The sequence below is a fragment of the Vibrio sp. R10-SG-ISO4 genome (assembly GCF_059834135.1).
In genome coordinates, this window is sequence record NZ_JCBDHJ010000015.1 from 115,343 (window position 1) to 173,013 (window position 57,671).

A 57,671-nucleotide genomic window follows, 5' to 3' on the forward strand; every position below is an offset into this window, starting at 1 on the left:
ATTTAGTGTTGCCGAGCAGGAAGTTCGTGCCCTGTTTGAGGGGTATCAAGTGACTAAGCTCTATCGAGATGATGCCGACGAGCGCCATCCAAAAATTGCGAAGCGCGGTTTGTCACGCTTTGCCGAAGAGGTCTATTTGATTCAGGCGCCATCATGAGGCGACGATCGGAGCGCTTACAATAGGCGAAAATAAAAAACTCTGGCCATTACGGACCAGAGTTTTTTATTACTTAAATAGAGGCAGGCGTGAACCTATCAGTAAATCACCTTGATCTTACTGGCCGCTTCGACGGCGCTCTCGATGGCTTGCTCAATGGTGTCACGGCGTGTAATCGCAACGCCAAGACGGCGGCGACCGTTGATATCAGGTTTACCGAATAAACGCAGCTGGGTTTGAGGCGCGCTGAGTGCCTGTTGCATGCCTTCAAAACGGATGTCTTGTGAGGTGCCTTGACCTAACACGACGGCAGATGCGGCAGGGCCGTATTGAGTAATGCTGCTGATTGGCATGCCGGTAAACGCGCGGACATGCAGTGCGAATTCTGAACTGTCTTGTGACATCAAAGTGACCAGGCCGGTATCGTGTGGGCGCGGCGAAACTTCATTAAAAATCACCGTGTCGCCTTTGATAAAGAGTTCGACACCAAAAATGCCGTAGCCGCCTAATGCATCGACAACGCTTTGCGCCGCATGCTGCGCCGCTTTTAGCGCCTTATCCGACATGATTTGTGGCTGCCAAGACTCACGGTAATCGCCATCTTCTTGGCGATGGCCAATTGGGGCGCAGAAATGAACGCCGTCAACGGCGCGTACCGTCAGTAGGGTGATTTCGTAATCAAAATCAATATAGCCTTCAACAATCACGCGACCTGCGCCAGTGCGGCCGCCATCTTGAGCGTATGCCCAGGCTTTTTCGATGTCTGCATCTGTCTTAATGACGCTTTGTCCCTTACCCGATGAACTCATCACAGGCTTGCACACGCATGGCAGACCGACCGCTTCAATCGCTGCGGTGAATTCGTCATAGTTGTCGGCAAATCGGTATGGAGAGGTGGTCAGAGAGAGTGTTTCTGCGGCTAAGCGGCGAATGCCTTCGCGGTTCATGGTCAACTGTGTGGCTTTCGCACTCGGCACGACATTGAGACCACGCGTTTCAAGCTCCACCAGCTTGTCGGTTGCGATCGCTTCAATTTCTGGCACGACATAGTGAGGCTGCTCTTTGTCGATGATGGCTTGCAGTGCGTCGCCGTCAAGCATGTCTAGTGTGTAACTGCGATGCGCGACTTGCATAGCAGGGGCATCTTCATAGCGGTCACACGCGATGACTTCTAAGCCCAGTCTCTGACACTCAATGGCGACTTCCTTACCCAGTTCACCTGAGCCGAGGAGAAGAACACGCGTTGCATTTTGACGAGTCGCTGTACCAAACATAATCAACCTTTTAGAGATGTAGAATTTGGCGCTGATCATACGAGGATAGATCTCAAAAGGCAAACGTTTGCGTCCATCTCAATTTTGTGACTTATATTAGGACTCTTGCATGTATTTGTTGGGCATGTAGCATAAATCAGAGTTATAATCTTAAAGTGACTTGTTGTAGAGTAATCATCAAATAAGAATGCAATACGATCCTAATAATTCCATCAAAATTCCAATCGACACTCTAACCGTCGGTATGTTTGTCACCGCACTGGAAGACAACAAAAAGGTGAACCTAGCAAATGCTGGGCGCGTGCCGTCAGAGCAAGCCGTCAATCAACTGATCAAAAATGGTATCCAATTCGCTTGGGTTGACGAAAGTTTGTCTGCTAAAGGTTGCACTTTTAAACCCGTGCAACAGCCATTCGATGACTCGCACAACATTTCGCCACCTGCGGCGGTAGAATCGGTGAAGACCGAGGCAGTTAAGCGTAAAGCCAAAAGCCGTTTTTCCATGCAGAAGAAAGCGAGCAATATTATTCGTGAAGCCAAAGGGCTCGCTCATCGCGTATTGACCCAAACTTTTGATGGTAAAACGGTCCATGTCGATGAGTTTGATGATTGGGCGGAAGATTTGATTGAATCGGCGCTGGTGGACTCCGATGCGCTGCAATGTGTTTCAGCGCTGCGCAACAAGGACGAGTATCTATTGGAGCATTCGGTCAATGTGGCCACCTTATTGGTGACCTTTGGTAAACATCTGCAATTGCCAAGAGAGATGCTCAAAGAGATGGCGATCGGCGGCATTATTCATGATGTGGGCAAAGTGAAGGTGGATGATAAGGTGCTGCACAAACCGGCACGCTTAACACCGGAAGAATTTGAGCACATGAAGCTTCATCAAGTGTTTGCGAAAGATATGATCATGTCCGTGACTGGGCTCAGTGATGTGAGCCGTGATGTCTGTCTGATGCATCACGAAAAACTGGACGGCAACGGCTACCCGAATGGCCTTAAAGGGGATGAAATTCCACTGCACGGTCGCATGAGTTGCATTGTGGATATCTACGATGCCCTCACCGCGGATCGCGTCTACAAGCGTGGAATGAGCTCGGCAGAGGCGTTTAAAATTCTATTGAGCCTCACGCCCAATCACCTCGATCGTGACTTGGTGTATAAGTTCATCAACTGTATCGGTATGTACCCAGTGGGGGCGTTAGTCGAACTCAGTGATGGGCGAGTGGGCATCGTCTGGACATCCAATGAATCTGAGCCGCTGAAACCGGAAGTGAAGTGCTTTTACTCGCGCAAGAACAAGCGTTATGTTGATGTGGCTTTTGTCGATCTCAAGCGCAGCAGTGTCAAGATTGCCAAAGCGATTGCGCCAAGTCAGCTAGAAGTGGATGCGACGCCGTTCTTTGACGTTTGATGCATCGATAGTGAGCCGCTACTTTTCGTTGTAGGCAGAATAGGTCTTCGCAGACAACACTGCCACCGTAAACAGAAAAAGCGCCTTTTACTCACGTTATGTGGATAAAAGGCGCTTTATTATCGAGCACAATTTGTCGGCGCTAAAGCTTAGATCGCAAGATAGGTCAGCGGAATATCTGGTCCTAATACTTCAAGGGTCGCTTGCGTGTCGGCGAGGTGGCTGATTCCGCCTTCGGCCATCTCTGCCAAGGCACCAGATTCAATGTCGCTGAAGGATTTACCGGCCATCAACAGTTGAATTAACGCGACTTGCAGTGGTGGCAAGCTTGGGTTGAACGCAGCGTTTTCAGCGTACGCACCGAGATAGGTCGACCCATCGGTGGTTTTGAGTGCGACACCGCTCAGGTTGTGAGTGTAAGGTGAGTGGCTCATATTCAGCGCTTTCAGAGCCGCTTGTACCAACTCGTCACCGTCTTCACTGTGATAGCCGTGATTGACCTCAGACATCAAACCCGACTCAATGCCGAGATCGCTAGGGCCAAAGGCTTCTGGCAGATAATCGTGCAGAGTCTTGCCTTCACGTTCAGGCAATTGAACCGTGAGTTCTTTTGCCGTCGACAGTTCATTCATAAACTGACGACAGTGGCCACAAGGGCTGTAGTTGATGGTGATGTCAGAAATGCCTTGCTCGCCTTTCATCCACGCGTGGCTGATGGCACATTGCTCGGCGTGTACCGTTTGACCGAGTTGCACACCGGCAATCTCAACGTTGGCACCGAAATATAAGCGACCCGTTAAGCCGCGCACAATCGCGCCCACGTAGAATTTAGACAGGGGGGCGTAGGAGAACGCCGCCGCGACAGGCAAGAGCATCACTCGCGTATCAGCATCGTTTTTACCGCTGATGTTTTTAAACTGCTCAAATTGGTCGGCTGACAGGGTGGCATCAAATGACTCGCTCAGCACGATGGGTTTGAGGTAATCGGCAACGTCGCTAGGGAGCTGTGTCAGGGCTTGTTCTATGCGGCTGGTCATAGTGAATCCTTTGTTGTTATTTCAGAGTCAAGCTCGATGCTAGGGAAAACATAGCTAGGTTGTTGACATCTTGTGATACTGGACAATCATTCTATGCGACGCACCAAACAATACAGTGATAAAAATCACACTTACGTTTGTAACGAGTGCAAATTTGCTGATAGATGAGTGATGTCACACAATTCTGGCGCACTGTCTAGCCGCAGCTAGTGCGATAACCAGAGTGCCAGAGCAAAAAATGACGGTGCCAATATGGAGGTGATCACGCCACATACCACCAGAGCCAGAGAGCTAAACGCCGCATCTTGCGCGTTTTTCTCCGCACAGGTCGCGGTGCCAAGGGCATGTGAGACAGTGCCCATGGTCAGACCCTTTGCAATTGGGTGGGTGATGTTTAACAGCCCATAGATAGGGTAGGCAAAAATCGCCCCAAACAAGCCGACCAATAGCACCAAAATCGCTGCAATCGCGGGTTCGCCACCCAAATGGCTAGAGACTTCCATCGCAATCGGTGTGGTTACCGATTTGCCGAGTAAACTGGCGATCAAGGTTAAGTCGGTGTCTAGGCTAACGGCAATCAGACTGGCCGTCGCCATTGACAGGACGCTACCCACGCCGCATGCCAACATAATGATGCGCCAATTGGCCCGAATTTGAGGGAGCTGCTCATACAGTGGGTAGGCCAAGGCCACAACCGCAGGCTGCAGCAGGAGATTGATCCAGTGATTGCTTTCGTAATAGGTTTCAAAAGGAACGCTCAGCCAAGTCAGAAGCGGGATAAGAACCGCTAGGCTGACCAGCAGCGGGTTCATTAACGGTGAGTTGACTCTACTGCACACCCAACGCGCACTCAAAAACACCACCACAGTCACGAGTAGCCACATCATTGGTTGCCTCGCTTAAGCAGGCGATCGAGCATCCAGCCCAGAGAGATGAGGACAATCGCCGTGCCACCAATCGCACTTGCCAGAATTGGCCACGCATTGTGGTAGAGCAGATCGAAGTGTTCCATCAAGCCGACACTGATGGGCACAAACAGCAGTACCATATAGCGAATAAACAGCGTCGCACCGGGTTTGACCCACTTTGAGGGCACCAAGCCGCTTGCCATCAAGCAGAACAAAATAAGCATGCCGATGATGCTGCCGGGAATCGAGGTCTTCAGCCATTGCTGAATATTAAGACCGGCGATCAGGCAGAGAAAAATCAAGCCAAATGAGATGAAGTAGTGCAATAAAGTACGAGGCATAAGAGCGGTGTTGCCTTAAGAGACCAACTGTTGAACGTATTGATAGACCGATTTTAAGATAGCGACTTTCTTTTCGTCACTTTCATGTTCATGAACTAAGTTTTCCAGATTGATCATGTAATTTTCAATGCGACTTTCGAAGTACTCGCGGCAATGCGCCGCCCACTGCTGCTGCTCTTTTTCATCCAATGTCCATGGGTAGTGGCGTGCGCGGTAGCGAAATAGTAGCGGGGCGATGCGTGGATCACTGAATTCAATGTCTAGACCTGCGAGTTGCTGCGGTTCAGTTTGGCGAATGATCTCCATGGCTGCTTTGTCGGCAGGAGAAAAGAAACCGTCATACAACTGAGTATCCACGTCGGATGACGCGGCGTACTCTCTTTCAATACTGTACAAGCCAATCAACTTTTCGCGGATTTCTGGGTGTTGGCGAAGCGTGGCTAGGTTTTGTAAGCACTGCTCGCGGTCGATGCCAATATGAGCGGCATTGTCCGCCGTGAGGGTTTTCGCAGGGGCGAGAATTGGGCACTTATTGAGATGCACCAGTTTGACCGGCACGGGCAGTTCATCTGGCCCTAGGTCGTCTCGCTTGGTGTACAAACGCGTGTTGAGTGCGTCGACATCAAGATCCAACAGTGGCTGAGGATCTTTGGCTAAGTCCACCATGATAACCGCGTTTTGGTTGGTCGGGTGCCACGCCACTGGAACCATCCAACTGGTGTATTGGCACTCTCGGCCTAACATGCCGGAGACGTGCATCAAGGGGGTCATGTTGACAATATCGATCAGCTCATTGAGTTTGCGTTTGTGGCGCATCGACAAAAAGTAATCAAACAATTTGGGCTGTGCGGCTTTGATTTTTTTTGCCATCTCAATGGTGGCAATCACATCCGCCATCGCGTCGTGCGCGTTGGCGTGTTCAATGCCATTGGCGACCGACAAATGTTCCAACTTAAAGCTAATAAAGCCTTCTTCGTTTTCTGGCCACTCGATGCCTTCAGGTCGCAACGCATGACAAGCGCGTAGCACATCCAAAAGATCCCAGCGAGAGTTGCCGTTTTGCCAGCTCCACGCATAGGGATCAATAAAGTTGCGGTAACAGGTATAGCGCGTCACTTCATCATCAAAACGAATGCTGTTGTAGCCCAAGCTAATGGTATTGGGCGTCGCCAATTGCGCGTGAATCTGAGCGATAAATTCAGGTTCTGGCAGCCCTTTACTGACCGCCGTTTGCGGCGTGATACCCGTGATGAGCGCCGCTTCTGGCGCGGGTAAGTAATCGGCAGGTGGCTGACAGTAAATCACCAGCGGCTCACCGATGATGTTGAAATCCATATCGGTGCGTACGCCTGCAAACTGGCTCGGCCTGTCTTTGGCAGGGCTGGTTCCCCAAGTCTCATAATCAAAGAAGAAAAACGTCGGTTGATTATCAGATTGCATGGGTTCTCCAGAAATTGCGTGCGATTGACGTGAAGTATCCGTCAAGAAAGGGCGCGCAAGCAAGGGAAATGGCGAAAAACTTTCAAGCTAGGGCAATGGGTGACGATTTTCTGCGCGTCAGGACAAATCAAGGACAATAAGGACCCGACGGCCAACGTAGAGGCGCTACGAGTCATCGACTGCTAACGATAACGCTCAATCAGCGCCAACATATCTGGGCTTTCGAGGACGCGGATTCTGCTATGGCCTTTTTCTTTTGCAAACAGTGCGTAATGCATGGCTCGCGCGACGTCACTGGCATGAATGGGAATCAGCTTGCGCAATGGGCCTATCATAAGTGGGCGCGCCACTTTTAGCACCGCTTGCAAAACCAGTTCATCATTTCTTGGCTTATCTCTTAGCCCCACTAATGGACCAGGGCGAAAGAACACCACTTGCTCAAACCCCATACGCTCAATGGTCAGTTCCATTTTTCCTTTACAGCGTAGGTAATGAGACAGTGAGCGCGATGACGCGCCATAACTCGAGACAACCGCGAGACGCGTCACGCCAAGCAGTTTCATTTCGCTCGCGACCTCACACACCAGTTTGACGTCGACGTGTTCTAGCGCCTCTTTAGAGCCTGCCTGCTTGCGTGTGGTGCCTAAACAAATGAAGCCATAGGTGGGGGTCGGTTTGTCGTCTGTCCACGTCTGTACTTCCAGTTCAGGGTGAATCAGCGTCTTTAATTTGGGATGAAAATAGGGCAAGGCTTTACGAGATAACGCGTAAATAGCCTCGATCGGCTCGGCCTCGAGCATCTGCTTCATTAGCTCGTTGCCAATTAGGCCCGTGGCGCCTGCCGTGATGACGACAAGCGGTGCACGTTCGTTGGGGTTGTGTTCAGTCTGGTTCACCGTCAGCCTTGCATGAATTCGAGGAAGGTGAACGAAGAATCCTACAGGATCAGTGAAAAGTCTATGATCTCATCCTATCTTTCGCGATCTAATGTGTATTTGTGTCCTTGTGTGGAAGAACCGGGGTTAGGTGAGTGAGAAAGGTAAGCGACGAGTGCTTTTCTTGGGTGAGGACGAGCCGTTTTTGGGTTTACTTGAACGTCGATTTGCAATCATACAGACCTCCTTGCGCTCTACGTTACTGATCAAAAGCGTTCTACGTTATTGATGAAAATATAGTACAAATGGAGAAAAATACCAGTTGAGGTCAATAAAACCGATGAATTGACCAGCAAATGGTCAATCACAACAGGGGCGGCGGGTGTTCAAAACGGTATTTCGCGGTACACTGACAAAAATTCAATCTCACCATAGGGATACGTGATGAACATTGACTTGACGACCATGCCGCCTGCGGACATTTATCATTTGATGACGCAAACGGTGATTCCCAGACCCATCGCTTGGGCACTGACGCAATCAGGCACGCAAAACTATAATTTGGCGCCGTTTTCGTACTTTACGCCGATTTCTAGTAATCCACCGCTGTTGATGTTTTCGGTGGGCAAAAAGCCCAGTGGCGAGATCAAAGACACGACGCGCAATGTACTAGCAAACCGAAAAATGGTGGTGCATATCGCTCATCAGGCGCAAGCCGAGTCGGTGACGCAAACCGCCGCAACCCTAGAGCATGGTGAGTCAGAAGTGGCAGCCACCGGTCTTGAGTTGGTTGGCTTTGACGGTTTTGAACTGCCTCGGGTGCAAGGTTGCCCGGTGGCGTTTGGTTGTTCGCTGTTTGAAGTCAAAGAGATCGGTGATACCCCGCAAAGCCTTATTTTTGCCAAGATTGAGCAGATTTACCTTGATCCTAATATCGTGACAGAAGAGGGCAAACGCCTGACGATTGATGCTCTGTCGCTCAACCCACTTTCCCGTCTCGGGGGCAGCCAATACGCTTTGACCCGTGACGTTTTTTCTGTAGCTAGGCCCAAATAACATGTTAAACCACGCTTTTTCTGACGCCATTTGGCACCGTATCAACCAAAAAACCAAACCTCTTGGCTCGCTTGGCTTGCTTGAGTCAGCCGCCCATCAATTGGCGCTGATACAAAGCAGCAAAGCGGGAAAACTCGCGCAGCGCATCACGCTCAACCAACCTGCTGCTATCGTCTTTGCCGGCGATCACGGGATTGCCGATGAGGGCGTCAGCATTGCGCCTAGCGCTGTGACGCAGCAAATGGTGCTTAACTTTTTAGCGGGTGGCGCTGCGGTGAACTGTTTCTGCCGCGCCAACGATGTTGCGCTTACTGTCGTTGATTGCGGAATCTTACTGCCTGTGGAGTCTGACTCGGCGCAGTTTATCTCTCAGCGTCTTGGCGAGAGAACCCACAATTTTGCCGAGCAAGCTGCGATGAGTTCTGAGCAGGTCGAGAACGGCTTGCGTCTGGGGGCGCAGGTGGTCGATAAGGTGATCGCATCTGGTTCTGAGCTGGTGATGTTTGGTGAAATGGGCATTGGTAACACCAGTAGCGCGGCGGCCCTGCTGAGTGCCTTGACCAAGGAGCCGGTTGAGCGCTGCGTCGGCCGCGGAACGGGCATCACCGATGAGCAGTACGAGCGTAAAGTGGCGCTGGTTGCTCAAGGTGTTGCGCGCTGTGACGGTCTAGACGTGAAAGAGATATTGGCCGAGGTCGGCGGGTTTGAGATTGTGCAGATGGTTGGCGCTTTCTTGGCGGCGGCTAAAGCGAAAGTGCCGGTGCTAGTTGATGGTTTCATTGTCAGTGTGGCAGCGTTGGTGGCAAGCGAACTTGAACCTTCAAGCCGAGAGATGATGATTTTTGCCCACCGCTCGCATGAGTCGGGTCATCAATTGTTGCTGCAAAGACTGGAAGCTTTGCCGCTGCTTGACTTGCAGCTGCGCCTAGGTGAGGGCACTGGCGCGGTATTGGCCGTGCCTTTGCTGCGCAGCGCCGCCGAGTTCTACAACACGATGGCGAGCTTTGAAGAAGCCGGAGTAACGGTCTAATGTGGCGCGCGAGCAAATATCAATGGCAACTGTTTTGTTTGGCGTTGGGATTTTTCTCGCGTCTCCCTATCCCGTCTTCGACGCCTTATAGTGAGGCGCGCATGAACCAAGCCGGGCGTTATTTTGCGTTGGTCGGCGCGATTTTGGGCGCGTTGTGCGCCTTGGTGTATGGCGCAGCGCAGTGGTGGCTGCCCAGCAGTGCGGCGCTGTTTGTCATGATGGTGTTTAGCTTGATGCTCACAGGCGCCTTTCATGAAGATGGCCTAACGGACATGGCGGATGGTATTGGCGGCGGCATGACCACCGAGCGCCGCCTTGAGATCATGAAAGACAGCCGCATCGGTACTTATGGCGCCAGTGCACTTATCATGGCGCTGTTGGGTAAGTTTGTTTTGCTGAGTGAACTCATCGAGCAAGTGAGTCAAAGTATCACTGCCATCGGTGTGATCCTTATTGTCGGCTATACCTTGAGTCGTGCGGTAGCCGCCTCATTAATTTTCGATATGCCTTATGTCAGCGATCTCAGTGGCAGTAAAAGTAAGCCCTTGGCACAGCGTCAAACTCGGCTTGAATTAGGCATTCTCCTTATGACGGCGGCAGTGCCTTGTCTGTTTTTATCCGCAGGCGCGGTACTAGCGCTAGTGATTGTCGCTGTGGTGTTTCGCTTTGGTTTTAAACGCTGGTTGCAGGCGCGCCTCGGCGGCTTTACTGGTGACTGCTTGGGCGCGGCGCAGCAGATCATGGAGTTGCTCTGTTATCTCACGTTGCTTGCGCTCGGTGGCCCCATTCTCACTGGAGGTGCAGGGTGACGATTCATTTGGTGCTTGGCGGCGCTCGCTCAGGCAAATCGCGCTTTGCCGAAGCGCAAATTCGCTCGCTGTGTGAAGCGGGTAACGCCGCGCTGGGGAGTGAGGTAGTCAAAAAACACTACATCGCCACGGCAACTCATCTCGACCAAGAAATGGCCAGTCGGATTGCGCACCATCAAGCTCAGCGCGTCGGTGAAGGGTGGCACCTGCATGAGTGTCCCACTGAGTTGAGTGAGCAACTGGTCCACTTTGGTCAGTACGATGTGGTGCTGATCGATTGTTTGACGCTGTGGCTGAACAATGTCATTTACAACGGCGGCGAGACGTTCAGCGATGAAAACACCCAACAACGCGTGGCGCAGTTAGTAACGAGCATTCAGCGCTGCCGCGCGGATATTATCTTAGTCAGCAACGAAGTAGGGTTGGGCGTGGTGCCATTGGGCGAAATCTCGCGCCGCTTTGTCGATCATGCCGGTTGGATGAATCAAGCCATTGCCCAAGTGGCAGACAAGGTGACGCTGGTGGCCGCTGGTTTGCCTGTTTCATTGAAATCGTAGGAGTGCGGATGTCTTCAATCCGAGTCTCGCTTGTTCGTCACGCCAAAGTGGATGGCAAGCCTGCTTTGTGTGGTCATACGGATGTGGCGGTGGCGGCGGAGCGCCAACAGGCGTTCGCGCGTGCGTTGGCGGACAATGGATACGCTTTGCTGCCGATCGTCACCTCACCCCTGCGTCGCTGCGCTGATCTTGCTAAAGCCCTGCAGGCGTTGGGTGAAGAGCAACAAAGCGCCGCCAGTCCACTCACCCATTCGGTCTCAACCCCAGTTACGGTCCCTGTGACGATAGAGCCTCAATGGCGCGAGATTTCGTTTGGTCAACTCGATAGCATTCCTTTTGATGAGGTGGGTGAGCAGTGGTCTGCACTGGAGGCGTTTTGGCAGCATCCGGCTCAGCACCCGTTACCCGGCGCAGAAACGTTAGAGCGTTTTTATCATCGCGTCGTGAACGCTTGGCAAGCGTTTGTTGCTGAGCTTTCACGCGATACCTTGGTGGTGATGCATGGCGGCACGATTCGGATGATTTTGGCTTATGTGCTTGGACTCGATTGGCAAAATCCGGCGCTGTTTTCAACCTTGCATATTGAGAACCAATCGATCACGCAGCTTGAGTTTTACACCGATGAGAGCGGTCAGGTCCAAGCTCAGCACGCACGGGTACGAATGATTGGCGCGCCGCTAGGGACTGGGTAAGGGTTATCTCTTAATCGCTTAAGGCTGTCTTGTCACCGATAGCGACTTAACAATGGCGAGCTGGTATCAAGTCACATCAATCGATACGCAATGGGCTGCATTTAAGCACACAAAAGCGCATCGAAAGACGCAAAAGAGGATGCGTTTTATTGTGATTCGATTACACTGCCTAAAGCTTGGCGCGTTTTCAGAATGGGACGACGGCGCGTCATGAACAACCTCTTTAAATGATTGAAGTTTTTACGTAGCTGAACGGGGCGCCGTTCGGTTGCCTGCACAGTGAGTCTTGTGGGTAGGGTGATGCCCAGTTGATGGATAATTTTCGATGAAGCACACAATTGGTGTCGATAAGTTTGATCGCTTCTACATAAATTGTCGGTTCAATTCATTAACATACACCGCTGTGCAATAAAGGAGTAGCGCATGACGAAATCCCTCTTTCGCCAATCTTTTCTTTTTGACAGCCTCAATGTCGATCAAGAGATGCCTGTGGGTGAAATGACGGTCGCCAATGGCGTCGTTTTCCGGCTTCATCAACGTGGCGTTTTGGAAGTGATTCCTGCCGACTTTGATGAGACCACCAAGCATATTGTATTGTCTACCGGCATTCATGGTGATGAGACTGCACCGATGGAGCTCATTGACAAGATTGTCGATGACATTCAAACAGGTTTCCAGCCGGTCAGGGAGCGTTTGCTGCTGATCGTTGCCCATCCGCAAGCCACCAATGCTCATACTCGATTTATTGACGTGAATCTGAATCGTTTGTTTGACGATAAAGACTACGAACCGAGCATTGAGCTATCGATTGCTAATGAATTGAAAGATGTCGTAGGGCGCTTTTACCACGGCACTGACCCTGCCGCCCGTTGGCACTTAGATCTGCATTGTGCGATTCGTTTATCGAAGCACTATACCTTTGCCGTCAGCCCGAAAGTGCGACATCCGGTGCGCAGTAAAGCCCTCATGGATTTTGTCGCCAGTGGCCACTTAGAAGCCGTGATGTTTTCAAACGCTCCCTCTAGCACCTTTAGTTGGTTCAGCGCAGAGAATTTTGCGGCGCAAGCTCTGACGGTCGAACTGGGGCAAGTGGCCAAAATCGGTGAGAACGAACTGGGCAAGCTGGTTGCGTTTGATTTGGCGATGCGCGATTTGATTTCACGCAGTAAAGCAGAGCACTTACCGCGTAAGCCGACTATGTATCGCGTCAGTCGTACTATCGTTCGCCTGCATGACGATTTCGACTTTTTGTTTGCCGATGACGTTGAGAACTTTACTGCGTTCAAACATGGCGAAGTGTTTGGACATGATGGCGATAAACCGCTGCTGGCGAAAAACGAAGGAGAAGCGGTCGTCTTTCCAAATCGTCATGTCCCGGTTGGACAGCGCGCGGCACTGATGGTCTGTCCGGTAAAAGTCCGCTACGAAGAGGATCAGGTCGTTTACGATTAATCGTCTTCTAACACTTTTCATTTTAGTGGCTTAGCGTTATCGTTAGGCCACTGTTCTTTCTAGCCCGCCAAACTGACCTACCTTGCATGGAATTTAGCCAACTTCTACATCGTAAACAGCACCGTTGGACACGCGCCGCATGGTTGGGTGCCGGATTGTTTCTTCTAGTGAGTCTGTTTTACGTCATGGTCGGGGAAGTGTTCATTAATCCGCTTGGCGAGCTCAGCCACATTCAAACCCAGTTGCTTGTTCATCTGCGTCTGCCTAGATTGATCTCTGCCGTGGCGATCGGCGCGGCGCTCGCGTTGTCGGGGGCAGTGCTGCAAGTCTTGCTTGGCAATGTGCTCGCAGAGCCCGGTGTGCTCGGCATTTCCGGTGGCGCGAGCATTATGATGGTGCTGGTGCTGTTTTGTTTCCCTGCGTTTGCGACGCCGTTAGGTTATATGCTAGCAGCGATCGTCGGTGCGCTCTGCTTTACCTTACTGTTGGTCTCGATTGCCAAAATGATGAAGCTGACGACAACACGTCTTCTCTTGGTGGGGGTCGCGCTGGGCATTTTGTCGGGGGCAGTGGTCACTTGGGCTTTCTATTTCAGTGATGATTTAAGCCTCAGGCAGTTGATGTATTGGCTGATGGGCAGCATTGGTGGCGCAAGTTGGTCTCATCACTGGTTGACGTTAGCCCTCATCCCGGTTGTGGTTTGGCTATGTACTAAGGGAGCGCTGTTGGATCGCCTGATGCTCGGTGACGTTTATGCTAGGCAGCTGGGTATCGATACTGACGCCGTACGCTGGAAACTCATTTTGGCGGTATCGATTTTGGTCGGGGGCGCGGTCGCACTCGGTGGAGTGATTGGCTTTGTCGGCTTGGTTGTCCCGCATTTGCTGCGTTTATCGCTGGGGAGCGAAAACCGCTTTTTGTTGCCACTCTCTGCGCTTTGCGGGGCACTATTAGTGCTGGTGGCGGATCTTATTGCGCGAACCGCGCTGCATTCGGCGGAACTGCCGCTTGGCGTTGTGACCACCTCAATAGGTGCACCGGTGTTCATTTGGATGTTGCTGAAAAATCATGATTCATATTAATAATCTCTCTGTTGGCTCGCGTTTGCTTCCACTCTCTTTTGAGGTCAATCAGGGAGAAATCGTTCATGTCATTGGCCCAAATGGCAGTGGCAAAAGTACTTTGTTGACCGCTATCGCAGGGCTATTAACGGCGAAAGGGGAGGTGAGGATTGGTGAGCTTGATGTGGCCAAGGCGTCGATGCCTTCTTTAGCCTCCTGCCGGGCTTTTTTAAGCCAGAGCGATCGCCCAGCGTTTAACATTGAAGTCGTGCAGTACTTGGCGTTGTCGCTGCCAAGCCAAGCGAAAAGCGTACTTGATGAGGTGAATGTGGCGGTCCACACCCTCGCTCAGTGGTTGCAGTTAGAGGATAAGCTGCATCGTTCGATTCATCAGTTGTCTGGTGGGGAGTGGCAGCGAGTGCGCCTATGCGGGATCTGTCTGCAAGTCTGGCCAACACTGAATCCGTTGGCGAAGGTATTGATTCTTGATGAACCGGCGGCGCCGCTCGATATTGGTCAAGAAACGCTTCTTTACCGTTTGATCGATAAAATCGCCCAATTAGGCATTACAGTGGTGATGTCCAACCACGACCTGAACCGAACCTTGACTCATGCGCACAAGGTGGCGATGCTCGATCGCGGCGTGTTGCAACAGTTTGGTCTGCCTGAAGAGGTATTGAATGAGGCGCAGCTGTCGCGCGTGTTTAATACTGAGGTCCGCTGCGAATCGATTCGCGGCAAGCGGGTTCTGCTGTTCTAACGCTTATCGCGCTCTGTTGTACTTTAGCGCTCTTTGCCTATTTCATTATCATCCACACTATCCCTCACGAACTCGCCTTTAGAGCAAATAGTCGAACTGAACTAGTGCAGCGTTGCACTGAATCGGTTCGCGTGCCAAAGCAGTAGAGTCGGTAAATTATTAGTTCTCACACAAATTTAATTAAAAACAATAACTTAACTATTTTTAAAAAGTTGGCACGCTGTTGGCATTAGTGAAAGGGATACATTCTCGTTCTTGTTAGGCTGATTCAATTTTTCATTACCCCAGAAAAATTGAACGTCGTCAAATTATGACTATGGCAGCTTCCGCCACCTAAGGATTCCCGTCCGTAGGTGGCGGCTTTTTTTCTAGCGTAAGCTTTTCTTAATGAGCGCTTATTGTAGAGGAAGCTTTTTGTTCAAGAAAAACGAGCGCAATAAAGCGGGTTATTGAGTCAGCGGCGCTAAATCCGCAGGACGGTAATAGACCGATTTCAACACCTTTCCTTGACGGATGGTTTTTGCGTCTGACACAAAATCTTTGGCACATTTCGCGATCAGGTAATCGCCTTTTTTCACTGCGGTCAGCTCGATACCTTGCTTGGCGTAGTGCGCCTCGGTGTCAGCGAATTCTTGCTCATTACGACACACTTTACTCATGTTGCTCGAGTGTACTTCATCCCAACACGGCAGAAAGTCGATACCACGGTTAACGGCCACATTAAGCAACACATCAATCAAATAGTTAATCGCAAGATTATCTTCAATACGTTGCTGGCCTAGATGCACCAATCGACCCATCAAAACATAGACGCTATCGACAATCGCATCTGCTTGTTCGGTTTTGCAATCTGCTTCAGCCAGTTCGGTCATTTCTTCAATGATCAAAGACGTATGGAGAGTATCCGCTTTGTCGTCTAAGCTTTCAGGTGAGGCGACAGGTAAATCGAAAGTGCTGCGAAATTCAGTGATGTCTTGGTACAGGTGATTGAAAAGTTCAGTGGTGAGTTGGGTCAATTGCATATTAGCTAAGCCTAGGGTTACAAAGTATTGCCAAACGTGAAGAGAGTAAGCAAAGGTTAAGACGTGCGGCAATAGTAACAAACCGCCCTATGTCCCGCCAGAGTAACTCTGTAATCGTACGACTCATTTGATATTCGTACCCTGTGATACGTTCGATCTCGTCCATTGACCGCTGATAAAATGGCTACCACGCTTCCATTTTGAATGATCGATATTGATCACTTCAAAAAGGTGAATGACACCTTTGGTCATCAAATTGGTGATGACGTGATACGTAAAACCGCCGACGCGCTAAAAGCGCAGTTAACCGACAGTGATTTTATCGCCCGTTTTGGCGGGGAGGAGTTTGTCGTCTGGCTACCCGATCGAGATCCGACCGCACGTAAAACCGTGATTGAGGCGATGCACCGTGCGGTCAACAATACGCTGCTCGACGGTAAACCCATTACGGTTTCCGTTGGCGCGACCCACTTCGATTTTGCGAATGCTCGGGTGACAGACTGCCAGAAATCCACGCTTGATGAGATTCTCGCCATTGCCGATGAGGGGCTCTACAGAGCCAAAGCCAGTGGTCGCAACCGCATCGAGTGGCGCGAGTACCATACCGACCACGCCGCGGCGTGATCGGCGACTGCGTTAAAGAGCTTTAGGAGAACAGATAAGGGAATAACTGACGCTTTTCTTGATCAGTCAGTGATTCGACTCGGTCGATATTGGTGTCAGGAATGGCTTCTGGGTTGGGGTAGTGACGCAAGACTTTCTCCATGCTCTCTTCACGAATGAGATGAAACACGGGGTAGGGTGAGCGATTGGTTAAGTTCTCATCATCGTCTGGCTCAGTGCCGCCAAAGCAGTAGTCGGGGTGGAATGTGGCCAGTTGGAAAATGCCCTCATAGCCTTGCTGTTTAATCAAGGCTTCCACCCAATCAATAAACAGATTGTAATCATCAAACGATTGCAAGATCTCTGGCACCACCACTAAGGTGGTTTCCCGCTCCTCGGCTGAAAGTGCCTCTAGAGCGATAAGCTCACTCAATAGGTCTTCAAGAAGAGACGCTTCGTCGGTGGCGTCACTGGTCACGATATGAATTTGTCCATTGCGCTGCGGTTTTGCGGCAAACGGACAAAGGTTAAGACCGATCACGACCTGATTAAGCCATTGCTCAACGGCGCTGATGATAGGAGAAGGGTTGGCTGAGAGAGTCATTTTACTTCCAAATTCTGATTTGAGCCAAGCATATCAGAATTTGCCTTCACAGGCGGCACTCTTGTGTGGGTAGTCTGCCGCGACAGCGCCGCACAAAGAAAGAAAATCATCACATAGAGCAGCATGCCACCAGCGATGACGGTTGCCCAACCACCGTGTTGCCAACAGTAAATCAAGAAAAAGCCCCCGATACTGCCGCCGACGTAATAGTGCACGAGATAGAGTGCAGTTGCCGTCGCCTTGGCTTGCGTCGCTTTTTGGCTCACCCACGCGTAGGCCAATGTGTGGGTGAAAAAGGCGCCGAAGCTAATCAGCATCAACCCCAGAAGCATGAAAGGTAGGGTATCGACGTAGGCACTCCACATTCCAAGCATACTGATTAGCGCGCCCACTTTGATGCCAAGTAGCGGCGGGTAACGCTTATTCCAAACCGAGGTGAGCTTGGAGCTCAATGTGCCCGGCAGATAGCACAGGAAGATCAGCGCCGCCAACCCAACTGGAAGAGAATGCGGTTCGGCCACGAGACGAAACCCCATCACCGAATAGAGATTCACAAACAGCGCAAAGTTGACACCACCAATCAACATTGCGAGCCAAATAGTGCGGTTTTTGAGGTGCTCGACTAGTGCGCGATTGTGGTAGCGAAGCATCCCTTTGGCGGGCTGGAAATGTTGCTGCTTGGGGAGCAGTAACGCGACCGCGATAGCGCCAACTAAGGTGAACAGCGCCATCACCAGTACCGCGAACTCCCAGCCCAGTTGGTCGGTGAGGATACCACCAACAATACGCCCTGTGATACCGCCGAGTGAGTTCGCGGCAATGTAGCCACCAATCGCTTGACCAAACGCAGCGCTGCTCAGCTCTTCAACCATATAAGCGACGGCGACAGAGGCAAAGGCCGCCAAGGCGATGCCCATCATCGCGCGCAGTAAAACCAAGCCCAGCAGAGACTCAGTATAGAACATGGCGAGACCAATCACGGGCATCGCAAACAGGCCAAGCAACATAACACTGCGTCTGCCGGTGGACTCGGATGCGACCGCCCAAGGCACAAGGAAAAAGGACAGCGCTAGGGTGCTGGCTGCAAAAATCCAGTTCACTTGGGTTTCTGACACGCTGAAATGACCGGCCATAAAAGGCAGCATGGGCTGAAAAAGGTAGAGATTACAAAACACCAGAAAGGAGCCCAGCGCTAGGCTGAAAGTCACTCGTTTGTACGCAGGGCTAGACAGTTCAATCATGGTTACTCGTATGGGTGTGATCAGTCAGTAGAGTGTGATCACATTATCAGTCTCATTTTGATTTATAAAATATATTAAAAATATCGTTGTCATATGTTTTTGATCTCATTAAGGCGGCCAGAGGAGTGCCATTTTGGAGAGTAAACCTTTGCGTTATTTTGTCGCGGTGGCTGAGCATGGCCACTTTACTCAAGCCGCCAAAGCCTTGCACATTGCGCAGCCTGCCCTGAGTATCGCGATTCGAAAATTTGAGCAGACGCTGGGTGTTGAGCTGTTTCGCCGCGAAGACCGTCGCATCTCCTTAACCCCAGAGGGAGAGGTGCTCTACGAGCATGCCAAACGCATCATCCAGCAACTAGATGACGCCAAATTGGCCATTGATGAGATGAAGGGGCTGGAAAAAGGCGAAGTCAGGCTTGGCGCTCCCAGTATGATGGGGTCCTATTTTTTTCCGCGCATTATGATGGCGTTCAAAAGTCACTATCCCAATCTTAAATTGACGCTGGTGGATGCGGGGGCGCGATCGGTCCGACAAATGTTGCTCGATGGTGAGCTGGATATTGGCGTGATTGACAGTGAAAATGTGCCCGAGGACTTAGCCACCGATCATTTGCTGGATTCGGAAATGGTCGCGGTGGTCAGCCCAACGCATCCGTTTGCCCAGCGCCAAGCGATCGATTTTGATGAGTTTTTTGAGCACGAACTGGTGCTGTTTAAGCCCGGTTATTTTCATCGTGGGTATCTGGAGCAAAAAGCCAAAGCGTGTCAAAAGCCGCTCAAATTCTCATTTGAGACCAACTTGTTGCCGATGATTCTTAGTATCGTCAAACAGGAATTTGCCATTACCGCTTTACTGGAGTTGGTGCCTGAGCATGAAAAAGCGATCGTGGGTGTGCCGTTCACACAACCGGTCACTGTCAGTTTGGCGCTCGCCTGGCGCAAGGATGGCTACCTCTCAATTGCGGATCGAACCTTTATCGACTTCGTAAAGCGTTATGTATGATGGGCGAATAAGGATAACAACACACTCAACAAAGGACGTGTATGCGCATTGCCATTCATCAGCTCAACACAACAGAACATTCAACACCGCTAAAGATTGAACGATGGGAGATTGAAGACGGCCACTCATGGGGCGTATTCAGCTATGAAGGCGATATCGGACCGCAACTGGGCGCACTGCTTTGCGGCGATGCCCCCTTTGAAGGCGTTCAGGATGCGGTTGACAGGAGTGAAGGCCGGGTTGCACAAGTCTCGCTAGCGAGCCAGCAGCAATTACTCGAAGAAGAAATTGCTAATGATGACACCGATTTTCTCGACAGAATCGATAGTGGGACGAGCGTTGAAATCTTGGTTAAACAGCAGTGTGATGATCTTGAGTATGCCAATCAATTGATGAGTCAGCTCGATTTGTTCCATTTAGCCAACAGAGGTTTTCGTCAGTTGTCGACGGGAGAAACCCGCCGCGTGATGTTGGCGCGCGCACTGGCCAGCAAGCCTGATCTGTTGGTACTCGATAATCCGTTCTCCGGTCTGGATGTGGCCCATCGTGAGTCGCTGTCGACAACGCTGGTAGAAATGGCGCAACAAGTGCAGATGATCGTGACCTTCAATCGTGAAGAAGATTTGCCCCCTTGGATTGACCAAGTCGCGCTGTTTCATCACGGACAATTGGAGAGGACGATGGCCTCCGCCGCTTGGCATGCGCACCCAGTGATTGCTCAGTTGCAATCGCAATCAGAGCAACAAAGCGAGCACATGTTGGCGTTGGTGCGTAAACATCAGCACAGCAATGATCTGCCCAGTCCAGTGTTTGCCATCAAGGATGGCGAGGTCGCGTACACCGACAAAACCATCTTCACCCAGCTCAATTGGCAAATCGATAAAGGTCAACATTGGCAGATTAAAGGTCCAAATGGTTGTGGTAAAAGCACACTGCTCGGGCTGATTTTTGGCGATCACCCTCAATGCTACTCTAACGATATTACCATTTTCGGCCACCAGCGCGGCAGCGGTGAAACCATCTGGCAAATCAAGCAGAACATCGGCATTGTGTCCTCTTCATTGCATCTGCAGTATCGAGTCAGTTGCAGCGTACTAGACGTGATTCTCTCGGGCTTTTATGACTCCATCGGCCTCTATCAGCAGCCGAGTAAACGTGAGCTGCAAACCGCACACGAATGGCTCGCCATGCTGCACATGACCGACTGCGCCAAGCGCTCGTTCCGTGAGCTGGATTACGGCCAGCAGCGATTGGTGTTAATCGCTCGCGCGCTGGTGAAACAACCCGCCCTGTTGATTTTAGATGAGCCCTATCAAGGACTTGACTACTTAGGGCGTCGGTTAGTGAAAAACAGTTTAGAGATGATCGCGCGTGAAAATCTTAGCCAACTCTTGTATGTCTCGCACTATGAGGCCGACAAGCTGGAGGCGATCCGCAATGAGCTCAGCTTTGAGATTGATGAGTCGATGGGCTGTTATGTCCCTCGGGTTGTCATTGGTGAATCCAGTGGCGCATAAACGGCGTGTGTCACCCTGACAAACGGGCTCGGCTCATCTACGCTTGAGATAGTCTTATTATTCAGGGAGTAGCGTCGATATGATGCGGTTTTCTGCGGCCATGGTGGCCACGGTGTTAAGTTGTGTGACGTGGGCGGCGAAGCCGGAGTTCGTGACTCTTTATTTGGATGCAGATAGGACAGGGCACCTTGAATCGGCACAGTCGATTGAACAAGGTGTGAAAGTGGCACTGGCGGAGGTCGATAACCAACTCAACGGGGTACCTGTGCGATTTGTCGTGCGTGATCACAGAGGCAACGTCAAACGCAGTAAGCGCCATATGGATGAGTTTTTGCGCGATCCCAATGCCCTAGTGTTTGTCGCTGGGATGCATTCTCCGCCGTTGATCAAATACCGTGATTTTATCAACCAGCAAGGCATGTTGACGTTAGTGCCTTGGGCTGCAGGAACGCCAATCACGCGCTCACTCGAAAGTGATCAGAACTTTATTTTTCGACTCTCTGTCGATGATTCCAAAGTGGGCGGATTTCTTCTCAACGTCGCCTTTGAGCAGGGTTGCACAGTGCCCCACCTAGTGCTTGAAAACACCGGCTGGGGCAAATCAAACTACAAAGCGATGATGCGCGCGTTGCCCAGTGATGTGGATGCTGAGGTCAAGGTCTCTTGGTTTGACTGGGGCATACAAGCGTCAGACGCGCGAAACATCGTTCGCCAAGCACAGCAAGACAAGGCGCAATGTTTGCTTTTGGTGGGTAACGCTCGTGAAGGCAAAAATATTGTTGATGCGGTGGCCGAGCTCAATGCCTCCCTGCCCGTGTACAGTCACTGGGGAATAACCGGCGGACAGTTCGCGCAAAATGTACCGTTTGAGGTGCGAGAAAAAGCGCAACTGACCTTTGTTCAGTCTTGTTTTAATTTTTACAGCAACGCGCTCACGCCATTCCAAGCAGGGGTGTTTGAGCGTGCAAGCCGCTTGTTTCCGGAGCAGTTTACATCAACCAATATTCAAGCGCCGGCGGGTTTTGTCCATGGTTATGACCTGACACGCGTTCTCATCGCAGCAGCAAACCGCATCGAGTGGCAACAGGAGATGCCTGCCAACCGACGCGCATTGAAAGTCGCCCTAGAGTCACTAGAGACGCCGGTGCAAGGCTTGGTCAAACGCTACCAACACCCGTTTAGCCCGATCTCTAGGGAGAACATGGATGCACATGAAGCCTTATCGGCACAGGATTTGTGTATGGCGATGTACGACGAGCACGATGGCGTCAAATTGCGCTTGACCGACTCTCAGTAGCAGGCAACAAATAACAATAACAACAAGGGATGCATCAAAGCAGTTCCCGAGGAGCAATATAGTGAATCCAGTTTGGTTAGGGCACGCTCAATGCTAAAGTTTGACAAAAAAAATGGCATGCAACTCTTCACCCTGTTTATCTTGTTGGGCGCGAGTGTCTTTTTTCTCACCAGTTTTTTGTTTGTTCAGCATCAAGCACAGCAAACGGCGCAAGTGGTGATTAACGAGAGTTTAAAAACCAAATTTTCCACGTTAGACAGTTATCTCAAGACCTATTTAGAGTCGAGACGAGATCGCTTAGCCAACATCGTAGAGCAGCCGATTCTGCTAGGCGCTGTGTTGGAGGGCGTTGCTGACTCCGCGTCCTTCTCGGATAAGTTGGCGCGCTTTAAACCGGTCGATTCACAATCTTTCGTCAACGTGTATGACTTTGTGGGTGATAAAGTTTACTCCGAACTTGTGTTACCGCAGGCGGTGAGCACGTTTATCGCTCAGGAAGTGGCGAGTGGTCAGTTGCTCGAGTCAGTCTCCTATTCGATTTTTTCTCATCATGACGCGGATTTCCTGCTCGTAACCCTACCTGTCAAATACAACGGTTACTCAGAGGGCATCGCCGCCTACGTCACGCCTCTAGAAGGCACGGAGTTTTTCAACGGTTTTGGCCATGATGACGCGCGATGGTTTGGCATCCGCCAAGCGCAGTTTGATTGGCGTATGGTATCGCCTTTCCCTTGGGCCATCGCCGAGCGCCCGATTCCTGATACCACCTTTACCTTGCTCTACAGTTATTCACCGAGTTTGGTTGAGGATGTCAAACGAGAGTTTGTGCAAAGCCTATTGACTGGGATGATTACCGCGACCGGTGTGGCGCTCTTTGTGCTCTATTTTTTGGGGCGTAAGGTGCTGGTCTCGCCATTTCAAGCGTTATATCGCTCGGAGCAGCAGCTACTGCGCCAATCGGAAGAGCTCAAAAGAAGAGAGGCAGAGTCTGCACGCTTAGCTCGGGTCGCGAAGTACATGCGTGATGCGGTGGTGTTTGCGGATATCAATGGCTACATTCTTTGGGTCAACAGTGCTTTCGAGCGCTTAACGGGCTACCAGCAGCAAGAATTGATCGGTAAGAAACCCGGGGATGTCTTGCAAGGTCCGCTTAGTGATCGAGAGGTGATCAGCCAGATTCGCACCGCAATTCATAACCGAGAGCAGGGCTTTTTCGAGTTGGTCAATTACAACAAAGCGGGGCAGGCGTACTGGATTGAACTTGCCTTGACGCCACTGTATGACAAAGATGACCAGATTGAGGGCTTTATGGCGGTCGAACGTGACATTACCGAACGCGTTGAGCTGCAAAAGTCACTCAAGCAAAAAGCGCAGGAAGCCAACGCGGCCAGCGTCGCCAAATCGAAATTCCTTGCCGCGATGAGCCACGAATTGCGCACCCCAATGAACGGGATTTTAGGGGTGGGTGAGCTGCTGCAACAAGGAGACCTTACTGACGAGCAGCACGAGTACATGATCACTTTGCTCGATTCCGGTCAACATATGCTGGCGGTACTCAATGACATCCTCGATTTTTCTAAAATTGAGGCGGGTAAGCTGAAATTGGTGGCAACGGACGTGGAGCTCGCCCCTTTTGTCGCCAAGTTCAGTCAGCTTTATCAGCCGTTATGCGAGGAGAAAGGGCTGAGTTTTCGTGTCGATAGCACCTTACCAGTGGATTTAGTCATTCGGGTAGACGAGACCCGATTAACCCAGATATTGCAAAACTTGCTCGGCAATGCCCTGAAATTTACCGCCGAGGGCGGTATTGATTTGTCTTTGTCACTCTCTGACTCATCCGAAACGATGCAGATCCGCATTAAAGACAGTGGTATTGGCATCAGCCAAGACAAGCAACGGGTGATTTTTGCGCCGTTCAGTCAGGCCGAGTCGGATACCACGCGCCGCTTTGGTGGTACTGGACTTGGTTTGTCTATTGTCTCTGAGCTAGTGGGTGCAATGGGCGGTGAAATACGAGTAGAGAGCGAACTCGGCCACGGCAGCGAGTTTATTGTCACCTTACCGATAATACGCGCTGCAGCGCAGCAAGAGGCAGTGTCTACTGAGGCTGTCGTCAGTGATTACTTGGGTGATGGAATGCGCGCCTTGATTGTCGAAGACACACGCATGAATGCCTTGGTGCTGTCGCGGTTTCTTTCTAAGCTCGGGTTTGAATGCGAGGTGGCGGTTAATGGGGTTGAGGCAGTGGAAAGGGTCAAGTCTGAGCACTTTGAGGTGATTTTTATGGACAACCACATGCCAGAAATGGACGGTATTCAAGCCTCTCAAATTATTACTCAGCTTAATCTGCAAACCCCGCCAGTGCTGATTGGTTGCACCGCCGATGCGTTTGAAGAGACGCGAGAAAATATGATTGCCGCCGGTTGCCAAGAGGTGATCACGAAACCGATCAATTCTCAGCAGCTTAATCGAGTGCTTGCTCAGGTGATGCCCAAGTAGAAACAGCGGTACTATTTTCCGCTGTACATGCGCTCGAAGTTTTTTGGATTCCAACCGATCATGTAACGATCGCCGATTTTCAGTACCGGTAAGGAGCGAGCGCCAATGGCGTCGAGCTCTTTGCGACCGCGCTGCATTTTCGCGTTGGTCAAACGATATGGGTAGCCTTTCTCTTCCAAGTATCGTTGAGCATCTTTGCAGTGCGGGCACTTATCTTTGACGTAAAGCACGAGGCGTTTCATGGGGTTTCTCCAGTGAGGTTGATCGCGATGAGTGTAATGAAAAGTCAGTGAATGACAAGGGCGAATAGGCTAGACTAGCGCCTTTTCGTCAACTCGGTAGAGCGATGAGTATCAATCCCGCATTAAGGTATGTGCAAGGTTATCCGCCACATATCGTTGATCAAGTGGCGCAACTGGTAGATTCCGGCAAACTGGCGACCTGGTTTCACCAGCGTTACCCTAACAATCATACCATTAAGAGTGAAAAGGCGCTGTTCGATTACACCATGGCGTTGAAAAACCGCTATATGAAGAAAACCGCGCCGCTGAGCAAAGTGGTGTACGACAATAAAATCCACATCATCAATAATGCGCTTGGCCTTCATACCTATGTGTCGAAAGTGCATGGCGGAAAAATCAAATCAAAGAATGAAATTCGCATCGCTCGCGTATTTCGAGAGGCACCTGAGCCGCTATTGCGCATGTTGGTGGTGCACGAACTGGCGCACTTGAAAGAGAAAGAGCACAACAAAGCCTTCTATTCGTTGTGCTGCCACATGGAGCCCGACTACCATCAACTGGAACTCGACGCTCGATTGTTTATGATTTATCTCGAGACCCGAGACGAGCCGACGAACTAGGCATAAACGCCTGGTTGTTGATCACTCACTACACGTTACGCATTACAGATCATGGCTACACACCCTAAAGATTCGCACCCTTCGACCAAACGTGCGCCGAAAAGACGAAATAGCGCTGCTCAGTCTGAGCCCAAGTATCGCTCGAGTCGTAAGATGACGTTTATAAAGCAGCCAAGTAAGCCGGGATTACATCCTCGCAATAAACACCAAGGGCGCTATGATTTTGCCGCGTTGGTCAAAGCGCTGCCTGCGCTGAAACCGTATGTCATCACCACCCCAGCCGGTGACAAGAGCATTCCATTTTCTGACCCTATCGCAGTGAAGCTGCTCAATAAAGCCTTGTTGGCGCATCACTACCAAGTCAGTGAGTGGGATATTCCGAAAGGGTATCTCTGCCCGCCTATTCCTGGGCGTGCTGACTACATCCATCGTCTTGCTGAGCTGCTTGAGACGGATGTGCCTGAGGCGAAACACGCGAGCGTGCATGCGTTAGACATCGGCGTTGGCGCCAACTGCATCTATCCAATCATTGGCGCGGTGGATTATGGCTGGCACTACGTTGGCAGTGATGTGGACGAGGTTTCAGTGGACAATGCCAATCAGATCGCGAGCGCCAATGGGGTGTTGAAAGGCAAAATTGAAAGCCGATTGCAGCGTGACTCTCGGTTTGTGTTTAAACACATTATCGCCAAAGGCGAGCGTTATGCGCTGACGACCTGCAATCCGCCGTTTCATAAATCCCTTGAAGAGGCGCAGCAAGGCAGCGAGAAAAAACTGGCTAATTTAAGTCGCAATAGGACGAAAAAAGGCAGCAACAAGGCCGCCGCCGCCAATGCACCACGACACAAAACGCAGCAAGGTTCGCCTATACTTAATTTTGGTGGGCAGAAAGCGGAACTGTGGTGTCCGGGTGGTGAAGCCGCGTTTGTGAAAAAGATGGCGTTTGAAAGTCGAGATGTGGCATCGCAAGTCCTTTGGTTCTCCACCTTGATCTCAAAGAAAGAGAATGTCCGTTGGCTGCGTAAAAATCTTGAAAAAGCCGGAGCGCTGGAAGTGCGCGTGGTTGAGATGAGCCAAGGGCAGAAAGTGAGCCGTTTTATGGCTTGGACGTTTCATGATAAAGCCAAGCGCGCCACTTGGTTTGATACCAAACCCCGTTAACCACTGATACCAATAGATGAGGAGGGCATATGGAGTTTGAGATTTATATGCCCTGTGAGCCCAGCTGGATTTGCGATAGCTTTCTTGCGCTGTTCGCGGTGCTGCTGTTGTGGGGACTGGGTTATTTTGTGCTGATCTTGTATCGAGAATACAAAAAAATTCACAAACGAAAATGATCAGTTTATCCGTTCGAGAGCGCTTCTAACTGCTTACGATACTTCTCTTCTAACGCGCTGTTCCCGGCGCGCTCTTCCAACTCGATCAGTAGGGCCAATGAGGCTTGTTGCACGCCAAACTGCTGGTGGAAGTTCATCAAGCGTATTCGCGCTGATGTGTATTCACCTTGCTCTATTTCAAGTTTAGTCAGGCGCAGCAGCGAGGTGACACGGCGCGGGTCGTGATCCAATGTGCGTTTGAAATAACCCATGGCTTGTTCGGGTTTGCCCGCTTTCAATGCACAGAGTGCCGCATTTTCATAGCTGGCGGAAATCAGGTAGTAGTAGGGCTGCTCAATGGCTCGATTAAACAGTTGATCAGCCTGAGGATAGCGCTCTTGTTTGCATAAAAACGTGCCGTAGTTGTTCATTACATTACCGTTTCTCGGGTGCTGTCTCAGCGCCGTTTTATACAGTTTTTCAGCGTCCGCTTCTTCACCGACTTGCTCGAAATAGTGCGCCATCGCCAATTGTGCTCGGTAATAACTTTTATCGTGCTGAAGGGCTTTTTCCAGATTTTCGCGGGCTTTAACCATATCACCCTGCTGTAAGTAACCCATGCCAAGGGCTAAGCGCGCATCGGCTTTTTCTCGTGGGTTGGCATTGAGCTCAGGCTCAGCGTTATTGTCCACCGTGACACAGGCAGAGAGAAGTAACACCAAAGTAAGGAGAAGGGTACGCATATTCGTTCAACTTTTGTGGTTCAGTAACAGATAACAAGCTCGTGCTTTTTTATACCTGATCCCATCTGGTGTTTGCGCCGATGAGTGAGACTCTGCGAGGGGTTTATCAGTTTCTGAGTGTCGGCGGAAAAAGAATGCGAGCGAGGGCGCGCTTGCGCCCTCGTATTCGGTGACAGGGTGTTGCCCTAGACGCGTTAATCGTCTTTGGTGAAGTTGGCTTCGCTGAAGTGATCCAAATCGTATGGCGTTTGCTGGTAGACGCAGTAGTTCAACCAGTTGGCAAATAGCAGGTGTCCATGACTGCGCCAACTTGCGCACGGTTTGTTGTCAGGATTGTTGTTGGGGTAGTAGTTGACCGGAATCGCCGGTTCCATTCCCTCACTGAGATCGCGGATGTACTCATTGTGCAGGGTGTGTGAGTCATACTCTGGATGGCCCGTCACAAACACATTGCGCTTATCTTTGGTAGCCGCCAAGTAAACGCCAGCCACGTCTGAGGTGGCCAAGATGTCGAGATCCGTATGCTCGGCGAGATACTCCGGTGAGAAATCAGCGTAGCGAGAATGCGGTGCTAAAAAGGTGTCGTCAAAACCACGCAGAATGGGGTGAAACTCATGATGAATTTGATGTTGATACACACCGGAGAGCTTCTCTTTGCGAGTGCGCTTAGGCAAATTGTAGAGCAGCTTTAATCCTGCCTGTGCGGCCCAGCAGACGTATAAGGTCGAGGTGACGTGCTCTTTCGCCCAGTTCATGATGGTTTTGAGGTGGTCCCAATAAATCACGTCTTCAAACTGGACCAGACCGAGCGGCGCACCGGTGATGATCAAACCATCGAAATTGCGTTTTTTGATCATCTCAAATTGTCGGTAAAAGTTGTCTAGGTGCTCGGTTGGCGTATTTTTACTCGGGCGATCATCAATGCGCAGCAGTTCAATATCGACCTGCAATGGGCTATTGGACAAGAGGCGTAAAAATTGCGTCTCTGTTTCAATTTTTTTGGGCATAAGATTGAGGATCAACACCTTAAGTGGACGAATCTCCTGCGTAGAGGCACGCGATTCGCTCATGATGAAGATATTTTCCTGACGCAGTACATCAGTGGCAGGCAATTGATCGGGGATCTTAATCGGCACAGCTTTCTCCCTAAGCTCTGTTATGGACGTCTATACATCTAAACTTACCCGAATCAGTATGAGATGTCGATAGCATTTTTAGGCCAAATTGGTTTACTATCTGCGCCTCGAACTTGGTGAGACTATGTCGGCGCAGCCACAGACAAATCAGCGGACATCGGCCGCAAGGGAGTAATAGAGCGGTGAAATTGACCTTAATTCGTGGTCTGCCAGGTTCTGGCAAAAGCACCCTAGCGAAAACACTGCCAGCGGTGCACCTTGAAGCGGATATGTATTTTATCGCTGACGATGGCGTTTACCGCTATGACAAAGCGAAAATTTCCGATGCGCACGAGTGGTGCAGAGCTGAGGTCAAACGTGCGCTGACCAACAAGCAGGACGTGGTTGTCTCCAATACTTTTGTCCAGCGCTGGGAAATCGCGCCGTACTACCGCCTCGCCAAGCAATTTGGCGCTGAGTTTGTGGTGATGGAGTGCACTGGGCAATTTCAAAATATCCACGGCGTTGAGCGCAGTACAATCGAACACATGAAAAAACGGTGGCAGACATGGCAAAGCGATCGCCCGTTGTTGAAATGACCTCTTACGGTATTTACGACCAATGGGACTCCAAATCAAAACATCTTCCTAAAATACAAGCGTTTACCACTAAGGTTCCGGCTGACGAGGACGTCGAGTTTGGCTTTATCGTCAACATCAAAAAAGCCAAAGGTGCGCTGATTGAGTTTTGTATCGATCATCCCGGTATCTTAGGCAAAAAAGGCCAGACGTTAGCGCCTTTCACCGGCGAGTTGCACGTGGGCAGCAACGATTGGGATTTCTACTTGGGCGATACAATTCAACTGCTTCATCCAGACGGCGGTTTAGAGTCGAATTTGGGGCGTTGGCACATGAGCATCGAGATGGACGGACGCGTGATTGCACAAAAGACCTTCGATGTGTTTGGCCGGGATGAAAATGAGTTTTGGCGCCGCCGAGGTTTTTAAACGCGGCGCTCAAACGTTATCGCGGCGATGTTCACGCAATGCGCGCCAAGCCATGAGGCTCCAACCCAGTGCTTGCACCCACAGCAGTGTGTATTGCGCCGCGACTTGATGCCATTCTCCCCCCATCTGATTTAAGCGCAAGAATGCTTGGATGGCGGGCGTACTAGGAAAAAGCTGCGATAACCAAACGATGCCATCGGGAATCGCTTCGAGTGGCCAGATAAACCCCGCACTAAAAATCAGCGGCATTGAACTGATTAATACCACTAATGTCACCAACTCTCGTCTTGGTACTACCGTACCTAGCCAGATGCCTATCGCGCAGGATGCCAATAAGAAAGGCAGCAATAGAGTGACAAGCTCGGCAAGGTTTGCCAACTGCGCGACGCCGTGCAAGCGAAAACTCGGCCCGAAGTAATAGCCGCTTAGTACCAAGTAAATACTCGTCAGCAGCACCATTCGTCCCCCTATTAAGGCGAGAGGGCTGACGTTAGACCAATAGCCACGACCATGCTTTTGTGTGCCTTGCATCAACCCCGCTGCCATCGCCAGCGTTTGCTGCAAAATCAGCACAAATACCGCAGGCACCACATAATCGACATAGCCCATTTGCGGGTTAAAAGTGGGTTTGAGGCTGAGCTTCGTGGGCGCGAAGTGATTGGCCGCTGCGCTCAGTGGCTCACCATCAACAAGCAATTTCGCCACTGTGGTTTGCGCCGCTAGCGTGCCACCCGCTTGCCCCAAGCCTTCGACAATGGTGCCGTAGACCAAAAAGTAAGAGGCATCCCCCGCGTAAGCCAAGGTCGGGCTTTTACCTAACATCAGATCTTTATAGAAATGCTCTGGGATCACCAAAATGCCGCTAATATCGCCGCTTAAAAAGGCCACTTTGGCCGCTTCTATGCTTGAGTCACGCCGCACGATGTGCACTTGGGGTGTCGCATCTACCATGCGCTCTAGCTGATAGCTGGTTTGGCTTTTGTCCAAGTTCACCACGCTGATGACTTGCTCGCGTGGGGTTTGGTAAGAGTAGGGCATCGGGTAGAGAAACGAGTAAAACACGACGCCACCAAACACGGTGAGAAGTACCACAGGATTATGCAGCAGCGCCTTTAGCTCCGCTTTCAGCAGTGCGGTAAACGTCATGATTGGTGCTCCTTAAGTTCCGCGCGTGCGTGCCTTTTTGTGTCATTTGCAGCGTTAATAGCACTGTTGAGGTGCTTGCGAGCGAGAAGAAGACACAGCAGCGCTGGCAGTAGGTAGCCAAGCAGTGGCGTCAGATGCATCAATGTGGTGAGTGCCGATGCGCCGTAGCTGACTTGGCTTACCTGCGCTTCAATATAGTGACTGATGGGCAAGAGTGAGCGCCAAGCTTGGGCTAGCGGCGACATGTCAGAGACCGGGAAAGTGATACCCATAAAGGCAAAACTTGGCGCAGTAAACGCGCCGGCAAAGCTCATCGCTCTCGCGGGATCTAAGGTCAAAAAGAAGAACACACTGCCCATGGCCATACACGCGAGTATGGTCGGCACTTGCGCGGCGAACAACACCCAAAGGTTGCCTTGCATCGGCCACTGTAAGCCCGAATAAAACCAGACTAAAAACGCCACGCCTTGCAGCCAAAATAGTGGAAAGTAGGGCAGTAAAGTGCGACACAGTGCCACGCCCGGCGAAGGCGCTAACCAACGCACTAGGCCATGATCGCGTTGATTGGCGGCCAGCACTAAGAGCGTGCTAACGACAATGACGATTTGCCATAGCGCTGGGATGATCGCGCTGACTAAAAACTGGGCGTAATTGGAATTCTTATTGAACAGCGGAGTGACCTGGGTCGAGACGGGCACGGCGTTGCCCATCGCAGAGAGTAGGGTTGTATTGCCACCGGCGAGACCCTCGAACGTGGCTAACTGCGCATTGAATGTCCCATGCGCTTGGACAAACGCGGCGTTCATCAGTTTGCCAATCAAGATCGCTTGGCTGTTGTAAAACACACTGACTTGCGGGGCGAGCTGTTTCATCGCGTCTTGTTCGAAACGGCTCGGGATCACTGCGTAGGCGTAGATCTCCCCCTGTACCAGTGCTGCTTTCGCCTCACTGGGGCTTTGAAAATGACGCGTCACTTGCATGGTTGAGGTAGCGTCATAGTCGCGTTCAAGTGTGTAAGAGAGCGCACTCTTATCCAGATTAACCACACCAATCGGCAGATCGCGCGCGATGCCTTGGGAAAATATCGACCAGATACACCAAGCGAGCGCGATGGGAATCCAGGTCAAGCTAGCGAGGAGCCACCGATCACGCGTCATGGTCGCCCACTGCTGCGCTATGGCTTGGCGTATCATCATTGCGCGCCTTGCGAGACAGTTGAAGGGGCAATTTCTAGAGCGAGACTCATGCCCATCCTCAAGCCTTGTACAGGCTCGCTTGGTCTGGCTTCGACCTCAAAAGTGCGTAAATCAAACCCTTGGCTGGCATCGGTTGAGCGCCAAGTGGCAAAATCGCCCATGACGGCGACATGACTCACGGTGAAGGCTATCTCTTTATCCAACGCAGGAACGTAAGCGTCAAATTGTGTGCCTTTGCTAAAGTAGCGCAGGTAATCTTCGCGAACGTTAAACACGGCCCACATATCTTCGGTATCAAGCACAGTGACAACCGGAAAGCCTTGCGGCGCTAACTCGCCGCTTTGCAGCAGCACCTGCGAAACCTCGCCGTCAAACCAACTGTGAATTTGGGTATCTTGCGCGTAGGCTTCTACTTCTGCAACCGCACCTGCGGCCATGCGCGCTTTCTCTGCGGCGGCGACTTTGGTCTCGCTACGCGCGCCTTCTTGCGCCATTTGATACATTTGGTAGGCGGCACTTTCCGTGTATTTTGCCGCGTCCCATTGGGTTTTAGCTTCGTCGCGTTTTTGCTCTGCCACCACGCCATCGTTAAATAGGTTGTTGACTCGAAGATAGGTCTTTTCCATCAGTTCGGCGGCGGCTTGCGCTTTGAGCCATTGATCTTTTGCGGCTTGGATTTGTTGCGCTCGCGCGCCTTTTTCCGCTTCTTGAGCCAGTGCATCGGCGGCTTTTTCTCCGGCCTTAGCTTGTTCTAATTTTGCCGCGATTTCGGGGCTGTGCAGGGTGAAAATGAGCTGCCCTTTAGTGACATTGTCACCTTTGCGCACCAGCACTTGATCGATACGCCCTGGTACTTTCGACGAAATGCTGTATTGCTGCGCTTCAATCTGACCTTGCAAGCGAACTGGCTGAGGCTGATAGGCGTCGTAAACGCTGTAGCCGACCCAAGATGTCAGAGCGATTGCAGCTGCGGTAAGCAGGTAAGGTTTGGCTTGGTTCATCTTTGATCCTTAACGATTCGACAACGGGATGGCGTTATATTGATACTGTTTAAAACTGTCCATTTCACTCGACAGAGCCAACAACTTGGACAGTGACACAAGGTATTGAAAACTGGCGGCGGCTTTTTGTGTTTCAACACTGGCGACATAGAGCTGGGCATCGACGACATCGGTTGACGTCGAAAGCCCTTGCGAAAAGGCTTTTTCGCGCAGTTTGAGATTCTCCTGCGCCAGTGACAAGCTTGAATCGAGCCCTTGGACCTCTTCTCGCGCTTGCTGCGCTTCCAGATAGGTTTTCTGGACCAGAACGGAGAGATCTTGTTTTGCCTGCGCTTTGAGATATTTAACCTGAGACACCGCACTGTGCGCCGCTTTTACCTGCTCTGAGCGGCCGGAGGTGTCAATCAGAGGCACATTGACCCCAACACCCACGAGCCACTCGGGTTTCAACTGACTCGCGAGGGAATCATCCTCATACAAGCTGTAGTCGCCGTAAAGGTACACTTCTGGGTAGTAACGGCCTTTTTCTGCTTTGATCAGGCTATTAGCTTGCTTCTCTTTGGCGTTAAGCAGAGCGAGGCCTGGGTAGGTCGCTAACGTGCGGTCGATAAACAGATCCAGTGGCGGCAGGTTTGGATTGATAAACAAGTGGTCTGAGGGCTCGACGCCGTCGGTTTGGTTGAGAATTTTCGTCAGCGCCGCTTGGGCGATATCGAGATCCTTTTGCGCCTTCTTGCGCTCAATCACGGCTTTGTCCAAGGCGGATTCCGCTTGTAGCCTTTCGACGCGGGCGATTTGCCCTTGCTGTTCGAGCTTGAGTGCGTTGTCTCTGTGTTTGGTTAGCCCCGTTTCCACCAGTTGTCGGGTGTGCAGTACGTCTTGTGTCAACAACACGGAAAAATAGTATTTACTGAGATCTTCAAAGCGCGCTTGGGTTTCCATTGCTAGCTCACTCTTGGCCTGTTCGCTTTTCCCTTGCGCGGCGCTTTGCGCGGCATCGATGCGACCGCCAGTAAAGATTGGCCAAACGGCGCGAATGGAAGAAGAGAATATGTCGCGCTCGGTGATGGTTGAGGTCACGCTGCCGATCTGTGAGGCCAATCCGCCCAAGGCGGGGCCAGTTGCCCCTAGGCTGTCTAAGAACTGCTCATCAGATAGGGTCACGTCGGTATCGAGGCGTGTGTAGTTGGCGCCTAGGGTGACAGACGGCAAATTTAGGCTATCGGTCGCAGAGTGCAGCGCTTGGTAACGGTCAACATTCGCGCGCGAGGCCGCGAGTGAGTGGTTCTCTTGTTGGAGCAGCGTCCACGCTTGTTCAAAACTGATCGGGGCAGCGTGCGCCACGCTAGACACTGCGCCGCAACAGGCGAGCATCAAAGCTAAAGGGCGAATAGGCATGACGTGTGCGGTCCTCGCTTAAATGAAAGTGATAAATTAGAGTCTATACTCTAATTTTTATTCAAGCAATCCATCTATGAGGTTTGATGCGTAAGGAAATTAATGCGTAAGGAAAGAAAACGAGGGCGATAACGCCCTCGGGCTCAAACAACGTTCGAATGACTACTTTCGACTGGCTACTGCTCAATCTGTTTTGGCGAGCCTTTCAACGCTTGTACCAGTTTGACCAGCAGTGGGCTGAGTAGCACCAGCGCGGCGAGCACGCTAAAGGTGAAGGTGATAGGGCGCTCCCAAAGGAAGCTCAGCTCACCATCGCTAATCATCAAAGCGCGGCGTAAATTCTCTTCCATTAAGCCACCAAGGATAAAGCCAAGCAGCAGCGGCGCGAGTGGGAAGTTGGCTAAACGCAATGCGATGGCACCAACGGCAATCAGCATCATGATGAACACGTCCATGGTGTTAAACGAGACCAAATACACACCGGTTATCGAGAAGAATAAGATCATCGGTAGCAGCACGGTGCGCGGCACCGCCAGCAGGCGTGAAATGTAAGGGATAAGCGGTAAGTTCAAGATCACTAACACGATGTTGCCAAAGTACATTGAGATAATCACCGACCAAAACACATCTGGATGCTCGACAAACAAACGTGGCCCCGGTTGAATACCATAGGCGATCAGCGCACCGAGCATGATGGCGGTGGTGCCCGAACCCGGAATACCCAGCGTTAGCAACGGCACGAAAGAACCACTCGATGCGGCGTTGTTGGCCGACTCCGGCGCCACCAGACCACGAATGCTGCCTTTACCGAACTCTTCACGCTTCTCTTTTGGCGCTAAGTTTCGTTCCATGCCATAGCTAAGAAACGCGGCAATGGTTGCCCCTGCACCCGGCAATACACCGGTGAAAAAGCCCAAAATGGAAGAGCGAATCGAGACTGGTGCCACTTCTTTGATCTCTTCCTTGGTCACTTTCATGCTGCCGATGTCGCTCATCTTACTTTGCTCTTCGTTGCGGGTATCTTGCTCCGGTTTGAGAATACCCATTAAAGTTTCACCGAGTGCAAAAGTGGCCATGGCAAGCAGAAGAAAGCTAAAGCCATCCATTAGATCAGTTAGGCCAAAGGTGAAGCGTTCAACGCCGACGCCTTTATCAATTCCGACGGTAGAGAGCATCAAACCGAGGACCGTCATCATCCATGCTTTGATCACTTGTCCTTTGCCAGCAAACGCCGCAACAGCGGAGAGGCCAAGCAGCATCAAGGCAAAATAGTCGGAGGATTGGAAACTCAGCGAGACGCTCGCGAGCGCAGGCGCGGCAACCAACAGCATGATGGCCGAGAGCGTACCGCCCGTAAATGACGAGTAAGCCGCAAGCGCAAGGGCTTTTCCTGCTTGACCTTTTTGTGCCATAGGATAGCCATCAAACGCCGTCACAACGGTGGATGAGCAGCCCGGTGCGTTAATCAAAATCGAGGAGGTGGAGCCGCCAAACACTGCGCCGTAGTAGACGCCCGCCATCAAGATCAGTCCTGATGAGGGATCGAGTCCGTAGGTGATGGGGATCATGAGGGCGATGGCTGAAATCGGGCCAAGGCCAGGAAGCATGCCGATAAACGTACCGACAAAACAGCCGACGATGACCATCATTAGGTTCATCGGCATCACGGCGGTCGAAAGACCTTGTAAAATTCCGTCTAACATGGGATTTCCTTACTGATTACGACCACATAGTGAAGATAACGCCCGGCTCGAGATAGATATCCAGCCCTTGGGTAAGAAGAAGATAAAACGCAATCACAAACGGGAATGACGCGCCAAACAAGACCGCTTTGCGTCTCTCGCCAAGCAAGTAAAAGCCGGCAAGCAAGAAAAAGCCGGTCGCCAAGACAAAGCCAAGGTAGGTCAGACCGACGCCGTAAAGCGCCATCAGGACTAAAAAGCCAATCAGTAACTTCCAGTTGAAATCCAGTACAGCGCCACTTTGGCTGTCTTTTTTGCCCATCACCAGAAGCAAGAGCGCCAAGCCAATACCGGCAAACGTCAGCAGTGTGGGTAGGGTGCGCGCGGTAAAAGGTTCGTATTCATCACCCGGAAACATCGGGATCTGGGTGGTTTGGTAGCCGTAGCATAGGCAGACAATCAGAAATATCATCGCACCAACACGATCACGGCACAGCAGGTTCTCTTTGCTAAAGATGCTGCCTTGGTTGAAAGAGTTCGTTGGTAAGTCCGACATAGCCAACTCCATTTGAGTTATCGAAACGCTGCATCAATCGAGCCATACTGAGTAGAGGCTGGATACGATGTGCGTTGGATAAAGTAGAAAAAAGCCGTACTAGAGGGTTAATGAGCAACATATTCACTAACAATGGCCTTTCTCTCTAAGTGGAATTTGGAGTGAAAGGCCAACTGTTCAACACAAACAGCGGAGATTGTCTAAGGTTCTCAAGTACGGCGAAAACAAGGGTGGTAGACCCGCTACCGACCCAAACATGGCGGCGTATTACTTGAGGAAGCCAAGCTCACGCATCAAATCGCCCATCTGTTTCTCTTGTTCTTCAAGGAAAGCGTAGAACTCTTTGTCCGCTTTGTAGTTGTCGATCCAACCGTTACGGTCACGCACGACTTTCCACTCATCGGTTTGATACATTTTGCTGAGGGCGGCATTCCATTCATCAATCTTCGCTTGGCTTGCGCCAGGGGCTGCGAAGAAGCCACGCCAGTTGGCAAAGACTGTTTCGTTGCCATATTCAGTGAGCGTCGGAATATCCGGTGCTGCGTCTAAACGTTTAGGCGCTGTCACCGCGAGGATTTTAACTTGGCCAGATTTCGACATCTCCAGCACTTCGCCAAGGCCGGTAGATAAGAGCTGTGTTTCACCAGAAAGCAGCGCGGCCATGGCTTTGCCGCCTGCATCATAAGCGATGTAGCGAACGGTTTTTGCGTCAAACCCTTCACCTTTAAAGGCGGCTGCGACCACCAAGTGGTCCATGCTGCCGCGTGCAGAGCCGCCAGCGATTTTGACTTTACGTGGGTTAGACTCAAACTCTTTAACTACATCTTCCCAAGTGTTGTAGCCTGAATCGACCGAGGTCACGATGGCACCGTAATCGGCAATGGTCGCCGCGACGGGCGTGAGATCACGAAATGATTGCGGGAAAATACCGGTCAGAGAACGCACCACGATAGGGGTGGAATTGACCATCAGAGTGTCTTCTTGACGCTCAGCGGTTTCAATCAAATGCGCAATGGCTTTACCGCCGCCGCCACCAGAGAGGTTTTGGAACGAGACGTTGTCGACAATCTCAGATTTGACCAACACGTCACCAGTGCCACGCGCCGTCATATCCCAGCCGCCACCGGCGCCACCAGGGATCAGAAAGTGGATTTTTTCCACATCCGCCGCCCATGCACTGAATGAGAAAGACGCAGCGATGATCGACGCTGCAAGAGTGGGTTTGAGTACCTTAAACATGATTCACGTTCCTTATGTAGGCAGAACTTCTCTTTGGAAGTCTCGTTATGGTTATGGGTTATCTCACCAAAGCGAGCGCTGTTATCGAGCCTTGTCTTGCTGGGCGATACCAGTACCTGCTTGTTGGATGCCTTAAGGTTAATGAGATGTTACAAGTCTGTCTGCGTTGCGCGTATAAAAATAATATTGGGCATAAAGCGAATTAAGTTCATAAAGTTCACGGGCGTCGATGGGGGGGTGTTCATTGCTTACTATTGTCGACAAAAAATGGAAGATTTGGCAGTAAAAATGGATTTCTACTTATACCTTAGTCTAAATTGTCGACAATGTGATTGATTGTCGACAATTTGAGCGTTATGGTGAAAACATCAACGAAGACCTCCAACACTCTGTGGAGGGCGTCACCCAGAAATGATCGAGAGACCGATGAACATCGCTAGAGAGTTTGAACTCGCCAACGGCCCAAGCAAAACGAAGCCAGCTACTGAAAATACCAAATCCCTGACACTCACCGAGAGCCTTGTCGAGGATATTGTCAGTGGTGCGATTGCCCCGGGCAGCAAAATATCGGAGCCAGAACTGGCGAAACGATTTAACGTTAGCCGCGGGCCTTTGCGTGAGGCGATTATGCGTCTTGAAGGGTTGGGATTGATAGAGCGTATCCCGCACGTCGGCGCGCGCGTGATCACCTTTTCACCGGAAAAACTGATTGAATTGTACGCAGTGCGCGAGGCGCTCGAAGGAATGGCGGCCAGATTAGCCGCGCGCCACATGACACCACAAGATATTGCCGGCCTTGAGCAACTGCTGAATGCTCACTCTCATCATATTGAAGAAGTGGAAGGCGCGTCCTACTTCCACCAACACGGCGATTTTGATTTCCACTACCGCATTATTAAAGCGAGTCGCAATCGACACCTTATCAATTTGCTGTGCAATGAGCTGTACCACTTATTGCGCATGTATCGCTACCAGTCTCCGCGCGCGCAATCGCGACCAAAAGAAGCGCTGGCGGAGCATCGACATATCCTCCAAGCGATTGCCAACCGTGACGAAGAGTTAGCGGAAATGCTGATGCGTCGCCACATCTCAGGCAGTCGCCTTTTGATTGAACAACAAATACTCACGGACTAGAGGAAGTGACTATGAGTCTCACGCCCGGAGCCAAGTTTCGGCTCGCCCTACAGCAAAATCATCCGCTCCAGATTGTCGGAACCATCAACCCTTATTGCGCCATGATGGCGAAGAACTTAGGTCATCAAGCCATATATCTATCTGGTGGAGGCATTGCTAACGCTTCGTATGGCTTACCAGATCTTGGCATCACGACATTGAATGATGTGCTAGTGGATGTTGACCGCATCACTAATGCGTGCGACCTGCCGCTGTTGGTGGATATCGATACCGGATTTGGCGGCGCATTTAATATTGGCCGCACCATCAAAGCGATGGAGAAGGCCGGTGCGGCAGCGGTGCACATGGAAGATCAAGTGGCGCAAAAACGCTGCGGTCACAGACCGAACAAGGCGATCGTTAGCCAAGAAGAGATGGTCGACCGAGTCAAAGCGGCGGTGGATGCGCGCAATGACGATCAATTTGTCATCATGGCGCGCACCGATGCGTTGGCCGTCGAAGGCATTGACCGTGCGATTGAGCGGGCGATTGCGTGTGTGGAAGCGGGTGCAGACATGATCTTCCCCGAAGCGATGACAGAGTTGGCGCAGTACCGACAGTTTTCCGCTGCGCTTGAAAGCGCCACGGGGAAAAAAGTGCCGATTCTGGCGAATATCACCGAATTTGGTCAAACGCCGCTCTACAGCTGTGAAGAGCTCGGCCAATCGAATGTCGACATGGTGCTCTATCCACTGAGCGCGTTTCGCGCGATGAACAAAGCGGCGGAAATGGTCTATCGCCATCTGCTTGAAGTGGGCAATCAAGAAGCGCTACTTGGCGAGATGCAGACCCGCAAAGAGCTCTACGCACACCTCAATTATCACGATTACGAGGACAAGCTCGACAGACTGTTTAGTGACCAATAACAACAGATCTTGAGTAACGAATAACAATAGTAATGCAAACAATAACGTGAAATCAGCGGGTTAAAGAGATCCAAACCTCTTGCCGTCAGCGCTTGAAGCAACAGTCGCTTAAGGGTGGGGGGGATTGGGCAAAGCTCGCAAGAAAAGGAGTTCTACCATGTCTCACACTGAGAATGATCTGAGCAAAAAACCGATTGGCGGCGCAGGATTGCGTGGTCAGAGTGCCGGCAGCACCGCACTGTGCACCGTTGGCAAAACAGGAACAGGGCTAACCTACCGTGGTTACGACATCACCGATTTGGCCAATAACGCCCAATTTGAAGAGGTGGCGTTTTTGTTGTTAAGAGGCCATTTACCCAATCAACAAGAGCTAGACAATTACAAGACGCGTCTGATTGGCCTACGCGGCCTTCCGAATGAGCTTAAGGCGGCGTTAGAGCTGATTCCTGCCAGCGCCCATCCGATGGATGTGATGCGCACCGGTTGCTCAATGCTTGGAAACCTAGAGCAAGAGATGAGTTTTGATCAGCAGCTCGATGCGACCGAGCGGATGTTGGCGCTCTTTCCCGCCATCATCTGCTATTGGTATCGCTTTAGCCATGATGGAGTGAGGATTGATACCCAAGACCAAAGCGAAGCCTGCATTGGGGGCTACTTCCTCAAACTGCTCACTGATAAAGCGCCGAGTGAACTTCATAAGCAGGTGATGCACTGCTCGCTCATTTTGTATGCAGAGCATGAGTTTAATGCCTCTACCTTTGCGTCCCGAGTGTGCGCTTCGACCTTATCTGATATCCACTCATGTATCACAGCGGCGATCGGTACTTTACGAGGACCGCTGCACGGCGGCGCCAATGAAGCCGCAATGGAGATGATTGAAGGCTGGATGACGCCCGATGAAGCGGAAGCCAACATCCTCACTATGTTGGCGAACAAAGACAAAATCATGGGATTCGGCCACGCCATTTATCGTGAAAGCGACCCGCGCAATGCGTTGATCAAACGCTGGTCAAAAGCACTCTCTCAAGCGGTGGGGGATACCCATCTCTATGCGGTTTCCGAACGGGTTGAAGCGGTCATGAAGCGAGAAAAAGGGCTGTTCTGTAACGCAGATTTCTTCCACGCATCGGCGTATCACTTTATGGATATTCCCACCAAACTGTTTACTCCCATTTTTGTGATGAGCCGTCTCACAGGTTGGGCAGCGCACGTGTTTGAGCAGCGCGCCAACAATCGCATTATTCGCCCAAGCGCCGACTACACAGGCCCCGAGCATCAGCAATGGGTTCCGATTGAGCAGCGTTAACGCCTAAGAGAGTGGATGTAAAGATGAATAGAGATTCAAAATACAGAAAGTCACTGCCCGGATTCGATGTCGATTATTTCGATGCTCGCGCGGCGGTGAATGCACTGTCGCCCGGTGCTTACGATGGTCTGCCTTACACGTCACGGGTTCTGGCGGAGCAGTTGGTGCGCCGCTGTGAGCCAGAGAGTCTTGATGCAGCGCTGCTGCAATTGATTGAGCGCAAGCGTGACTTGGACTTTCCTTGGTATCCGGCGCGCGTCGTGTGTCACGATATTCTAGGACAAACCGCCTTGGTGGATTTGGCAGGGCTGCGTGATGCGATTGCTCTGCAAGGTGGCGATCCTGCGAAAGTGAACCCAGTGGTCGAAACGCAGCTGATTGTTGACCACTCATTAGCGGTGGAACACGCGGGCTTTGATCCACAGGCGTTTGAGAAAAACCGCGCCATCGAAGAGCGGCGCAATGAAGATCGCTTCCACTTCATTGATTGGTGTAAAACCGCATTTGAAAACGTCAGCGTGATCCCTGCAGGCAACGGCATTATGCACCAGATCAATTTGGAAAAAATGTCGCCAGTGGTTCAAGTCAAGCAAGGCATTGCCTATCCGGATACTTGTGTCGGGACCGACAGCCACACGCCGCACGTTGATGCGCTTGGCGTGATTGCCATTGGTGTCGGCGGCCTTGAGGCAGAAACCGTCATGCTAGGACGGCCGTCGATGATGCGTTTGCCCAACATTATTGGTGTCAAGCTAAGCGGAAAACGCCAAAGTGGCATCACCGCGACAGATATCGTACTGGCGATCACCGAGTTTTTACGCGAGCAGCGTGTGGTCTCGGCCTATTTGGAGTTCTTTGGTGAAGGGGCGCGCGATTTGACGATTGGTGATCGCGCCACCATTTCCAACATGACGCCGGAATACGGGGCGACGGCAGGGATGTTCTACATCGATGAGCAGACCATTCAGTATCTAAAACTGACCGGCCGCGATGACAAGCAAGTGGCTTTAGTGGAAGCCTACGCGAAACAAACCGGACTTTGGGCGGATGCGCTCAGCGAGGCCCAGTATGAGCGTATGTTGGAGTTTGATCTCTCGAGTGTCACACGAAACCTCGCAGGCCCGTCTAATCCCCATCGCCGCTTACCAACGAGTGAGCTTGCCAATCGCGGTATCGCGCAGCCCCGAGGCACAGACACCGGCGAGCAAGGGCTGCCCGATGGCGCCGTGATTATTGCAGCGATCACCTCTTGTACCAACACTAGCAATCCGAGAAATGTAGTAGCGGCGGGGTTATTGGCGAAAAAAGCCAATCAGCTAGGGCTGGTGCGCAAGCCTTGGGTGAAGTCTTCATTTGCGCCCGGCTCGAAAGTCGCCAAGCTCTACTTGCAAGAAGCGGGGCTATTGTCAGAGCTGGAGCAGCTTGGCTTTGGCATCGTCGCTTACGCGTGTACCACCTGTAACGGAATGAGCGGCGCGCTCGATCCCACTATTGAGCAAGAGATTATCGAACGCGATCTGTATGCGACCGCGGTGCTGTCAGGCAATCGCAACTTTGACGGTCGTATCCACCCGTATGCCAAACAAGCGTTTCTTGCGTCTCCTCCGCTGGTGGTTGCCTACGCGCTGGCGGGTTCAATCCGCTTTGATATTGAGCGCGATGTGCTCGGCCACAATGCCAACGGTGAACCTATCTATCTGAAAGATCTCTGGCCAAGTGATGAAGAGATCGATCAAGTGGTGGCTCAGCACGTGAAACCTGATCAGTTTAAGCAGGTTTACATTCAAATGTTCAAATTGGATGAGGAGCAACAGGCATCCAACCCACTCTATGATTGGCGCCCGATGAGTACTTATATTCGCCGTCCACCCTATTGGGAAGGGGCGTTGGCAGGTGAGCGCACCTTGAAAGGGATGCGTCCTCTGGCGGTATTGGGTGACAACATTACCACCGATCACTTATCGCCCTCCAATGCGATTTTGGCCAGCAGCGCAGCGGGCGAGTATTTAGCCAGTATGGGCGTACCAGAAGAGGATTTTAACTCCTACGCCACGCACCGCGGCGACCACCTGACGGCGCAACGGGCCACATTCGCGAACCCCAAATTGTTCAACGAGATGGTGAAACAGGGCGGCGATGTGGTGCAAGGCTCACTGGCACGCATTGAACCCGAAGGCAAAGTGGTGCGAATGTGGGAAGCGATCGAAACCTACATGGCGCGCAAACAGCCGCTGCTCATTGTTGCAGGGGCCGACTACGGCCAAGGCTCTTCTCGAGATTGGGCGGCAAAAGGCGTTCGATTAGCCGGGGTTGAAGCCATTGTTGCGGAAGGTTTTGAGCGTATCCATCGCACCAATCTTGTTGGGATGGGCGTATTACCGCTGGAATTTAAAACGGGCGTCACGCGCCATACGCTTGAGATAGATGGCTCAGAGACCTACGACGTAGTGGGTGACATTGCGCCTGGTGCCGACTTGGCGCTGATCATTACCCGCGCCAATGGTGAAACGATTGATGTCGCGGTGACGTGCCGTTTAGATACCGCCGATGAAGTCTCTGTTTATCAAGCAGGCGGTGTTTTGCAGCGCTTTGCTCAAGACTTTTTAGCGCAGTAGGAGGCTGGCAATGAACGATGTGATTCGCGTTCCCGCGACCTACATGCGTGGTGGAACCAGTAAAGGGGTCTTTTTCAGGTTGGAAGATTTGCCTACTCAGGCACAAACTCCCGGTCCTGAGCGTGATGCGCTATTGATGCGCGTGATTGGCAGCCCTGATCCTTATGGGAAACAGATGGATGGCATGGGCGGAGCGACATCCAGCACCTCCAAAACCGTGATAGTGAGCCCGAGCACGCGTGACGATCACGACGTGGACTATCTGTTTGGTCAGGTGGCGATAGGGCAAGCGTTTGTCGACTGGAGCGGAAACTGCGGCAACCTCTCTGCTGCGGTCGGCCCTTTTGCCATCCACGCGGGTTATCTGCCTGCTGAGCGCGTTCCCCACAATGGCGTTGCCAAGGTGCGGGTTTGGCAAGCCAATATCGAAAAAACCATCGTAGTGCATGTGCCGATCGTTGAAGGGAAAGTACAAGAAATGGGCAGTTTTATGCTCGATGGGGTCACGTTTCCTGCCGCAGAAATCCGCGTCGATTTTGTCGACCCCTCGGGCAGTGATAGTTCGCTGTTTCCAACTGGGCAAGTCGCGGAAGTGTTTGACGTGCCCGGAGTGGGGGCACTCACGGCGACCTTTATCAGTGCGGGGATTCCGACCGTGTTTCTCAATGCGTGCGAACTGGGCTTAACCGGCAGCGAACTTCAGCCGGCGATTAACGGCGATCCTGAATTGCTGGATAAGCTTGAGACCATACGCGCTCACGGCGCGCTTAGGATGGGGCTGATAGAGGACCTCTCAGAGGCTGCGACTCGCCAGCACACGCCGAAGCTCGCGTTTGTGGCACCGCCTAATACTTATCACACATCAAGTGCAAGTGTGGTTGAGGCGGGCGATATTGATCTTTTGGTCAGGGCGATGTCGATGGGACAGTTGCACCACGCCATGATGGGCACCGCAGCGGTGGCTATCGCTGGGGCGGCGTGCGTACCGGGCACGCTGGTCAATCAAGCGGCGGGCGGCGGCGAGCGTGACCAAGTCACCTTTGGTCATCCGTCTGGCACCTTAACCGTCGGCGCAAAAGTCGATGAGCAAGGTGGGCAATGGTGCGCTCGGCAAGTCAGTATGGGCCGCAGCGCAAGAATTTTGATGGAGGGCGTTGTGCGTGTTCCCTCCGATGTCTTTCACTCTGTTCAATAACCAGAGTGCCAATAGCTAAAGACAGTCTGGAGGAAGCAGCATGTCTGAGTATCAAAAGCAGTATCAATGGGCAAAAGAATCGCCAGAGCAGTTCTGGCAAGCACAAGCCGAAGCGATTGATTGGTTTGAAAAACCAACCACGATATTAGCTGAGGATGACAACGGGATTGAACGCTGGTTTCCTGACGGTGTGATGAACACCTGCTGGCTCGCGCTCGATTACCATTGTGAGCAGGGACGCGGCGCTAAGACGGCGCTGATTTATGACTCCCCCGTCATAGGAACCAAAAAGCGCTATACCTATCAAGGTCTGCGTGATCAAGTGGCTAAAATTGCAGGAATGCTCAGCGCGAAAGGCGTCACCAAAGGCGATCGCGTTGTCATCTACATGCCGATGATCCCAGAGGCCGCCATGGCGATGCTGGCGTGTGCTCGGCTGGGTGCGATTCATTCGGTGGTGTTTGGCGGATTTGCTCCTAACGAGCTCGCGGTGCGCATCGAAGATGCCGAGCCGAAGGTGGTCATGACGGCTTCCTGCGGCATCGAAATCAATAAAGTGATTGAGTACAAACCGATGGTCGATAAGGCGATCATGGATAGCCGCTGGAAACCGGAAGCGGTGTTTGTGTTGCAGCGTGAACAGTGCCAAGCAGCACTCACACACGAGCGAGATGTCGATTGGCACCAGGCGTTTGAGGCGGCGCTGCCTCATGCCTGTGTGCCTGTATTGGCAACCGATCCGCTTTATATCTTGTACACATCTGGTACGACAGGCAAACCCAAAGGGGTGGTGCGCGATAATGGCGGCCACGCGGTAGCGATGAAGTATTCAATGAGCGCCATCTACAACGTGCCGCAAGAAGGCGTGTACTGGGCGGCATCGGATGTTGGCTGGGTGGTCGGTCACTCTTATATTGTCTATGCGCCGCTGCTTCATGGTTGCACCACCATTTTGTTTGAGGGCAAGCCGGTGAGGACGCCCGATCCCGGTGCTTTCTGGCGCGTGTGTCAAGAGTATCAAGTGGATGTGCTGTTTTCTGCGCCGACGGCGTTTCGAGCCATCAAGAAAGAGGATCCGCAAGGGGAGTTTCTACGCCAGTACGATTTGTCCAAACTGCAGACGATTTTTATGGCCGGCGAGCGGCTTGACCCGCCCACACTAGAGTGGGTTGAACAGCAAACGGGTAAGCCTGTGATCGATCACTGGTGGCAAACCGAAACGGGCTGGGCGATTGCAGGTAATCCGATTGGGATTGAAGCGATGCCCGTCAAAGCCGGTTCGGCAACCAAGCCTATCCCGGGCTATCAAGTCGACATCTTGGATGAGTTAGGGGAGATCGCAGCGCCTGGTCAGCAAGGCTTTGTGGCCCTTAAACGGCCTCTGCCGCCAAGCTGTCTACCGACGGTGTGGCGCAATCATGACCGATTTGAGTCCGGCTATTTGAGTCAATTTCCTGGCTACTACGTTTCAGGGGACGGCGGTTATCTTGATGAGGAGGGCTACTTGTTCATCATGGGGCGGATTGATGATGTGATTAACGTGGCGGGTCATCGCCTTTCCACGGGCGAGATGGAGGAGATTGTCGGTGCGCATCCCGCGATTGCAGAGTGCGCGGTGGTCGGAATTCATGATGATTTGAAAGGGCAACTGCCCCTCGGTTTTGTAGTGCTAAAAGATGGTGTGAAGATTGATTCACTGGAGCTCGAAGGTGAACTGATTGGCAAAGTGCGTGATGAGATTGGCGCGGTGGCGTGCTTTAAACACGCGCTGGTCGTGGAGCGCCTACCCAAGACGCGCTCTGGTAAAATCTTGCGCCGCACCATTCGTCAAATCGCCGATGGTGAAAAGTATACAGTCCCATCGACCATTGATGACCCAACCAGCCTAGATGAAATCATGAAAGCGCTGAACTCTTAACCCGTCATTCTGCGCGCCATCCGCTCGTTATTGGGGCGGCGCGCAGGTTATCGTCAATAATCCTTTGCAACGCTTGCAATCGCGCAGTTTGCGACCCAAACTAATGCTTTACCGTAAAACCGCCTCAGCATGAAGATTCGCAGCGCCATCGCGCAAGACCTCGATACCCTCAACGAATTGATGTTTCAGCTCCATGATGAGCATCATCAACAGTCGCCGGACTATTTCAAATCTGCCGAAGAGATAGAGCAAGAGAAGAGTATTGCGCGTTATCTCGATAACCCTGAATGCTTGGTTTTGGTAGCGTTGGATGTATCAAGCCAACAGATTGTCGGCTTTGTGTCTGGTCACTTTTGTGAACTGATTTCTACCGTTAGCCAACCGTTGCAAATGGGATCACTGGATGAGTTGTACGTGTTGCCCACCTATCGCCAACAAGGTGTGGCTCAACAGTTGTGTGATGAGATGGCGCATCGATTTGAGCAATATGGTGTCGAAGAGATGTTTGTTGAAGTGTGGCAGTTCAACCAAAGTGCCTTAGCTCTCTATGACCGATTGGGGTTTGAGCCTCATATCCATTGGTTGAAGAAGACACTGAAATAACCGTTTTGGTCATGCGATAAAAAGTAATGAGGCCGTCACACGGCCTCATTGATTGGGTTGCGCTTACCGCTTAGTTATCGGCGTTGAGCACAAACTGCTCAATCACTAAGGCAACGCCATCGTCGTTATTACTCGCGGTGATGTGATTGGCGATGGCTTTGGTGCCTTCCATCGCGTTTTCCATCGCTACGCCTAACCCAGCGTATTCGAGCATGTGGTGATCATTCTCCGCATCGCCCATACAGATCACGGCATCAGCCTCAATACCGAGGTGCTGGGCAATCGCGCCGACGCCGACGCCTTTGTTACTCTGCTGGCTCAAAAACTCCAGGAAGAAGGGGGCACTTTGCACTATGGTGAAATCGCCGTGAAAATCAGCGGGAATATCACCGATAGCTTGGGTGAGCTTCTCTGGCGCACCCACGATCATCGCTTTGATGATTTCATGGTCGTCATGCAACTCGTCAAAATCCATCAAGGTGACAGGAATTTTGTTGATGGTGGATTCGATACCCGTGAACTCATTCATCTCTGGCGTGATAAGGCCCAGCTCACTGCTGAATGCGTGACAATATAGGTCAAGCTGCTTTGCTAGCGCAGCAACACGTTTTGCACTCGCCCCATCAATGATCGCTTGGTGAATGACCGTATCACTGCCGAGCTCTTTCACCATAGAGCCGTTAAAGTAGACAACAAACTCGCCGTCAGCATAGAGGCCAAGTTCTTCAATCGCACCACGCATTCCATCGATTGGGCGGCCAGAGGCAAGCACGACCTTAACGCCTTGTTCACGAGCCTTGGCAATGGCTTGTTTGGTGCGAGGGCTTATAGTTTTATCACTGGTGAGCAGGGTGCCATCCATATCCAGTGCGATCAATTTGTACATAACGGGCATCTTAAATTTGCAAAAACAAAGTCTCGCAGAATAATCCTTCATCGCTTAATGATCAATTTATGATTTAGTTGACCTAAACGCCGAGCTCCTTTATGGTCTCGCCCTTGCAAAATGATTAGATGACAAATTGGGCTGATTAACCTTGTATAAAGTGAATGAATTGTTTGAAACCATCCAGGGTGAAGGGGTCTTTACAGGGGTTCCTTCGGTGTTTGTGCGCTTGCAAGAGTGTCCTGTCGGATGCGCTTGGTGTGATACCAAACAGACCTGGGCTGCGACGCCACAAGACGAAACCTCGTTTAAACAGATCATGGTCAAGCAAGGCGATTCACCCACTTGGTGCCGCGCAGACGCGAGTGCGATCGTTGAACAATATGTCGCTCAAGGTTATCAAGCCAAACATGTCGTGATCACGGGAGGCGAACCTTGTCTTTATGACTTAACGCCTTTGACCCAAGCGTTTGAAGCGATCGGTTGTCAGTGCCAAATTGAGACCAGCGGCACTTATGAGGTGCTTGCAACAGAATTAACATGGGTGACAGTGTCACCAAAAATCGCCATGAAAGGTAAGCTTCCGGTGCTGGATAGCGCGCTGCTTCGCGCCAATGAAATCAAACACCCGGTTGGCACACAAAAAGACATCGATCAGCTGGATGCTTTGCTAAGCCGTGCGAAGGTGCCCAGTCGCACCACCATTGCATTGCAACCGATCAGTCAAAAGCCGCGTGCGACACAACTCTGTATTGATACTTGTATCTCGCGCAACTGGCGGTTATCTATTCAGACGCACAAGTATTTGAGTATTGCTTAAAGGAATTGAAGATGAAGAAAGCGGTCGTCGTATTTAGCGGAGGACAAGACTCCACTACCTGTTTGGTTCAAGCACTGCAAGAGTACGATGAAGTGCACGCGATAACCTTTGATTATGGCCAGCGCCACAAACTTGAAATTGAGGTGGCACAAAGCCTAGCGAAAGAGCTTGGTGTCGCAGCGCACAAAGTCATGGATGTGGGTCTTCTCAATGAGTTAGCGATTAGCTCGCTAACGCGCGATGACATCCCGGTGTCTCATGAACTGCAAGAGAACGGTTTGCCGAACTCTTTTGTGCCTGGACGCAACATCTTGTTTCTCACCCTTGCGGGCATCTACGCCTATCAGATTGGCGCCGAGGCGGTCATCACCGGAGTCTGTGAAACTGACTTTTCAGGTTATCCAGATTGCCGAGATGAGTTTGTTAAAGCAATGAACAGCGCCTTGGTGAAAGGGATGGACCGACAACTAGAGATTCTGACCCCACTGATGTGGCTCAATAAAGCGCAAACGTGGGCACTGGCAGATCAATATCAAGCACTCTCTCTTATCAAAGAGAAAACTCTGACGTGTTACAACGGTATCATCGGGGACGGCTGCGGTGCCTGTCCTTCGTGTGATTTGCGTAGAGCGGGCCTTGACGCCTATCTCGACAACAAAGAGGTGGTTATGGCAGAGCTTGCAGAGAAGCAGCGCTAACCAATTTTTGTGAAATACAAAACGCCCTGCAAGTGCAGGGCGTTAATGTTTTTACAGGAACACCTGATGGCAAAGCGCTTACGCGAGGTAAAGCTTAGCGAGATCAGAAGGCTCAACTTCCTTGCCTTCCAATTGTGCGTTCCAGTTGGTGCCGATGAGCACGCCGTCTTCTGCGAGCGTCAATAGCCAATCTTCAACAAAGATATCCAGAGGGATCTCTAGGACTTCAAAGTCTGCCCACTCTTCAACGTTATGCGCTTGAGCATCCTCTTTTGAGGACCAAAACGGCATCACTTCGCTGTTCTCAAATTCTGAAGAGTCGCAAGATAGCCAACCTTCTTCGTTACGCATGCCCCAAACCAGTTTGCTCTGTTGCGTTTCTGCGACGAATAGTTCCAAGTTAGCTTGGATATCTGATGTTAATTTGCTCATTGTAAAGCTCTCTTAAAGTAGTTCGGCTGTAGGGTAGCACTCTGGACCAAGAAGCGAAACTCCTGTGCGACGTTTCTGCCATCAAGTTGCAGCAAAACTGACGCACAAGGCGTTATTTCGGAATCGTGGTAAAGATCGTCCACTCTTCTTTGACGTGACCTTTATGCCCAACCACACTGGCAACGACTTTTCTGTTCATGGCATGTGAGACTTCGTCTTCACCCGTGTCAGAGACGTTGTCACCAAAACCCACAACGCGAATTCGGCTCGGTGTTACCCCATAGCCAACCAGCGCCTGGCGTACCTCTTCTGCACGTTGCTTCGACAGCGCGAGATTGTGTTCAGAGTTGCCAGTTTTACTGGCAAATCCCTGCAACTCAATCGAGGTTTCAGGGTATTGGTCAAGAAACGCAGCCATCGATTCTATTTGTGGGTAAAACGGTGTCGCGATTTCAGTAGAGTTGTTATCGAACAAAATATGCAAACTTAACGCCTGCGAGGTTTTGACGAAGGTGCCACAGCCATCATTATCGATGTCCGCTTTTTCAGGCGTACCCGGGCAGAGATCGCGCGCATTGACCACGCCGTCATTGTCGTCGTCTTCGAGATCGGCGATTTGGATGGGTTTTGGGGGTTGAATATAGTCAAACTCATCGTCAGATAATACCGACGTTGAAAGTGTGGCACACGATAGGATAAGGGCAAAAATTGAGACTTTCATATTAGTATTCTACAGCTTGGTTCCATGGCTCTGGGGTGTTGACTCTAAGGGCGGATAGTAGGTTGCCAGTGGCGTTCATCACTCGATATTTGGCGTACTGCTCATCGTATTTCGCATCGAGATAGTCTTTGCGGGCTTCAAACAGCTCGTTCTCCGTGTTGAGCAAGTCGAGGAGTGTACGTTTGCCCAGTCGGTATTGTTTGTTGTAAGCAATGACCGTCTGTGAGGCGGAGTCAACATGATCAGCCAGAAACTCTTTTTGCTGTAAGGTAAGGTCCAGCGCGCTCCATGAGAGACGTAAACTCTCCTCAACTGAGCGGAATGTGCGGTCACGGAAATCTTTGGCTTTATTTAGCTGATACGCTGCGCTTTCAGTGCGATCTGCATCCGATCCGCCATTGTATAGGTTATAGCGCATACGCAGCATGGCGGAGAACTCCTCCGCAGAACCTTCGTAGCCGCCAGCGTCGTCGCGCCACGTCTGATTGGCTTCAATGGACAGCGTAGGGAAGTTGACGCCTTTGGTCTGCTCATATTGAAAGCGTGCTGAATCGACATCCGCTTGCGCGACTTTGATGACGGGATGAGTCTCGTAAGCTTTGTTGAGCGCTTCGTCTAACGTATAAGGAATAGCCGTCTGATCGGCACGAGGAAAAGTCAAACCTTGAGGTGATTGACCCACCACGCGCTGAAATTGAGTGTGGGTATCGAACAAATTGTTCTGAGCGGCCAGCAAGTTTCCGTGAGCTTTCGCTATACGAGCTTCAACTTGGGTCAAATCGGCTGTCGAACCAATACCGGACTCGACGCGTCTTTTAATATCACGGTAGATCTCTTTATGAATGGCGAGGTTGCTCTCGGAAAGTTGCAGAACTTCGAATGCCTTGACCGCGTCTAAATAGATGTCCGCTACTTCAAGCGCCATGTCTTGCGCTTCTGCCAACAATTGAAAACGCACCGACTCTGCGTCTGCCGCCGTGCGGTCCATATCGTTCAGGGTTGATGAACCATCCCACAATAACTGGGTAAGAGACAGAGTCGCTTCTTTGCGGTTGAGGTCATTTTCAACCCCGGTTGCGAGATCAACGGCTTCGTAGCCAATGCCTGCATCGAGATCGATTGACGGCAAATAGGCCCCGGACGCGGCTTCGGCGTCATAGACTTTGCTCATGAATTCGTTAAACGATGCTTTGATGTCAGGATTGGTCGTTAAGGTATAAGCGACCGCTTGTTCGAGTGTTTGACTATGAGCTGGACAGCTAAGAGCTACCAAGCAGCCCACCACTTTCAACGTGTTCCAATTCAACTTTCATTCTCCATGAGATACAACGAGCGGGCATGATAGCGAACACCCACGTCTCATAAATGAGATTAAACCATTTATGGTGTCAATGAGCTAGCACTTTACGGTGATTGTGACTAACGTAGGCTAACATTTATATAACCTTTAAAGTTGCAACAGAATTCGGAGCCTGGACCTAGTCAATTTTGTTAATTTATCGATACGACGTTTCAGTTTAAGTGCGATAAAAATGGGATCTTGGTTCATGTTTATAAAAGTTGTGACCTGCCGCTTGTATCTAAAATGTTGCAAAGTGACAGGGTTAGAAATCGGTTTGTTGAATTAACGCGTAGTGTTAATTTATAGCTGTGATTAATAAGTCTTTGCTTACCATCATCACATTAAAGCAGAGATCATTAGAAAGGATTAGAGGCGCGTTATGAGTTTTGTCACGCATGCATTGATCGGTAACCTAGCCGGTGGTCAAATCATTGTTATTGATAAAAATGGCAATGTAAGAATCGTCAATGAAGGAGAACAACTCCTTCCCGGCGAAGTTGTCATTTCCGGCGATGCCAGCCTCGTTGAATCCGCATCAAATCCTGAAGTCAGCGTAAACCTGGTTCAAGACAGTGGTGACCTCACGGACATCACAGGTGAAATCGATGCCATTTTCGCTGCATTAGAAGAAGGCGTAGACCCAACCCAATTAGGCGATGAATTCGCCACCGCCGCCGGTGGAACCTCCGGCTCATCGCTAACCCCAACGGGAACGATTGAGCGTGATGGGGTAGAAGCCTTAGCGAGTACGAACTTTGATACTTCAGGTTTGGAGTCAATTGGATTATCGACTACTCAGAGTCTCGCTTTATTAAACCCTCAATTCTCCCCTATTTTTGTTGACATCACCAACGACCCGTTGGGTGAAAGTACGACGGTTGTTACTGACGAAGATACACCGATCAGTGGCACGCTAACCGCTACCGATCAGAATACTCAAGATACCCTAACTTATTCTCAATCTACTGCACCTACTAATGGTACTGCTGTCGTCAACCCAGACGGCACGTGGACATACACGCCTAATGAAAACTACAACGGCCCAGATAGCTTCACTGTTATTGTTGATGATGGCAATGGCGGCACAGACACGCTCGTTGTAAATATTGATGTGACTCCGGTGAATGACGCGCCGGTGGCGAAAGACGCGACTGACACGACCGAAGAAAACACGGTACTGACTGGCAACGTGCCAGCGGCGACGGATGTGGACGGCACGGTGGATGCCAATGGCTACGCACTGGTAGAGGGCGTGGGCGCAGGCAACGGTACGCTGGTCTTCAACAATGACGGCAGCTACACGTTCACCCCAGGCAGCGACTTCGACGCTCTGGGCGATACAGAAAGCCGCGATGTGACGTTCACGTACACCGCGACCGACGACGATGGCGCGGTGAGCGAGCCGAAGACCATCACCATCACGGTGACGGGCACGAATGACGCGCCGGTGGCGAAAGACGCGACTGACACGACCGAAGAAAACACGGTACTGACTGGCAACGTGCCAGCGGCGACGGATGTGGACGGCACGGTGGATGCCAATGGCTACGCACTGGTAGAGGGCGTGGGCGCAGGCAACGGTACGCTGGTCTTCAACAATGACGGCAGCTACACGTTCACCCCAGGCAGCGACTTCGACGCTCTGGGCGATACAGAAAGCCGCGATGTGACGTTCACGTACACCGCGACCGACGACGATGGCGCGGTGAGCGAGCCGAAGACCATCACCATCACGGTGACGGGCACGAATGACGCGCCGGTGGCGAAAGACGCGACTGACACGACCGAAGAAAACACGGTACTGACTGGCAACGTGCCAGCGGCGACGGATGTGGACGGCACGGTGGATGCCAATGGCTACGCACTGGTAGAGGGCGTGGGCGCAGGCAACGGTACGCTGGTCTTCAACAATGACGGCAGCTACACGTTCACCCCAGGCAGCGACTTCGACGCTCTGGGCGATACAGAAAGCCGCGATGTGACGTTCACGTACACCGCGACCGACGACGATGGCGCGGTGAGCGAGCCGAAGACCATCACCATCACGGTGACGGGCACGAATGACGCGCCGGTGGCGAAAGACGCGACTGACACGACCGAAGAAAACACGGTACTGACTGGCAACGTGCCAGCGGCGACGGATGTGGACGGCACGGTGGATGCCAATGGCTACGCACTGGTAGAGGGCGTGGGCGCAGGCAACGGTACGCTGGTCTTCAACAATGACGGCAGCTACACGTTCACCCCAGGCAGCGACTTCGACGCTCTGGGCGATACAGAAAGCCGCGATGTGACGTTCACGTACACCGCGACCGACGACGATGGCGCGGTGAGCGAGCCGAAGACCATCACCATCACGGTGACGGGCACGAATGACGCGCCGGTGGCGAAAGACGCGACTGACACGACCGAAGAAAACACGGTACTGACTGGCAACGTGCCAGCGGCGACGGATGTGGACGGCACGGTGGATGCCAATGGCTACGCACTGGTAGAGGGCGTGGGCGCAGGCAACGGTACGCTGGTCTTCAACAATGACGGCAGCTACACGTTCACCCCAGGCAGCGACTTCGACGCTCTGGGCGATACAGAAAGCCGCGATGTGACGTTCACGTACACCGCGACCGACGACGATGGCGCGGTGAGCGAGCCGAAGACCATCACCATCACGGTGACGGGCACGAATGACGCGCCGGTGGCGAAAGACGCGACTGACACGACCGAAGAAAACACGGTACTGACTGGCAACGTGCCAGCGGCGACGGATGTGGACGGCACGGTGGATGCCAATGGCTACGCACTGGTAGAGGGCGTGGGCGCAGGCAACGGTACGCTGGTCTTCAACAATGACGGCAGCTACACGTTCACCCCAGGCAGCGACTTCGACGCTCTGGGCGATACAGAAAGCCGCGATGTGACGTTCACGTACACCGCGACCGACGACGATGGCGCGGTGAGCGAGCCGAAGACCATCACCATCACGGTGACGGGCACGAATGACGCGCCGGTGGCGAAAGACGCGACTGACACGACCGAAGAAAACACGGTACTGACTGGCAACGTGCCAGCGGCGACGGATGTGGACGGCACGGTGGATGCCAATGGCTACGCACTGGTAGAGGGCGTGGGCGCAGGCAACGGTACGCTGGTCTTCAACAATGACGGCAGCTACACGTTCACCCCAGGCAGCGACTTCGACGCTCTGGGCGATACAGAAAGCCGCGATGTGACGTTCACGTACACCGCGACCGACGACGATGGCGCGGTGAGCGAGCCGAAGACCATCACCATCACGGTGACGGGCACGAATGACGCGCCGGTGGCGAAAGACGCGACTGACACGACCGAAGAAAACACGGTACTGACTGGCAACGTGCCAGCGGCGACGGATGTGGACGGCACGGTGGATGCCAATGGCTACGCACTGGTAGAGGGCGTGGGCGCAGGCAACGGTACGCTGGTCTTCAACAATGACGGCAGCTACACGTTCACCCCAGGCAGCGACTTCGACGCTCTGGGCGATACAGAAAGCCGCGATGTGACGTTCACGTACACCGCGACCGACGACGATGGCGCGGTGAGCGAGCCGAAGACCATCACCATCACGGTGACGGGCACGAATGACGCGCCGGTGGCGAAAGACGCGACTGACACGACCGAAGAAAACACGGTACTGACTGGCAACGTGCCAGCGGCGACGGATGTGGACGGCACGGTGGATGCCAATGGCTACGCACTGGTAGAGGGCGTGGGCGCAGGCAACGGTACGCTGGTCTTCAACAATGACGGCAGCTACACGTTCACCCCAGGCAGCGACTTCGACGCTCTGGGCGATACAGAAAGCCGCGATGTGACGTTCACGTACACCGCGACCGACGACGATGGCGCGGTGAGCGAGCCGAAGACCATCACCATCACGGTGACGGGCACGAATGACGCGCCGGTGGCGAAAGACGCGACTGACACGACCGAAGAAAACACGGTACTGACTGGCAACGTGCCAGCGGCGACGGATGTGGACGGCACGGTGGATGCCAATGGCTACGCACTGGTAGAGGGCGTGGGCGCAGGCAACGGTACGCTGGTCTTCAACAATGACGGCAGCTACACGTTCACCCCAGGCAGCGACTTCGACGCTCTGGGCGATACAGAAAGCCGCGATGTGACGTTCACGTACACCGCGACCGACGACGATGGCGCGGTGAGCGAGCCGAAGACCATCACCATCACGGTGACGGGCACGAATGACGCGCCGGTGGCGAAAGACGCGACTGACACGACCGAAGAAAACACGGTACTGACTGGCAACGTGCCAGCGGCGACGGATGTGGACGGCACGGTGGATGCCAATGGCTACGCACTGGTAGAGGGCGTGGGCGCAGGCAACGGTACGCTGGTCTTCAACAATGACGGCAGCTACACGTTCACCCCAGGCAGCGACTTCGACGCTCTGGGCGATACAGAAAGCCGCGATGTGACGTTCACGTACACCGCGACCGACGACGATGGCGCGGTGAGCGAGCCGAAGACCATCACCATCACGGTGACGGGCACGAATGACGCGCCGGTGGCGAAAGACGCGACTGACACGACCGAAGAAAACACGGTACTGACTGGCAACGTGCCAGCGGCGACGGATGTGGACGGCACGGTGGATGCCAATGGCTACGCACTGGTAGAGGGCGTGGGCGCAGGCAACGGTACGCTGGTCTTCAACAATGACGGCAGCTACACGTTCACCCCAGGCAGCGACTTCGACGCTCTGGGCGATACAGAAAGCCGCGATGTGACGTTCACGTACACCGCGACCGACGACGATGGCGCGGTGAGCGAGCCGAAGACCATCACCATCACGGTGACGGGCACGAATGACGCGCCGGTGGCGAAAGACGCGACTGACACGACCGAAGAAAACACGGTACTGACTGGCAACGTGCCAGCGGCGACGGATGTGGACGGCACGGTGGATGCCAATGGCTACGCACTGGTAGAGGGCGTGGGCGCAGGCAACGGTACGCTGGTCTTCAACAATGACGGCAGCTACACGTTCACCCCAGGCAGCGACTTCGACGCTCTGGGCGATACAGAAAGCCGCGATGTGACGTTCACGTACACCGCGACCGACGACGATGGCGCGGTGAGCGAGCCGAAGACCATCACCATCACGGTGACGGGCACGAATGA

Annotated in this window: 52 protein-coding genes (2 of these 52 running past the window's edge); 29 read left to right on the plus strand and 23 right to left on the minus strand. The window is 52.1% G+C overall.

Annotated elements, in window-relative coordinates:
- On the plus strand, positions 1-157 hold the 3' portion of the coding sequence (locus tag AC6R03_RS09265; protein WP_500632188.1) for a thiopurine S-methyltransferase. 497 nt of this gene lie to the left of the window's left edge; only the last 157 of its 654 coding nucleotides appear in the window; its start codon lies off the left edge, out of view; the stop codon is at positions 155-157.
- Between the two features lie 98 nt (positions 158-255).
- Here AC6R03_RS09265 and purT read toward each other — a convergent pair whose 3' ends face one another.
- Positions 256-1,431: a formate-dependent phosphoribosylglycinamide formyltransferase gene (gene purT, locus AC6R03_RS09270; protein ID WP_500632189.1), complete on the minus strand. Its 1,176-nt coding sequence runs from the start codon at positions 1,429-1,431 to the stop codon at positions 256-258.
- Positions 1,432-1,618: 187 nt separating this feature from the next.
- On the opposite strand from purT, the gene AC6R03_RS09275 reads away from it, so the two are divergent.
- The gene (locus tag AC6R03_RS09275) at positions 1,619-2,848 is read left to right on the plus strand and encodes a cyclic di-GMP phosphodiesterase (RefSeq protein ID WP_500632190.1); all 1,230 of its coding nucleotides are present in this window, start codon (positions 1,619-1,621) and stop codon (positions 2,846-2,848) included.
- 149 nt (positions 2,849-2,997) lie between these two features.
- Here the strand turns inward: AC6R03_RS09275 and cdd are convergent, their stop codons facing one another.
- The 5 genes from cdd to AC6R03_RS09300 all read right to left on the minus strand — a co-directional run bounded on the left by cdd (position 2,998) and on the right by AC6R03_RS09300 (position 7,383).
- Complete coding sequence (gene cdd / locus AC6R03_RS09280; protein ID WP_500632192.1) at positions 2,998-3,885, minus strand: cytidine deaminase; 888 nt, start codon at positions 3,883-3,885, stop codon at positions 2,998-3,000.
- Between the two features lie 206 nt (positions 3,886-4,091).
- On the minus strand, positions 4,092-4,769 hold the full coding sequence (locus AC6R03_RS09285; protein ID WP_500632222.1) for an LrgB family protein: 678 nt from the start codon (positions 4,767-4,769) through the stop codon (positions 4,092-4,094).
- The gene (locus tag AC6R03_RS09290) at positions 4,769-5,134 is read right to left on the minus strand and encodes a CidA/LrgA family protein (protein ID WP_500632193.1); all 366 of its coding nucleotides are present in this window, start codon (positions 5,132-5,134) and stop codon (positions 4,769-4,771) included. The genes AC6R03_RS09285 and AC6R03_RS09290 overlap by 1 nt, the downstream gene beginning before the upstream one ends.
- 15 nt (positions 5,135-5,149) lie before the next feature.
- Positions 5,150-6,574 (minus strand): exodeoxyribonuclease I, encoded by a 1,425-nt coding sequence (gene sbcB, locus AC6R03_RS09295; RefSeq protein ID WP_500632194.1) that lies wholly within the window; start codon positions 6,572-6,574, stop codon positions 5,150-5,152.
- Positions 6,575-6,756: 182 nt separating this feature from the next.
- A complete protein-coding gene (locus AC6R03_RS09300) occupies positions 6,757-7,383 on the minus strand; it encodes a Rossmann-fold NAD(P)-binding domain-containing protein (protein WP_500632223.1) in 627 nt (208 codons plus the stop codon).
- Positions 7,384-7,893: 510 nt separating this feature from the next.
- Here AC6R03_RS09300 and AC6R03_RS09305 point away from each other — a divergent pair.
- The 8 genes from AC6R03_RS09305 to btuD all read left to right on the plus strand — a co-directional run bounded on the left by AC6R03_RS09305 (position 7,894) and on the right by btuD (position 14,866).
- Positions 7,894-8,505, plus strand: a complete 612-nt coding sequence (locus tag AC6R03_RS09305; protein WP_500632195.1) for a flavin reductase family protein — start codon at positions 7,894-7,896, stop codon at positions 8,503-8,505.
- Between the two features lies 1 nt (position 8,506).
- Positions 8,507-9,535, plus strand: coding sequence for a nicotinate-nucleotide--dimethylbenzimidazole phosphoribosyltransferase (gene cobT / locus AC6R03_RS09310; protein ID WP_500632196.1), 1,029 nt, complete (start codon positions 8,507-8,509; stop codon positions 9,533-9,535).
- Entirely contained in the window at positions 9,535-10,344 is an 810-nt protein-coding gene (locus tag AC6R03_RS09315; protein ID WP_500632197.1) for an adenosylcobinamide-GDP ribazoletransferase, read from the plus strand. Before cobT ends, AC6R03_RS09315 begins: the two co-directional genes overlap by 1 nt.
- Positions 10,341-10,901, plus strand: a complete 561-nt coding sequence (gene cobU, locus AC6R03_RS09320) for a bifunctional adenosylcobinamide kinase/adenosylcobinamide-phosphate guanylyltransferase (RefSeq protein ID WP_500632198.1) — start codon at positions 10,341-10,343, stop codon at positions 10,899-10,901. Before AC6R03_RS09315 ends, cobU begins: the two co-directional genes overlap by 4 nt.
- Positions 10,902-10,909: 8 nt before the next feature.
- Positions 10,910-11,593, plus strand: coding sequence for a histidine phosphatase family protein (locus AC6R03_RS09325; RefSeq protein WP_500632199.1), 684 nt, complete (start codon positions 10,910-10,912; stop codon positions 11,591-11,593).
- Positions 11,594-12,016: 423 nt separating this feature from the next.
- Positions 12,017-13,045, plus strand: a complete 1,029-nt coding sequence (locus AC6R03_RS09330; protein WP_500632200.1) for a succinylglutamate desuccinylase — start codon at positions 12,017-12,019, stop codon at positions 13,043-13,045.
- An 86-nt stretch (positions 13,046-13,131) separates the two neighbouring features.
- A complete protein-coding gene (gene btuC, locus AC6R03_RS09335; protein ID WP_500632201.1) occupies positions 13,132-14,127 on the plus strand; it encodes a vitamin B12 ABC transporter permease BtuC in 996 nt (331 codons plus the stop codon).
- Positions 14,114-14,866, plus strand: coding sequence for a vitamin B12 ABC transporter ATP-binding protein BtuD (btuD, locus tag AC6R03_RS09340; RefSeq protein ID WP_500632202.1), 753 nt, complete (start codon positions 14,114-14,116; stop codon positions 14,864-14,866). The genes btuC and btuD overlap by 14 nt, the downstream gene beginning before the upstream one ends.
- Before the next feature lie 446 nt (positions 14,867-15,312).
- Here the strand turns inward: btuD and AC6R03_RS09345 are convergent, their stop codons facing one another.
- Positions 15,313-15,888, minus strand: coding sequence for a nucleoside triphosphate pyrophosphohydrolase family protein (locus AC6R03_RS09345; RefSeq protein WP_500627853.1), 576 nt, complete (start codon positions 15,886-15,888; stop codon positions 15,313-15,315).
- Positions 15,889-16,092: 204 nt separating this feature from the next.
- On the opposite strand from AC6R03_RS09345, the gene AC6R03_RS09350 reads away from it, so the two are divergent.
- Positions 16,093-16,512: a GGDEF domain-containing protein gene (locus AC6R03_RS09350; protein WP_500632203.1), complete on the plus strand. Its 420-nt coding sequence runs from the start codon at positions 16,093-16,095 to the stop codon at positions 16,510-16,512.
- A 22-nt stretch (positions 16,513-16,534) separates the two neighbouring features.
- On the opposite strand, the gene AC6R03_RS09355 is transcribed toward AC6R03_RS09350, so the two are convergent.
- Positions 16,535-17,095 (minus strand): DUF1415 domain-containing protein, encoded by a 561-nt coding sequence (locus tag AC6R03_RS09355; protein ID WP_500632204.1) that lies wholly within the window; start codon positions 17,093-17,095, stop codon positions 16,535-16,537.
- Complete coding sequence (locus AC6R03_RS09360; protein ID WP_500632205.1) at positions 17,092-18,336, minus strand: MFS transporter; 1,245 nt, start codon at positions 18,334-18,336, stop codon at positions 17,092-17,094. Before AC6R03_RS09360 ends, AC6R03_RS09355 begins: the two co-directional genes overlap by 4 nt.
- Before the next feature lie 133 nt (positions 18,337-18,469).
- Between AC6R03_RS09360 and AC6R03_RS09365 the strand changes: the two genes are divergently transcribed.
- From AC6R03_RS09365 to AC6R03_RS09380, 4 genes are all read left to right on the plus strand, one after another.
- Positions 18,470-19,339: a LysR family transcriptional regulator gene (locus AC6R03_RS09365; RefSeq protein WP_500632206.1), complete on the plus strand. Its 870-nt coding sequence runs from the start codon at positions 18,470-18,472 to the stop codon at positions 19,337-19,339.
- A gap of 41 nt (positions 19,340-19,380) precedes the next feature.
- On the plus strand, positions 19,381-20,856 hold the full coding sequence (gene modF, locus AC6R03_RS09370) for a molybdate ABC transporter ATP-binding protein ModF (protein WP_500632207.1): 1,476 nt from the start codon (positions 19,381-19,383) through the stop codon (positions 20,854-20,856).
- A 79-nt stretch (positions 20,857-20,935) separates the two neighbouring features.
- Positions 20,936-22,153: an ABC transporter substrate-binding protein gene (locus AC6R03_RS09375; RefSeq protein WP_500629935.1), complete on the plus strand. Its 1,218-nt coding sequence runs from the start codon at positions 20,936-20,938 to the stop codon at positions 22,151-22,153.
- Positions 22,154-22,243: 90 nt separating this feature from the next.
- Positions 22,244-24,652 (plus strand): ATP-binding protein, encoded by a 2,409-nt coding sequence (locus tag AC6R03_RS09380; RefSeq protein ID WP_500632208.1) that lies wholly within the window; start codon positions 22,244-22,246, stop codon positions 24,650-24,652.
- An 11-nt stretch (positions 24,653-24,663) separates the two neighbouring features.
- Here the strand turns inward: AC6R03_RS09380 and AC6R03_RS09385 are convergent, their stop codons facing one another.
- Complete coding sequence (locus tag AC6R03_RS09385; protein ID WP_334550489.1) at positions 24,664-24,894, minus strand: glutaredoxin family protein; 231 nt, start codon at positions 24,892-24,894, stop codon at positions 24,664-24,666.
- 110 nt (positions 24,895-25,004) lie between these two features.
- Here AC6R03_RS09385 and AC6R03_RS09390 point away from each other — a divergent pair, with 110 nt between their 5' ends.
- On the plus strand, positions 25,005-25,514 hold the full coding sequence (locus AC6R03_RS09390; RefSeq protein ID WP_500632224.1) for a M48 metallopeptidase family protein: 510 nt from the start codon (positions 25,005-25,007) through the stop codon (positions 25,512-25,514).
- A gap of 51 nt (positions 25,515-25,565) precedes the next feature.
- On the plus strand, positions 25,566-26,675 hold the full coding sequence (gene rlmF / locus AC6R03_RS09395) for a 23S rRNA (adenine(1618)-N(6))-methyltransferase RlmF (RefSeq protein WP_500632209.1): 1,110 nt from the start codon (positions 25,566-25,568) through the stop codon (positions 26,673-26,675).
- 181 nt (positions 26,676-26,856) lie between these two features.
- On the opposite strand, the gene pilW is transcribed toward rlmF, so the two are convergent.
- A complete protein-coding gene (gene pilW, locus AC6R03_RS09400; protein ID WP_500632210.1) occupies positions 26,857-27,573 on the minus strand; it encodes a type IV pilus biogenesis/stability protein PilW in 717 nt (238 codons plus the stop codon).
- 194 nt (positions 27,574-27,767) lie between these two features.
- A complete protein-coding gene (metA, locus tag AC6R03_RS09405) occupies positions 27,768-28,709 on the minus strand; it encodes a homoserine O-acetyltransferase MetA (RefSeq protein ID WP_334550485.1) in 942 nt (313 codons plus the stop codon).
- Between the two features lie 182 nt (positions 28,710-28,891).
- Here metA and AC6R03_RS09410 point away from each other — a divergent pair, with 182 nt between their 5' ends.
- Together AC6R03_RS09410 and AC6R03_RS09415 are read left to right on the plus strand one after the other, a co-directional pair.
- The gene (locus tag AC6R03_RS09410) at positions 28,892-29,287 is read left to right on the plus strand and encodes an ATP-binding protein (RefSeq protein WP_500629931.1); all 396 of its coding nucleotides are present in this window, start codon (positions 28,892-28,894) and stop codon (positions 29,285-29,287) included.
- Positions 29,257-29,694, plus strand: a complete 438-nt coding sequence (locus AC6R03_RS09415; RefSeq protein WP_500632211.1) for a DUF3859 domain-containing protein — start codon at positions 29,257-29,259, stop codon at positions 29,692-29,694. Before AC6R03_RS09410 ends, AC6R03_RS09415 begins: the two co-directional genes overlap by 31 nt.
- 9 nt (positions 29,695-29,703) lie before the next feature.
- Here the strand turns inward: AC6R03_RS09415 and AC6R03_RS09420 are convergent, their stop codons facing one another.
- The 7 genes from AC6R03_RS09420 to AC6R03_RS09450 form a co-directional block, all read right to left on the minus strand.
- On the minus strand, positions 29,704-30,840 hold the full coding sequence (locus AC6R03_RS09420) for an ABC transporter permease (protein WP_500632212.1): 1,137 nt from the start codon (positions 30,838-30,840) through the stop codon (positions 29,704-29,706).
- Entirely contained in the window at positions 30,837-32,036 is a 1,200-nt protein-coding gene (locus AC6R03_RS09425; RefSeq protein ID WP_500632213.1) for an ABC transporter permease, read from the minus strand. The genes AC6R03_RS09420 and AC6R03_RS09425 overlap by 4 nt, the downstream gene beginning before the upstream one ends.
- Positions 32,033-33,037 carry an HlyD family secretion protein gene (locus tag AC6R03_RS09430; protein ID WP_500632214.1) on the minus strand — a complete coding sequence of 335 codons (1,005 nt, stop codon included), beginning with the start codon at positions 33,035-33,037 and terminating at the stop codon, positions 32,033-32,035. The genes AC6R03_RS09425 and AC6R03_RS09430 overlap by 4 nt, the downstream gene beginning before the upstream one ends.
- Before the next feature lie 9 nt (positions 33,038-33,046).
- Positions 33,047-34,435, minus strand: a complete 1,389-nt coding sequence (locus AC6R03_RS09435; RefSeq protein ID WP_500632215.1) for a TolC family protein — start codon at positions 34,433-34,435, stop codon at positions 33,047-33,049.
- A gap of 176 nt (positions 34,436-34,611) precedes the next feature.
- Positions 34,612-36,138: a tripartite tricarboxylate transporter permease gene (locus AC6R03_RS09440; RefSeq protein WP_500632216.1), complete on the minus strand. Its 1,527-nt coding sequence runs from the start codon at positions 36,136-36,138 to the stop codon at positions 34,612-34,614.
- A gap of 16 nt (positions 36,139-36,154) precedes the next feature.
- A complete protein-coding gene (locus tag AC6R03_RS09445) occupies positions 36,155-36,673 on the minus strand; it encodes a tripartite tricarboxylate transporter TctB family protein (protein ID WP_500629924.1) in 519 nt (172 codons plus the stop codon).
- 267 nt (positions 36,674-36,940) lie between these two features.
- On the minus strand, positions 36,941-37,912 hold the full coding sequence (locus AC6R03_RS09450; protein ID WP_500632217.1) for a tripartite tricarboxylate transporter substrate binding protein: 972 nt from the start codon (positions 37,910-37,912) through the stop codon (positions 36,941-36,943).
- Positions 37,913-38,338: 426 nt separating this feature from the next.
- Here AC6R03_RS09450 and AC6R03_RS09455 point away from each other — a divergent pair, with 426 nt between their 5' ends.
- The 7 genes from AC6R03_RS09455 (at position 38,339) to AC6R03_RS09485 (ending at position 47,588) form a co-directional block, all read left to right on the plus strand.
- Entirely contained in the window at positions 38,339-39,046 is a 708-nt protein-coding gene (locus AC6R03_RS09455) for a GntR family transcriptional regulator (protein WP_500629923.1), read from the plus strand.
- A gap of 11 nt (positions 39,047-39,057) precedes the next feature.
- Entirely contained in the window at positions 39,058-39,951 is an 894-nt protein-coding gene (gene prpB / locus AC6R03_RS09460; RefSeq protein WP_334550470.1) for a methylisocitrate lyase, read from the plus strand.
- 157 nt (positions 39,952-40,108) lie between these two features.
- Positions 40,109-41,257 (plus strand): bifunctional 2-methylcitrate synthase/citrate synthase, encoded by a 1,149-nt coding sequence (gene prpC, locus AC6R03_RS09465; RefSeq protein ID WP_500632218.1) that lies wholly within the window; start codon positions 40,109-40,111, stop codon positions 41,255-41,257.
- Between the two features lie 23 nt (positions 41,258-41,280).
- The gene (gene acnD / locus AC6R03_RS09470; RefSeq protein ID WP_500632219.1) at positions 41,281-43,872 is read left to right on the plus strand and encodes a Fe/S-dependent 2-methylisocitrate dehydratase AcnD; all 2,592 of its coding nucleotides are present in this window, start codon (positions 41,281-41,283) and stop codon (positions 43,870-43,872) included.
- 10 nt (positions 43,873-43,882) lie between these two features.
- Positions 43,883-45,067, plus strand: a complete 1,185-nt coding sequence (gene prpF, locus AC6R03_RS09475) for a 2-methylaconitate cis-trans isomerase PrpF (RefSeq protein ID WP_500632220.1) — start codon at positions 43,883-43,885, stop codon at positions 45,065-45,067.
- Positions 45,068-45,107: 40 nt separating this feature from the next.
- Positions 45,108-46,985: a propionyl-CoA synthetase gene (locus AC6R03_RS09480; RefSeq protein ID WP_500632063.1), complete on the plus strand. Its 1,878-nt coding sequence runs from the start codon at positions 45,108-45,110 to the stop codon at positions 46,983-46,985.
- 129 nt (positions 46,986-47,114) lie between these two features.
- Entirely contained in the window at positions 47,115-47,588 is a 474-nt protein-coding gene (locus AC6R03_RS09485) for a GNAT family N-acetyltransferase (RefSeq protein ID WP_500629124.1), read from the plus strand.
- 70 nt (positions 47,589-47,658) lie between these two features.
- Here the strand turns inward: AC6R03_RS09485 and AC6R03_RS09490 are convergent, their stop codons facing one another.
- Entirely contained in the window at positions 47,659-48,474 is an 816-nt protein-coding gene (locus AC6R03_RS09490) for a Cof-type HAD-IIB family hydrolase (protein WP_500632064.1), read from the minus strand.
- 151 nt (positions 48,475-48,625) lie between these two features.
- On the opposite strand from AC6R03_RS09490, the gene queE reads away from it, so the two are divergent.
- A complete protein-coding gene (gene queE, locus AC6R03_RS09495; protein WP_500632065.1) occupies positions 48,626-49,294 on the plus strand; it encodes a 7-carboxy-7-deazaguanine synthase QueE in 669 nt (222 codons plus the stop codon).
- A gap of 11 nt (positions 49,295-49,305) precedes the next feature.
- Positions 49,306-49,992 carry a 7-cyano-7-deazaguanine synthase QueC gene (gene queC / locus AC6R03_RS09500; RefSeq protein ID WP_500632066.1) on the plus strand — a complete coding sequence of 229 codons (687 nt, stop codon included), beginning with the start codon at positions 49,306-49,308 and terminating at the stop codon, positions 49,990-49,992.
- Positions 49,993-50,070: 78 nt separating this feature from the next.
- On the opposite strand, the gene AC6R03_RS09505 is transcribed toward queC, so the two are convergent.
- The 3 genes from AC6R03_RS09505 to AC6R03_RS09515 all read right to left on the minus strand — a co-directional run bounded on the left by AC6R03_RS09505 (position 50,071) and on the right by AC6R03_RS09515 (position 52,451).
- Positions 50,071-50,424 carry a DUF2750 domain-containing protein gene (locus AC6R03_RS09505; protein ID WP_500629120.1) on the minus strand — a complete coding sequence of 118 codons (354 nt, stop codon included), beginning with the start codon at positions 50,422-50,424 and terminating at the stop codon, positions 50,071-50,073.
- Between the two features lie 112 nt (positions 50,425-50,536).
- The gene (locus tag AC6R03_RS09510) at positions 50,537-51,145 is read right to left on the minus strand and encodes an OmpA family protein (protein ID WP_500629119.1); all 609 of its coding nucleotides are present in this window, start codon (positions 51,143-51,145) and stop codon (positions 50,537-50,539) included.
- A gap of 1 nt (position 51,146) precedes the next feature.
- Positions 51,147-52,451, minus strand: coding sequence for a TolC family outer membrane protein (locus AC6R03_RS09515; RefSeq protein WP_500629118.1), 1,305 nt, complete (start codon positions 52,449-52,451; stop codon positions 51,147-51,149).
- Between the two features lie 415 nt (positions 52,452-52,866).
- Between AC6R03_RS09515 and AC6R03_RS09520 the strand changes: the two genes are divergently transcribed.
- Positions 52,867-57,671, plus strand: the 5' portion of a protein-coding gene (locus tag AC6R03_RS09520) for a cadherin-like domain-containing protein (RefSeq protein ID WP_500653658.1). The gene runs 2,179 nt beyond the window's last position; only the first 4,805 of its 6,984 coding nucleotides appear in the window; it begins with the start codon at positions 52,867-52,869; its stop codon lies off the right edge, out of view.

What these genes read in the sequence shown, in the direction of transcription:
- AC6R03_RS09485 (WP_500629124.1), top strand. Translation starts at nt 47,115, where the DNA reads ATGAAGATTCGCAGCGCCATCGCGCAAGACCTCGATACCCTCAACGAA.
- AC6R03_RS09315 (WP_500632197.1), top strand. Translation starts at nt 9,535, where the DNA reads ATGTGGCGCGCGAGCAAATATCAATGGCAACTGTTTTGTTTGGCGTTG.
- AC6R03_RS09385 (WP_334550489.1), bottom strand. Translation starts at nt 24,894, where the DNA reads ATGAAACGCCTCGTGCTTTACGTCAAAGATAAGTGCCCGCACTGCAAA.
- AC6R03_RS09285 (WP_500632222.1), bottom strand. Translation starts at nt 4,769, where the DNA reads ATGTGGCTACTCGTGACTGTGGTGGTGTTTTTGAGTGCGCGTTGGGTG.
- AC6R03_RS09330 (WP_500632200.1), top strand. Translation starts at nt 12,017, where the DNA reads ATGACGAAATCCCTCTTTCGCCAATCTTTTCTTTTTGACAGCCTCAAT.
- AC6R03_RS09305 (WP_500632195.1), top strand. Translation starts at nt 7,894, where the DNA reads ATGAACATTGACTTGACGACCATGCCGCCTGCGGACATTTATCATTTG.
- purT (WP_500632189.1), bottom strand. Translation starts at nt 1,431, where the DNA reads ATGTTTGGTACAGCGACTCGTCAAAATGCAACGCGTGTTCTTCTCCTC.
- AC6R03_RS09275 (WP_500632190.1), top strand. Translation starts at nt 1,619, where the DNA reads ATGCAATACGATCCTAATAATTCCATCAAAATTCCAATCGACACTCTA.
- AC6R03_RS09450 (WP_500632217.1), bottom strand. Translation starts at nt 37,912, where the DNA reads ATGTTTAAGGTACTCAAACCCACTCTTGCAGCGTCGATCATCGCTGCG.
- cobT (WP_500632196.1), top strand. Translation starts at nt 8,507, where the DNA reads ATGTTAAACCACGCTTTTTCTGACGCCATTTGGCACCGTATCAACCAA.
- modF (WP_500632207.1), top strand. Translation starts at nt 19,381, where the DNA reads ATGCGCATTGCCATTCATCAGCTCAACACAACAGAACATTCAACACCG.
- AC6R03_RS09375 (WP_500629935.1), top strand. Translation starts at nt 20,936, where the DNA reads ATGATGCGGTTTTCTGCGGCCATGGTGGCCACGGTGTTAAGTTGTGTG.
- queC (WP_500632066.1), top strand. Translation starts at nt 49,306, where the DNA reads ATGAAGAAAGCGGTCGTCGTATTTAGCGGAGGACAAGACTCCACTACC.
- prpC (WP_500632218.1), top strand. Translation starts at nt 40,109, where the DNA reads ATGTCTCACACTGAGAATGATCTGAGCAAAAAACCGATTGGCGGCGCA.
- AC6R03_RS09430 (WP_500632214.1), bottom strand. Translation starts at nt 33,037, where the DNA reads ATGAACCAAGCCAAACCTTACCTGCTTACCGCAGCTGCAATCGCTCTG.
- AC6R03_RS09380 (WP_500632208.1), top strand. Translation starts at nt 22,244, where the DNA reads ATGCTAAAGTTTGACAAAAAAAATGGCATGCAACTCTTCACCCTGTTT.
- AC6R03_RS09345 (WP_500627853.1), bottom strand. Translation starts at nt 15,888, where the DNA reads ATGCAATTGACCCAACTCACCACTGAACTTTTCAATCACCTGTACCAA.
- AC6R03_RS09300 (WP_500632223.1), bottom strand. Translation starts at nt 7,383, where the DNA reads ATGAAGCAGATGCTCGAGGCCGAGCCGATCGAGGCTATTTACGCGTTA.
- AC6R03_RS09350 (WP_500632203.1), top strand. Translation starts at nt 16,093, where the DNA reads ATGATCGATATTGATCACTTCAAAAAGGTGAATGACACCTTTGGTCAT.
- AC6R03_RS09425 (WP_500632213.1), bottom strand. Translation starts at nt 32,036, where the DNA reads ATGATGATACGCCAAGCCATAGCGCAGCAGTGGGCGACCATGACGCGT.
- AC6R03_RS09420 (WP_500632212.1), bottom strand. Translation starts at nt 30,840, where the DNA reads ATGACGTTTACCGCACTGCTGAAAGCGGAGCTAAAGGCGCTGCTGCAT.
- acnD (WP_500632219.1), top strand. Translation starts at nt 41,281, where the DNA reads ATGAATAGAGATTCAAAATACAGAAAGTCACTGCCCGGATTCGATGTC.
- AC6R03_RS09290 (WP_500632193.1), bottom strand. Translation starts at nt 5,134, where the DNA reads ATGCCTCGTACTTTATTGCACTACTTCATCTCATTTGGCTTGATTTTT.
- pilW (WP_500632210.1), bottom strand. Translation starts at nt 27,573, where the DNA reads ATGCGTACCCTTCTCCTTACTTTGGTGTTACTTCTCTCTGCCTGTGTC.
- AC6R03_RS09435 (WP_500632215.1), bottom strand. Translation starts at nt 34,435, where the DNA reads ATGCCTATTCGCCCTTTAGCTTTGATGCTCGCCTGTTGCGGCGCAGTG.
- AC6R03_RS09490 (WP_500632064.1), bottom strand. Translation starts at nt 48,474, where the DNA reads ATGTACAAATTGATCGCACTGGATATGGATGGCACCCTGCTCACCAGT.
- AC6R03_RS09440 (WP_500632216.1), bottom strand. Translation starts at nt 36,138, where the DNA reads ATGTTAGACGGAATTTTACAAGGTCTTTCGACCGCCGTGATGCCGATG.
- cdd (WP_500632192.1), bottom strand. Translation starts at nt 3,885, where the DNA reads ATGACCAGCCGCATAGAACAAGCCCTGACACAGCTCCCTAGCGACGTT.
- AC6R03_RS09355 (WP_500632204.1), bottom strand. Translation starts at nt 17,095, where the DNA reads ATGACTCTCTCAGCCAACCCTTCTCCTATCATCAGCGCCGTTGAGCAA.
- btuD (WP_500632202.1), top strand. Translation starts at nt 14,114, where the DNA reads ATGATTCATATTAATAATCTCTCTGTTGGCTCGCGTTTGCTTCCACTC.
- AC6R03_RS09325 (WP_500632199.1), top strand. Translation starts at nt 10,910, where the DNA reads ATGTCTTCAATCCGAGTCTCGCTTGTTCGTCACGCCAAAGTGGATGGC.
- btuC (WP_500632201.1), top strand. Translation starts at nt 13,132, where the DNA reads ATGGAATTTAGCCAACTTCTACATCGTAAACAGCACCGTTGGACACGC.
- AC6R03_RS09510 (WP_500629119.1), bottom strand. Translation starts at nt 51,145, where the DNA reads ATGAAAGTCTCAATTTTTGCCCTTATCCTATCGTGTGCCACACTTTCA.
- AC6R03_RS09360 (WP_500632205.1), bottom strand. Translation starts at nt 18,336, where the DNA reads ATGATTGAACTGTCTAGCCCTGCGTACAAACGAGTGACTTTCAGCCTA.
- AC6R03_RS09415 (WP_500632211.1), top strand. Translation starts at nt 29,257, where the DNA reads ATGGCAAAGCGATCGCCCGTTGTTGAAATGACCTCTTACGGTATTTAC.
- prpB (WP_334550470.1), top strand. Translation starts at nt 39,058, where the DNA reads ATGAGTCTCACGCCCGGAGCCAAGTTTCGGCTCGCCCTACAGCAAAAT.
- AC6R03_RS09445 (WP_500629924.1), bottom strand. Translation starts at nt 36,673, where the DNA reads ATGTCGGACTTACCAACGAACTCTTTCAACCAAGGCAGCATCTTTAGC.
- AC6R03_RS09505 (WP_500629120.1), bottom strand. Translation starts at nt 50,424, where the DNA reads ATGAGCAAATTAACATCAGATATCCAAGCTAACTTGGAACTATTCGTC.
- sbcB (WP_500632194.1), bottom strand. Translation starts at nt 6,574, where the DNA reads ATGCAATCTGATAATCAACCGACGTTTTTCTTCTTTGATTATGAGACT.
- prpF (WP_500632220.1), top strand. Translation starts at nt 43,883, where the DNA reads ATGAACGATGTGATTCGCGTTCCCGCGACCTACATGCGTGGTGGAACC.
- AC6R03_RS09455 (WP_500629923.1), top strand. Translation starts at nt 38,339, where the DNA reads ATGAACATCGCTAGAGAGTTTGAACTCGCCAACGGCCCAAGCAAAACG.
- AC6R03_RS09480 (WP_500632063.1), top strand. Translation starts at nt 45,108, where the DNA reads ATGTCTGAGTATCAAAAGCAGTATCAATGGGCAAAAGAATCGCCAGAG.
- rlmF (WP_500632209.1), top strand. Translation starts at nt 25,566, where the DNA reads ATGGCTACACACCCTAAAGATTCGCACCCTTCGACCAAACGTGCGCCG.